We start from the raw sequence: 54,963 nt of genomic DNA on the forward strand, positions 1-54,963 counted from the left end.
GCCTCAAGGTCGAGCCTGATACTCCTGATAGTTTTGCAAATTCCGCCACTTTCCACATGAAACTTCCTCTCGGTAGTTAACTATGGATAAGTTTAACAAGCTATTTGCTACTTAAGTCTGACTCTCCTCAGGTAATGCGGTAAATTTTTGTTTCCATCTTTCACAGACTTGTGAAAAACCTCAAACAATCTGCGATTTGGGATTCTCGGATTCAGGCTTGTCCCCATGCAGTCGATTTGAGCAACCTTTCATGATAGCTTTCGATCTGTGTTCATGGCTAGAGATTAATGGTACAATAATCTCGGGGTAGCATAAAAAATTGCTCGAAACTGCGTCGGTTTCGGTTGCCAAGAGTGCCAACCTTTAGACTGGGAATTGGTGTGGATTTTCTTGGTAGTGCTGACATTTGACTGGTTCCAGAGAGTTGCAATCGGATGTGGTCGCTGTCTGTCCCGTTGGCGGACTTGTGCTTCCGCTAGCCGATCGACTGTCGGGCCTGCTGACAACAAATCTCTCAGCAGTGTTAAGCTTGTCATCGCGAAGTCATTGTCTTCGCTAACTCGATCGCTCAGTCCCTTGCTGCGCTGCTAAAATTTTGTTAATAAAATTTACTCGGCGGTATGTATCTAAACAATTATGGTATAGTCTTTAGTTTCTAGCTCCCAATCAGAGCTTGAGGCTATAAAAAATATGCTGAGAACCCCGTCCTTTCAAGACGGACATGAAAGCTAACAGGAGGCTAAGGCAATGCCAGTGACAAGAGTGAGATTTCGTTATTGTCATAGTATCTACAAAATGATATAATATTTTGTAGAGCTAGTCAAGAATCATGCTAAATCTCAGTTACGAGTACAAACTAAAGCCGACACAGAAGCAAATTTCTCAAATCGAAATAACTCTGGTAATTTGTCGTAAGGTTTGGAACTACGCATTGAGAGAACGTAAAGACTGGATTGACTCTCGTAAATGTCCGATTAATGCTTGCTCGATCGCTCGCGAGTACATTATTCCGGCTGATGCTCCCTACCCAAATTATTACAATCAGGCAGCGGAGCTAACCAAAGCTAAAGAGTTGTTTCCCGAACTTAAAACGGTTAACGCAAAAAGATGCTTCAACAGGTGTTAAGAAAGCTTGAAACAGCCTTCCTAGACATGAAACGTAAGGGAATGGGATTCCCAAGATTTAAGAATAAATACCGAATGCGGTCGTTTGTATTTCCCCAAATGCTCAAAAATTGCCTCCAAAGAAATACTATTAAACTCCCACAGTTAGGCATTGTTGAATTCATTAAATCAAGAGAGATTCCTAATGGGTTTGCGATGGAGCAAGCTCAAATTGTCCGGAAGGCTAGTGGATATTTCGTCATACTTTTCTTAGAATGTGATGTTAATGTTCCTCAACCCGTTGCACAGGGATTCCCCGTTGGCATAGATCTAGGTTTAGACCAATTTTTAGCAACTTCTGAAGGCAAATTAGTTAAACGTCCTAAGTTTCTCAAGGTCGAACACCGCAAGCTTAAATTGCTGCAACGTCGGCTCAAGAACAAGAAGAAAGGCTCTAACAACCGTCATAAGTTGAATAGAAAAATTGCTAGGCTGCATCAGCGTGTTACTGATACCAGAAAAGATTGGCAGTTTAAATTAGCTCATGACCTAGCTCTAGATGCGGGAATGATATTTGTTGAAGATATCGATTTTCGAGTCTGGGCAAAAGGTAGGTTTGGCAAACACACCTTAGATGCTGGTTTCGGTCAATTCATCGCGATTCTGTCGTGGGTGTGCTGGAAACGGGGAGTACATTTTGAGAAGGTAAACAAGGATTACACTTCTCAGGTTTGTCCGAATTGCGATCGTCACACTGGCAAGAAAGCACTTAACGAACGAGTGCATAATTGCCCTGAGTGTGGGTATACAACACATCGAGATGTAGCAGCCGCTCAAGTTATTCGGTTTTCAAGGATTGTCGGCGGAGGGACGCTTCGTAGACATTAAAGAAATTGCCTGTGGAGGCGGTCTGACGGGGACCGGAAACGGTCTAGTTAAGAGCCTAAGAGACAGGAAGAAGAAAGCGTGAAGGTGTGGATGCGATCGCACCGGAATGCAACCTTTGAGAATTCCCGCGCATTTATGCCGGGGATCGCGTCAATAATTCCCATATTCGACCTTTGACCGCAAAACTTTAGAGGAAAAATTGCCGATTTTTAGATCCTTGTTCCTCAAATGCTTGAATCTCAAATCGCTCGAATGACTCGGCTGCAAGCTATTTCTAACTGCCCAGCGCAGCTCAAGCGCATAAATTAAGATGATGGCCTCATGGAAGACCGCTTTAACGCCCGAGATCCGCAGTCAAATATAAATCAATTGATAGTTTCTACTCCTTTTTTTGCAGGTTTGCCTGACCCTGTAATCGAGAGAGCAACTGTCCACATCGTTACCCGCAGTCATCCGTCGAATCAAGTGATTTTACTAGAAAATGACTGGGGAACATCAGTGTATTTTATATTGGATGGTTGGGTGAAAATTCGCACCTACAATCTAGACGGAAAAGAAGTAACGCTGAATATTTTAGGGAAAGGAGAACTGTTCGGGGAAATGGCAGCGATCGAAGAAGCACCGCGATCGACAGATGTCATCACCCTAGCCCCGACACTGATCGGCAATATGCCAGCTCAAGATTTTGTGCAACTCATTCATACCGAGCCCCTCGCAGGCATTCGGCTAGCTCAACTGATGGCCCGCCGCCTGCGGCAAGTCAACCGCCGCCTGCGTTTGCGAGAGTCTGACAGTACCTCGCGAGTAGCAGATATTCTATTATTTTTGGCAGAGGGGCAAGGGAAAAAAATGTCCAGTGGAGGTACAGAAATTCCCAACCTGCCGCACAGAGAATTAAGTAGCCTCAGCGGGCTGGCTCGGGAAACGGTAACGCGAGTGCTGAGCAAGCTGGAAAAAAAAGGAACTATTCAGCGCGAACGTGACGTTTTGTGCATTCCCGACCTACACGCCTTGGAACGTCTGTTAGTCTAGAAGTATCAGAGATTGTTAATTTGAATCTCATTCAACAGCACTCTCTGTTAACTAACGGATATTGATGATTTCCCGCCAGAGGTAAAGCTGTGAGTTTTAAGAAAATTTTCGCCGCCGTCGATGATTCTGAACTTGGCCGCCGCGTCTTCAGTCAAGCCTTAGAATTAGCCTCGATCGATCGAGCTAAGATGATGCTATTTCACTGCGTTACTGTCAACTCGCTGGGCGAGACGGCAGTGCCAATTCCGGTAGATTTGGGCTTGAATGCCGAGTTAATGGATCAAGCTTATCAAGCTCAACGTTTGCGGCTGGAAAGGGAGGTAAAACAGTCTGAGGGTTTGCTGAAAAATTATAGCGAGGTCGCAGCCAAACAAGGATTGGAGGTGGAATTTGACTGCCAAATGGATGGCGATCCGGGGCATTGTGTCTGCGAACACGCCCAAACTTGGGGTGCAGATTTAATAGTAGTGGGGAGGCGCGGCCGCACGGGGCTTACAGAAGCTTTCCTCGGGAGTGTGAGCAATTATGTCGTTCACCACGCATCTTGTTCGGTATTTGTAATTCAGGAAGTCAAAGCTGAAAAATGATGCTGCTTTCAACAGTTGACAGTTGACAGTTGACAGTTGACAGTTGACCTCTGCCTAAAAGTCAGAGTAGGGGAGTAATGAATAGTCTGATTTTAATTTTTACGCCCAAGCCAGAGGCTTTCAACCAATTCTTTCTGGTAAATTTTCCTGAGAATATCAATCTAAAATAAGACTGGCGTTCCTACCTAAACCTGGTTGCTGCGAACAATATTAAATTGGGTGGCGAGGCATCCCAAGAGTGAAACCCGAAGTCAATAGGGCATAGGGCATAGGGCATAGGGCATAGGGCATAGGGCATAGGGCATAGGGCATAGGGCATAGGGCATAGGGCATAGGGCATAGGGCATAGGGCATAGGGCATACCTCACTTTTTTGAGAACCGCCATACCTCATCTTTCCAAGAACCGCCATAGCACGCAAGTCCTGTAAAATCTAAAATCTAAAATCTAAAATCTAAAATCGGATGAGTGATTTTTTGTCAGCAGATGCTGCGTCTAATTCAGGCAGTTCACCCAGTACCAATAATGAGCCACAAACCGCCACTTTTTCAGTAATGGCTGGCGATCGCAAAAATTCCGAGCCGGGAACGCCCCCCTCTGGAGAAGCGCCTTTGAGGCTCGTAGAAACGGCATTTTTGGCAAGTACCGCTAGCTTGATTTGGCTGATAAATTATTACTTTCCGCTGGGCCCGTTGCTGCGGGTTTTTTTCCCGGTGCCCATAGCCCTGGTTTACCTGCGCTGGGGGAGTAGAGCCGCTTGGATGTCAGCTTTGGTTTCCGGTTTGCTGCTGTCGGTACTCATGGGCCCAACGCGGAGCATTTTATACGTGATTCCTTTTGGAATTATGGGAGTTGCACTGGGAGGACTTTGGCGGCGCAAAGCGAGTTGGTCTGTCTCTATTAGTGTGGGGGCGGTAATTGGTGCTGTCGGCTTCTTTTTTAAGTTTTGGCTGCTGTCAGCTTTGGTGGGTCAAGATCTCTGGGTTTATGTAACCGCCCAGGTAACAGAGATTGTGGAATGGGTATTTGTGAAGCTGGGCTGGCTGAGCGTGCCGAGTTTGAGTACAATTGGGGCGATCGCCGCTGGGATGATTTTGATTAACAATATTGTCTATTTATTTGTAGTGCATTTAGTAGCTTTGTTGCTGTTAGATCGTTTGGGAAATCCGATTCCGCGGCCGCCGCGCTGGGTGCAAGTTTTAATCGATTATGAGGAGTAGTTTTTGACAGTTGACAGTTGACAGTTGACAGTTGACAGTTGTCAACAGTGATTAGTGATTGGTGATTAGTTATGGGGCATGGGACATGGGGCATGGGAACCAACAAATAACAACAAATATAAGAAAAATCCAAAATAAGCTGTTGTGCATTTAACTTGAATGTCAACAAACAATTCGCCGTCTTATGGGGGAATACGGTTTACTTAAGATAGTCCGAAGAGAGGAACGAAGCAATCTCCGTACCTATTTTTCATAGGGTTTTACCCCCTGAACATTCTTAAGTAAACGGTATTGTCTTATGAGGTGGGCGTCTCGCTCTGAATATGCAATTTAAATGCGTGACAGCTTAACAAGGAACCAATGACTAATAACAAATAACTAATAACTAATAACAAATAACTAATAACTAATAACTAATAACTAATAACTAATTTATGATTCATATTTATACAGAAATTGAACGGGGGCAACGGTGGCTCGATCGCCATCGGGGACAAAAACCGATATTTGCCTGCGTGTTAGGATTTACCGCAACTGGCTTAATTCCGGGGATTTCGGCAGCAGGAGCAACCCCGCGCGATCGACAATTTACTTGTTTGGCCGATGCAGAATTTTTGTATAACGGCCCCCAACCCTCGCCGCAGTATCCCTTGCCGCCCCTAGAAGCGGGTGCCTCACCGGTACTAATATCTCGCGCCGCAGTTGAAGCTTTGGAAATTCCCCTTTACCTGTTTAATGCAGGTTTATCCCTGCCACCTCCGGTACCTGCAATTGATTTGGGCGGTACTGCGGCAAAGTGTCTTATTTCTGGGAATGCTTTGGAAGTAGAAACAGTCAAACATTTGATGGAACAAGGATTAATTTGGGGCGCTAAATTGGCTGCCGAAACTAATGGTAGTTATTTGATTTTAGGGGAGTGCGTAGTTGGTGGCACGACTACAGCTTTGGGCGTGTTAATGGGTTTGGGTATTGCAGCAGCGGGTAAGGTTAATAGTTCTCACCCTACCTGCAATCACGCTCAAAAATTGGCCGCGGTGACAGCGGGACTCAAGAATGCTGGGTGGGAAATCGGCAGAAAAAATAACACTCCCCTGGATTTGGTAGCGGCGGTGGGCGATCCGATGCAGATAGCGACGGCTGCAATGGCGATCGCCGCGAGTCGGAATTGCGGGGTACTCTTGGCTGGTGGCACGCAAATGCTGGCAGTATATGCTTTGATGCAAGCCTTAGCCGCGGAATACGAGCTGTTATGGAGTCCCGAACAAGTCGCGGTGGGGACTACGCGCTGGGTGGCCGAAGACCCGACAGGAGACACTGTAGGACTCGCATCGGATATCGGCGGTGTCCCTTTGTTGGCTGCACAGCTAAGTTTTGCGAGTTCTCGCTACCCGCAACTGCAAGCTTACGATCGCGGGTATGTGAAGGAAGGTGTGGGTGCGGGCGCGTGTGCGATCGCCAGCGGGCTAGCTATGAATTGGACTCCAACCCAACTCCTGCAAGCAGTAGAAGCCCTAGCCTCGCGCTGTGAAATGACAGATTGAAACCGGGTTTTTGGTTTTCCGTGCGTGTCGGAATCTCAGACGTTAAATATGAAAAATTCAGATGTGCGATCGAGCTGCAAACCTCGTTGTGCTGCTCAACTATAGCAATCCTCGCATCATTTGGATAATTCTTGTAGGGAATCTTTAAGAGCCCGGTTGCCCCGATAGATAAGGGGTAGGCACGGGGGCACTACCCCTACAACTCTTCATGAATCATTTAGGATTGCTATACATTAGTTTGGGCTGAATAATTATATCATTTTCTGTAGCATTTTTGCTTTGAAATTTACAGAATATTCTACACAATATCTCGCTTTGATGCAGTATTCATACTGTGAATTGTGCGAGACAAAAACACTCTATTCCATGAATCTATAAGTAGACGAGGATAAATCAACCCAAGTTGTATTTTCTCTCTCGATCGATGCCGATCGCCAGCAGCAATATTTAATTAGACCCGCCTACGTGTGAGTGCATTCTTTTGGCGACCAACTGTTCTTCTAAGGCAGCAATTCGATTGTAAGCTGCTGTTAGCTGAGCTGTTAGGCGCTGGATTTGAATTTCGGAAGTCAGCTCTTTTTCCAGACTTTGAGAATTCTTGTCGAAGTAGCTGTCATCTAACAGTATGTCCTTGTGACCGAGGATGCCGTCGAGATTGCTGTAGCTTTGATAGGGAGAGGTTTTGTGATTTCCTGCTGTCAGGGAGCGATCGTCCATATGCTGCTGGGCCAGCTTCGTCTCCTTGGCGGACTCCAATAACTTTTCATTGAGGTTTTCTACGAGTTTGTAGAGAGCATCGACTTGTTGGGTCAATGCTGTAACTTGCTGGCGTAGCGCTTCCATACAGTCATCCTCGGGATAGTAACTTATATCTTTACATTTTAGGGAAATCTTTACATAACTGGGATTTATCACTAAATTATTTAATTTTTGACGTAATTGTTGTGTTCCCAATCCTGACGCTAGATTTAGAGACTCAGGTTGAGGATTTTAGATTTTAGATTTTAGATTTTCTTGGATTCTGAAACGAGGTTTGTTAACTCCTATACTTTGTTCAAACCTTCAATCATAGTTAAAAAAAACAAAAAAACTCGGCTTCTGAGAGTGGGAGTCCCTCCAGGAGTGTGAGATTGACTCGGCAGTCAATTTGCCATTTTTCGATTTGGGACTTGAGATTGTTATGGAGACAGCAACCGGGTTTTGTAGTTATTAAACTGTTGCGGATTTAAAAGAAATTTTTCACTTCGGTTGTGGAAAAAGCGTCATCCAAGGTCAGAGTGTGGGGCTTTCGCGGTTTCCTGATATTAAGGAATGTAACACAGATACAGGCGATCGCCCGGAAAGACCGGCGTTTAACAGTTGACAGTTGACAGTTGACAGTTGACAGTTGACAGTTGACTCTTGAGGGCAACCTCTACCCTTAAGTCAGAGTAGGGGAGTCATGAACAGTCTGATTTTAATTTCTCCCTCGAAGGCGGGGGGCTTTCAACCAATTCTTTCTGGTAAGTTGACGGCAAGAACAGCAGCGACTCCGATCGCAGCAGAAGCGAGTACAATGGCTGTGTGTTGGAAAAAGAAATAAGACAAATCGGTGCGGGCTACCGGACTCGACAAACAATTATTTCCCGGGTCGCAGAACACAAAACATCGGTCAATATTTAGAAAAGCGGATTCACAGGTGAAACGAAGGTCTTTGCTATTGGGCGCAGCCACCCTAACTTTAAGTCAATTGGCGGCAGGTTGCGACTCGAAACCCACTCTCAAAATTCGATCGCTCAAAAACGGTATTCCCGCCCAACTCGCAAGCAAATTTAGTCGCGATTTACAACCGTCTCCGCAGTTGCAGGTAACGCAGGAAGGGCAATTAAAAGAATTATTCGCCCTGTTGCAGGAGTGGAAACGGAAACCGGAAACCAAAAATCAAGCTGACTTGGTGATGTTGGGAGATTATTGGCTGACTTTGGCAATTCGGCAAAAATTGATTCAGCCGATCGATCCTGCTAAAGTTGCTAATTGGTCGCAATTGCCCGAAAGATGGCAAAAACTCGTCCGGCGTAACGCTGACGGCCAATTAGACGCCAAAGGTCAAGTTTGGGCTGCACCTTACCGCTGGGGAAGTACGGTAATTGCCTATCGAACCGACAAATTTAAGGATTTGGGGTGGACTCCGAAAGATTGGAGTGACTTGTGGCGAGTGGAATTGCGCGATCGAATTTCGCTACCGGATAGTGCGAGAGAAGTTATCGGTTTAACATTAAAAAAACTCGGAAAATCTTACAACACGGATCAATTAGATAAAGTTCCCAACCTCAAACAAGAACTCGCCAACCTGCACGCACAAGCAAAGCTTTACAGTTCCGATGCTTACTTGCAACCGTTAATTTTAGGTGATACTTGGTTGGCCGTAGGTTCTTCGGGTGACGTACTGCCACTGTTGCAAACTCAAAACAATATTGCTGTAGTAATTCCTGCTTCTGGGAGTGCAATTTGGACGGATTTGTGGGTACAACCCGTATCAAAAAAACCAGTTTCGTTAGCCGAAAAATGGATTAATTTTTGCTTGCAGCCTCAGATTGCGCCTCAATTATCTTTGCTAGCAAAGGCTAGCTCGCCGATAATTGTCGGCATGAAACCCGAAGCTTTGCCCGCAGGTGTGCGCACTAATCCCGTGTTGCTGCCGGATGCTAAAATTCTTGCGGCGAGCGACTTTCTGCTGCCTTTCGGGGATGCAGGGATTCAGCAATATCGATCGCTTTGGCAAGAAATTCGACAAGTAGTGAAAAGTTAAGTAGGTATTGAGGTACGTAGTTGCGCTTCAGCGCTCTTCATAGATCTAAAAAACAAGCAGTGAGAAGTTAAGTAGGTATTGAGGTACGTAGTTGCGCTTCAGCGCTCTTTCATAAATCTAAAAAGCAAGCAGTAAAAAGTTAAGTACATTTTGAGGTACGTTGTTGCGCTTCAGCGCTCTTTCATAAATCTAAAAAGCAAGCAGTAAAAAGTTAAGTACGTATTGAGGTACGTTGTTGCGCTTCAGCGCTCCTTACATAGATCTAAAGAGCGCTGAAGCGCAACTACATACCTTGAAAATCATCAAAACTGACGCATCTTTAACCATAGAGTGCGTCAGTCACCAGTTGTACTTGTAAGCTGCGTTAATTGTTAAATTCTCAACTACTACTAAGGGTGAATTTTCAGGTAGCCCAAAATTCTGACCTTTTTTATGAGGCGTATATCCTTGTGCTAAGCCATAGAGAATTACCTCACGCACCAGCAAAGGTGTAATAGCTTGATAACCAAAAGAAAAACCTGTCGTCAATTTCTGAGCAGGATTCTCATATAACTCTATAAACAAACCAATACCACCATAATCGTCAGGTGAAATAAGCCAACGATATTTTTCGCCGTTTATGGTGATACTACGTGATTGTTTTTTAGGAAGTGCCATTTTTCATGTTATTTTGCTGGTAATTTTTGTCATAATTTATTGTATATTTCCAAATAGATTTTTTTAATTCCGTTTTTGGAAGCCGCATTTTTCAGATCAAATCCACGGGGCGTCAGCTCTTGATTTATCGATCGCCCAAAACACAACTCGCTACTGGCGCACCCTACTAAAATACTTTGAATTTACCTCGAAGACCGGGATTTGAGAGAGATTCTAAATCTATTTTACAGCTCGATCGATCGCCCTTGCACGCATAAACCGCCAAAGCCGTCCCCTGACGGTTGCAAACTCGCAGGTTGTAACCGTACTCGCTGGAAGCTGTGCCGAAGCGGTTAACAAACTGATAGCGTTCCATATAATCCAGCAAACTCCACAGTTGGCGGTTGACGATCAGGATAACCCATGTGTTGCTGCGATCGACAAACCAGCGATCGAGCAATTTGCCGCCAAACTGTTTTTGAGCCAACCACAGACTCGGCGTGCTTTTTTCGGTTTGCGAAAGCGGCGGCGACGGGAAATTGGCAGCATCTCCACTCGGGCAAACTGGTTGCTGGGAAAACGCCGCAGATTGTCCCCACAGCAAGGTTGTGATGCACGTAGAACTGGCAATTAGGAACAAAAATAAACTTTTTGTCAAAATGCTAGGTCTGCGCCGGAAAACTTGATTTTTGTGGCTGAGTTTCTGGTGATTTATCATAATTTATTGCGACAAAATTATTAAAATTCCGATCGCCTAAACAACGAAGCAGGCAAAGAAGCCGTAAAAGTAGAACCACAATCTAACTCGCTGGTAACTTCAATATCACCGCCCATCATCTGACAAAAACGCTGGCTGATAGTCAATCCCAAACCTGTACCGCCGTACTTGCGAGTAGTTGAATTGTCCGCTTGGGTGAAAGGTTGGAACAGTCGCTCTTGCTGTTCTTGTGTCATGCCGATGCCCGTATCTGTCACTCGGAAAACTAAATATTCAGCATCCAAAATTAACATTTGAACAACTCGCGGTTGATATTTATTTTTAAATTCTTCACTGGTAATTCTTTCGACAGTAAGTACGATCGCCCCATTCTCAGAAAATTTAGCAGCATTGCTCAGCAAATTCAGGATTACCTGCCGCACTTTCATCAAATCGCCGTGCATGGCGCCGATATTCTCGGCACTCAATACTTGCAAGGTATTGCCGTTTTTCTCAATTAACGGTTTGATGGTTGTCGCCACCTCCTCGATGAGGCCACCAACATCGAAGCTTTCGAGATAAATCTCCATCTTGTCAGCTTCAATTTTGGAAATGTCGAGAATGTCGTCAATCAGTTGCAGCAAGTGTTTCCCAGCAGTCCGAATTTTGTCTAAATCCGAAACTACCTCTAAGTTGCCCACCTCCTCGGCATCTTCCACCAGCATATCGCTGTAGCCGATAATTGCGTTTAGGGGAGTCCGCAACTCGTGGCTCATGTTTGCCAGAAAAGCACTCTTGGCGCGGTTGGCAAGTTCGGCGGCTTCTTTTGCCAACTGCCACGCTTCCTCGGCGTCTTTGCGATCCGTGATATCCCGCAGCGTGGCTACCACCGCTTCCACGGTGCCGTCTGTCGCACACACCGGGCTGAGAAGGTACTCGTAGTCGCGGGTTCCCCAGGCTGCGGTGGGGACGATTACTTCGCCTTTGGCGGGTTCGGCTGTGACAAATATGCGATCGCACTGTTGGTGAACCCGCTCCATAATGTTTGGAGGCCAGCCCAATTCCTGCCAGGTTTTGCGAATCATTTCTCTGGGGTTCATGCCGGCAGCTTGGGCAGCGGTGCGACTGACGTAAGTGTACCTTCCCGACTGATCCACTAGAAAAATTAGGTCGAGGGAAGCGCCGAGAATGCCGTCAACTGTTCTGGCGTGTCGGGCTACTTGAGCCGTCATTTGTCTGACGGTAATGGCGCCGCGGGCTCGGGCGGCGAGTTCAAACTGCAAGAGTTGGTTGGCTTGTTTGAGGAATGCCGTGCGCTGTTCGACTTCTATTTCTAGTTCTACTTTGGCTTTTTCTAGGGTGAGTTCGGCTTTTTTGCGATCGCTCACATCTGTAGAAATTGTACCGACTGCATAAGCTGTACCTTCGGAGTTGCAGAGGGGAAATTTGAGAGACAGATAAGTGTGCGGCCCGTCGTCTTGAGGGATGACTTCTTCAATGCTTAGGGGCGAACAGGTTTCAATCACTTTTAGGTCATTTTCTCGCAAGACTGATGCTTTGTCTTGAGGAAAAATATCGCCGTCGGTTTTACCAGTTATTTGTTCTTTTGCCATATGGAACAAATTGTCAAAATGGCTGTTTGTAAGCAGGTATTTTCCGTCAGCATCTTTGATGTGAATCATTGCTGTGGAGTTGTCTAAAATCGCTTGCAGCAGTTCTTCGCTCTTCCGCAGGGCTGTTTGAACCTTTTGACGTTCGAGTATTTCTCGCTGCAATTCCAAGTTGAGGCGATTTAAGTCTTGCCAAGCTTCTTGGACTTGATTTAAGGCGATCGAGCTTTTTGCTGGTTCTGTATTTGTCGGCTGTGGGTGGTTTGAGCCTGAGTTGGCTGCCAATACTGGGGTTGGGACAGTTAGCGAGATTTCGGGATTTGTGATTTGCGCGCGATCGCCCGCACAATTTCCATACTCAAAATCCATCGCTAATTGACTGTCTAAATTCGGTTGTTTCGGGAATAAACCGGGGAGTTCGCCCAAATTTAAATTGTCAGATAAATTGTCAGAAGTGCGATCGTCTTGGAGGGCTTCGCCAACCAGAGCTCTTTCATTCTCTTGTAGGGGCGGTGGATGGTGCGGGCCCGCCCTCCGAGTTGGTAGAGGGGGTAGGCACGCACCATCCACTACCCCTACAAAATCGGAATCCTCCTGAGAATGAAATAGCCCTGCTTCGCTAACACACTTCCCCGATTGCGGCTGCGCTTCTGCGGTGGAGTTAGATCGTAAATTCCCGTCTGCTGTTAATAAATCTGAGTTAGCTGGTTTGGCCAGGAGGCGGGTGACTCCTACTGCCAAGGCCAGGGGTGCGGCGGCAGCCACAGACAGTGCTAGCAGCCAATTATTGCCCCACCAGGATGCGAGATCAGTTTGTGGCATTCCCCGCACTAAAATTGCTGCGGGTTTTCCGGCTAAATTGTCCAGGGATTGAGCAGCTACTGTATAAGTTTTACTGCCTGTTCGCATTTCCTGAGCGACAGGCTTGCCGGCGGCTGCAAGTGCCGATTTCAGCAGCGATTTGTCTGCCAGCAAATCTGGCAACTTTTGATTTTTGGTAAATGTTTGCGAACTTGCCAACACAAATTTGCCGTCAGTTGGGACGGAGTAGATAGCGCGATATCCACCACTTTGTAAATTGATGGTTTCGCTGCTAGCAACTGCCGTCGTTTGGCTCAAAATTTTTTCTAACACTAAGACACCAATCACCGTCTTAGTTTTGGGATCTTTTACAGGAGTTGCTGTGTAGCGGACGAGAACGCTACCGTCTCCCGCAGCGCGCGGCAAAGATACCAATTGTTTCTGAAGTTCCGATTTGGCAATAATTTTGCTGGCGGTTATTGGCTTTTTGGCAGCGAATACTCGATCGACTATTTTTTGCAGGTTAACACTTTTTTCCTTGATGTTAGGGGTGACGCTAACTACAATCTGCCCGTTTTTTCCCACTAAGACAGCACTGTCTATTTCCCCTGTTTTAACTTGGGTTTCCAAAATATCCTTGACAGATTGTCGCAAATTTGATATGTTTTTACCGCTGTTATAAGCTGAGGCTATTTGGGCGATCGTTTTGCTGTCAGAGGAGTTTTGAAAACTGAATGCAGCGCGATCGAGTTTAAGATTGTAGTTACTTTCACTAAGGCTCAGTTCAGATTTAGCTTGATTTTGCAGTTCGCTGCTTCCAACAGTTGATGTTAGCCAAAGTGCTGCTCCCGTTAATCCGACTGGCAAGATGGTTTGTAAAGCCAGCAATCCAATTAATTGTTTTCTGGTGACAGACAAGTTGTAGGTAGAAGGTCTGAAAACTGCTTTCAATCTTCTTTCGGAAGTCCCAAAATTAGTAAGCTCCGAACAGTTTTGCTGGCTGTCGTTTAACTGAGTTTGAGCCATAGTAGTAAATGCTGAATCGTTTGTAGATGACACGGGATATTAATCTGGAAGTATCAAGTTGAGATTGGGAAGTTGAGATTTTAGAGAGAGTTCCGTTAATCACCCATCAGAAAAATGTTGGCTCTCGCTGGCTCGAAGAAAGTAATAAAATAACTGGGGTATTGTCATAGAAATAAAGTTTCTGGCTCTTCAACCAGATTTTGTTATTTAGTTTTTTTACCAGAAAGAATTGGTTTAAAGCCCCAAGCCCGATCGGAAGAAATTAAAAGAAGATGATTCATTACTCCAATCCTCTTCCTTCCAGCTAAAGGTTGCTGTCAACTATGAACTTTGAACTATGAACTAAGAGGGCGGGCACTCTTGGCACCGCCCCTACCACAGGTCAACTGTCAACTGTCAACTGTCAACTGTCAACTGGTGTTCAATCCCACAACCGCCTGCCCGCTTTGCCATTCAGTCGCTGGTGAGTGTCTTTGAGCAAAGTTGGGATGTCCAACTCTTCGGGACACCTGGGCAAACATTCGCCGCAATCGGTGCAGCGGTTGCCTTTGCTTCCAGGAAACCAATGTCCGGCATTTTCAAACATAGCATAACGGTATTTGCCAAACTCAGTCATGTCGCACCCGACAGCGAGATTCCGCAGCCGCAATACTTCAGGAATGTTGATGTTTTCCGGGCAAGGCAAACAGGCGTAGCACTGGCTGCATTTGTCAGTTTTCAAACGATCGGCAATCAGCGATTCCAGCCTCACAAACGCAGCAATTTCGGCCTGGGTGAGGGGAAAGTCGCGATCGGCATATTTTAGAGGTTGCTCTAATTCTGTCGGATTTGCAGGCCCCACACTCAGAGTTCCAATTCTAGTATCGCTCAGTAAAAACCGATAGTTCAACTCCAAAGGCGAGAAAGGCGAACACAATTTTGCGAGAGTTTCTGGGGGCGTGTAGAGTTGCCCTCCTTTGTCTGCCGGAGAAATAATGAAAACGCCCATATCTTTGTGCTTGGCGAGTTCAACTGCCGGGGCGTTGCGCTGAAAAAAATAGTAATAATGCAGATTGACAAATTCAAATAAATCTGTATTTATAGCAGCCAAAATCAGATCCAGAGGCCCGTGAGTCGAGAAACCGACGTGCCGAATTCGGCCATCAGCCAAGGCTTTGCGTACAGCTTCCATGCAGCCTGTGGGCGATCGCACCCAAGCCAAATGTTCCCAAGCATTCAAACCATGAATTGCCAGACAATCGATATAGTCTAAATTCAGGCGTTTGAGAGATGAGTCGATGCAGCGTTCCGTGGCAGCAGCATCGTCCGTAGGAGGGATTTTCGTGGTGACGTGGAAGCGCGATCGACCGACAGACAAACCAGATGCGAGGGCCGCGCCCAGATATTCCTCGCTACAACCGTAACCCGCCGCCGTTTCCAGGTGATTGATTCCCTGAGATACCGCCTGCCGTACAGTCTGGCAGGCAATTTCCTCAGAAGCCAGATAGCGCATGGTTCCCAACGAAAAAACAGACAGGTGCAACTCCGTTTTGCCAAACCGTCGATAGCGCATAGATTTTAGGACGAAGTTTCGCCCTGGCCCAAGCCGCTTCTTTTGATCAAATCCTCTGGACGGAGGTTTGAAATAAATTCTCGGAAAGCTCGGCGTTCGGCCTCATCAGCATCTCGATCGACCGGTATAGAAGCATCGGCGACGACTTCTTCCATCACCCAGATGGGGCTATTCGTCCGCAGAGCTATGGCGATCGCGTCGCTGGGACGGGCATCGATCTCTTTTTTCACTTCACCCTGACGGACAATCAGCACGGCATAGAACGTGTTATCTTGCAGCGAGTGAATCACTATGCGCTCCAAGGTAAGACTCCAGGCCTCTAGGAAATTGACTATCAAATCGTGAGTTAAAGGTCGAGGAGGCTTGTGACCTTCTAGAGCGCTAATAATAGCCTTTGCCTGCTCCTGACCGATATAAATAGGCAAAGCGCGACGCTCTGTAGCGTCTCTCAATAGGACAATAGGGCTGCGCGTGGCTGCATCTAAGGCAATTCCAGCGACTTTCATTTCAATCATTCGATCGGCCTCATAGAATTAAGACACTGCAAGGCGGCAGAGAACTTGGACATAAATAGATGATCTAAATCAAGTATGACTCGATCTTCGCCTGAATCTACAACTGATTGAGGACTGTTGATTTTCGATTTTCGGATTGAAGATTCAAGGAGGGGGCTTCAACAGTTGACAGTTGACAGTTGACAGTTGACAGTTGACCGTGGGAGAGCGACCTCTACCTATAAGTCAGAGGATTGAAACAGTGAATAATTTTGTTTTATTTTCCCCTCGAAGGAGGAGGCTTTAAACCCATTATTCTTGGTAAGGGACAGCAAAAGCTGATGTGTCTGGTTTGTTTGTGCCTTTGGTTTGATTTAAATAAGCGATCGACTAGAAAAAAATAACTATGTTTACAGGACTAATTCAATCTCTCGGAAAGCTGAAATCGTTAGGCAACGATTACTTCCAAATTTCCTGCACCTCAAGCAACTCCTACCAGATTTTACAAGATTTAGCCGTTGGCGACAGCGTAGCAGTAGATGGAGTTTGTTTGACAGTAGTAGAAGTTCTGCCCCAAGGTTTTGTCGCCATCGCTTCCCCAGAAACTTTGCGCCGCACTACTTTGGGAGCATTACCCGATGCTTGGGTAAACCTAGAAAGTTCCCTGCGCGCCGGTAGCAAATTGGGCGGACATTTTGTGACCGGGCACGTAGATGCGATCGGCACCTTAGCAACATCCACCCAAACCGCCAACGCTTGGGAGATGAAGTTTACAGCCCCACCAACAGCCAATTCGGGATGGCAGCGTCAAATTGCACCATACATCGTTTCCAAGGGCAGCATCGCCGTCAACGGCATCAGCCTCACCGTAGCAGATTGCGATGCTGACGGAAATTGGTTTGAAGTTGCCGTAATTCCGCACAGTTTTTCCGAGACAAACCTCAGCTATTTGCAGGCGGGAAGTTTAGTTAATTTAGAAGCAGATATTCTCGGCAAATATGTAGCCAAATTTCTCCGCAGCGGCCGGCAAGCCCATCCCGAACCCTGGGAAGAAACTCCCGCCATCAACAGTTTAGGAACAATTACACCGGAATTCTTAGCAGAACACGGATTTATCTAATCATAGATTGGTTCGTAGTAAGGACTTCAGTCCTCTCTTTTTCAAAAAATTGTTTGTAGTAACGACTTCAGTCCTCTCTTTTTTTTGCGGACTAAAGTCCTCATTACGAACCTGTATTGAGGAGTTGATTCCTCTTTTTTTGCGGACTAAAGTCCTCATTACGAACCTGTATTGAGGAGTTGATTCCTCTTTTTTTGCGGACTAAAGTCCTCACTACGAACCGATAATGGTTATTTTAATGAATTTCATGAAATTTCTCAACAAAAACATTTTTCCAAACAAGAACTGTCGCACTTCCCACCTGAGAAACCAAAAACAAAGCAGGCAATAGTTCGTACTTCTCTGGTACGTCAGCCACAAATTATATCAAATCTGGTAGCATCGTCTTGAATTAATCTCTCTATTCTCTCTCTGTGTCCTCTGCGCCCTCTGTGGTTAAATCATTCTGATACTATTAAAACTGACGCGCCCTATCAACAAACTCTTTCTCAACAAAAACATTTTTCTCCCAAAACAACCCCGCCGCAATTCCCGCCTGAGAAACCAAAAACAAAGCAGCAATTAATAGCTTTTGAATACCCGATCCCTGGGAAAATGGATAAATTAGCAAATTCAGATAAAATGACGGATGTTGCCGTTTCCCCTTAGCCCCACTTTTCGAGATAATTTCCCCAAACAAAAAAGCACCTCTACCGTAATTGAATTGCTGCCGCCAAAATTTCCGCAGAGTTAGTGCGTGGGAATGATAGACTGTCACTTCGGGAGCATACACCGCGCGGCCTCCCAAATTGAGCCAGCGAAAGCAAAATTCCCTATCTTCTCCAGCCGCCAGCGAAAAACTCGTGTCAAACCCGCCGATTTTCTCGAAAGCCTCAGCGGGAAGGGCAAAATTGTTAGAAGTGAAAAATTGTGCGCGATCGCCAATAGCATTGTAATAACTGTAAAGGTAATCGATCAGTTGCTGGCTGGCAGTAGAATAGATATTATCCGGCAGCGCGTTGACAGTTAGACCTCCGATTAAACAGTCTGGTGTTTCCCGAAATCGCTTTTCTAGATTTTGCAGCCAATCTGCTGCCACAGTACAGTCATCGTCTGTAAAGACTAAAAATTTGCCCTCGGCTGCAAAAGCCCCAGTATTTCGCGCCGTTGCGGGGCCTGAGTTGGGTTGTGTCAGAAGTGTGATATTTAACTCATTTTGAAAAGGGGAAATTGTAGTTTCTACAGATATTTCGGTGCTGTCGTTGACGACTATCACCTGAAACTTATCGCGCGGATATTCTAGTTCAACAAAAGACTGAAGACACTGGGCTAATTTCTCGGGTCGATTGTAAGTCGGAACTATAATTGAAAATAGATTTTGAGTTGCGTTCATGATATAGCGGTTATCAGAAAAATGAGGTACGTTGTTGGGCTTCAGCCCTAGAGGTTGATGTGGTTGTAGAAGCTTTCAGTAATACCTCATCTTTTTGATAAAGGCTATATCTCATATATTTTAATATTTTAATATTTTAAGCGATACAGAACCGACTCAGTATTAAAATCTTTGCCGAAAACTGGTTGCAACGGGCCCTCGGGACTTGTTAGCCAAGATAAAGCTAGTTTGGTGTATTCGTCTGTATCAGTTAAGGGCCCGAATCCTACCATCTTAATGTTATTTTGGTGGAGGTTGTCCATCCATTGCGGAAGTCGATCGGCTCTAAACGGCACATACAAAACTTGTCTGTCCAAATTTCTCCCGTAAAACAGGTAGCTGCGGTAACTTAAAAAGAAACCAATTTTATCGTTGGGTACTGTATTTTTGTCAATATATTCGTAAATTCCGCGATACAGTTCGGCGCGAGCAACATCTCGCTTTTCCTTCGCCACCCAACTAGCACTTACCATCAATGCTATGCAGACACAAATTATCATTATGTAACTCGACTTTTTTAAGCTGGCGAGTAGATTTTTCAATCCAATCAAGCTAGCATTGCGCTTAAATATAAGCCCAGCTAGCAGCAGTAATCCAACATAAATCAATGGGTATATTCCTAAATCCGGCCAACTGGGCGCTAATATTTTCATTACCACATTGATGGCTTCCGCGAAGTTAGATTTAAACCTGTCAATTAACCAGCTTCCCCAAACAATACTCTTGCCGGTAAAAGAAGCATTTTTAATTAGGTCAAAAATTGTGTTGCTAATAATTCCGGAAATACTGCTAATTAAAACAACTGCTACAATTACTTGCTTGCGAGTTTTGAACTCAGTTGCGGCTGCTGCTGCTGCGATCGCCAGTAAGCTTAAAAAGGGAAAGCCGTATCTGAGATTAAAACCGAGTAAAGGGCTGAGTTGACCGATCGCCTCTCCGGCAGTCCCGGAGGTGTAAGGTGTAATGACGTACAGAATGCCGGTGCTGGCCAGAAGTACGGTTAAAATGATATTGTTTTGATCGATCCTGGTTTTACCTTGAATCAAAGCCAGAGGTGCTGCTAATGCCTGAAGTGCGATCGCCAGAAATGGCAGTTGCAATCTAATCAGGATTTGCAAGCCGAATATTTGCCAGTGGGAAATATTGCTGGGATTAAATTGAGCGGCTAAAGTGCTTTGCCAAATCTTCAAAAGTGGCGAAGCTGAAGGCGCAGGTATGGTAGGTGTTGGCTGCTGTACGGGAGGTTTTGGAGACGGCGTTACGGTCGGTTTTGGGGACGCTACAGGAGGTTTTGGAGACGCTACGGGAGGTTTTGGAGACGCTACGGGAGGTTTTGGAGACGGCGTTACGGTCGGTTTTGGAGACGCTACGGGAGGTTTTGGCACAGGTACCGGAGACGGTGGGGCAACAGGCTGTAAGGGAATGTTAATCTCGCGGGAATCACCAACAGGATAATTGATGTGCAGCAAGTTTCTCGCATACCAAAAACCTCCTAAAAACAAGCAGCAAAGTATGCCGCAAACCAATACAGGTTTGATGTGGCTAATTCTAAAATTAGTTGGTGTTAAATTTCTATTAACGATGAATCTTGTAATTTCTAATATTGCTAATCCTCCTAAAAGTGAGGCTGCATAGACTAGGGCAGTAATTTTAATTCCGGCGATCGTTCCTACAGATGCCAAAAATAGAGATAGCTCGGATTGCGATCGGCTACTGTGATAGGATAAACCTAAATATAAAGCGACTGTAAATATCGCAGCTAGCGGTAAGTCTGGGTGAATGGTGTTAACTTGGTTGAGCATCATCGGTACTGTTAATACTAATGATGCTGCTGCCATGCCATAAAATCTCGTTGCTCCAAATTTTATACTTAATAGATAGACGGCAATTCCCTCAAGTACCCAGGCAATTAGCATGGGAAAAGCTGTGAGAAAGTCTTCTTTGAAGGGGAGTACGCACAAAGCAGACAAGATGTGCCAATTGTAGGGATATACTCGGGCTTGCTCTTGTTCAAAAATCCAATTTCCGGCGGCATCTAAGAATGTCAATGAGTGGGTTTGATACCATCTGGCAATTACAGGTAGGTGAAACCACAATGAGTCATAATTTGTTGTGGGTTTAGTTGCTAGGGTTTCCCAAAGCACAAATCCTGCAAATGCGGTGGCACCAAGGATTAAAAGTTCCGATGGGTTGAGAGGTTGTTCTAGTTGGGGAATCTGCCTCTGCGTGAAGCTAAAAGCTTTCTGGTTTTTGGCATAAATCAGAATTAAGCCGATCGCACAAATCAGGATTTCTGCTAAAATGACCGCAGCAAGATTTAGGCGATCGACACTTCCTAAAATCAAACCTATACAAATTTGTGCAATACTCCATCCCGTCAAAAGTACGAGAATAAAATGAGGAAATGAGTAGTTACTGTTTTCCTTTTGATTCTCGAAGGCAAGAGACAAGCTTAGGGGAATCGAGCCGACTACAATAATCAAAAATAAAATTAATTCCCACAAATACTGAGCTATTAGCATAAGCTACAATTTACCAATTATTATGGGAGGCTTTTGTTGATTGTTTGTAGTGAGGACTTTAGTCCTTCTATGGATGCGGACTAAAGTCCTCACTACGAACCTATTTGATTGTTTGTAATAAGGACTTTAGTCCTTCTATGGATGCGGACTAAAGTCCTCACTACGAACCTATTTGATTGTTTGTAGTGAGGACTTTAGTCCTTCTATGGATGCGGACTAAAGTCCTCACTACGAACCTATTTGATTGTTTGTACTAAGGACTTTAGTCCTTCTATGGATGCGGACTAAAGTCCTCACTACGAACCTATTTGATTGTTTGTACTAAGGACTTTAGTCCTTCTATGGATGCGGACTAAAGTCCTCACTACGAACCTATTTGATTGTTTGTAGTGAGGACTTTAGTCCTTCTATGGATGCGGACTAAAGTCCTCACTACGAACCTATTTGATTGTTTGTACTAAGGACTTTAGTCCTTCTATGGATGCGGACTAAAGTCCTCACTACGAACCTGTTTGATTGTTTGTAGTGAGGACTTTAGTCCTTAAAAAAAACCTATCTGGTAGCTTGCTTCTGAATTTTGGGTTTGGAGGTTTCCTTATCCTTCGGCGCAGAAGTGTCAGCTTTTAACAGTTCTGGGAATGGTGGCTGGAGGTTGTGAACTTCGATGTCCATTCCCACCGGCAGAGGTGGAAGCTGGGGCAGATCGTTTTCCAAATCCTTGAGTGCACTAGCGCTTTGTGTTTCCACAAATTTTGGCATTTGGGGTATTTTGGCGGTTTCCAAAGTGCCGATCATTTTTGCTACAGCGAATTCTAGCTGAGCACCGGGGTCGATCGCCACCCAACCCTGAGCAGTCATTTGCCGAATCTCGAAGTGGAGGTGAGGCCCTGTAGACATTCCCGTACTGCCGACTCGCCCGATCGTATCACCCTGTTTCACAAACTCTCCTGGTTTGACAAACAGTTCTGAAAGGTGTCCGTAGAGAGTTTCTTGAGACTGTTTGTTGTGGCTGAGAACCACCGTCAAACCGTATCCGCCCAACCAATCGGCGATCGCGACTTGACCCGCATAAGCTGCCAGTACGGGCGTTCCCATCGGGGCTCCCAAGTCCGTTCCGGTGTGAAACTTACCGTAGCCCATAACCGGATGAGTCCGCCACCCAAATGGTGAAGTAATTTCCGCAGCAATCGATAGCGGAAACAGCAGGCTGGTGTTGCCATTTCCAGGCCGGCCTAAGGGACGCGGGGTGAGATTGTAGTAAGCAAAACCTGTATTGCTGCCACTGCTGACACTAATCGCGCCGACTTGCACTGGCCCTAGTCCCATGCTGGGTTCGGGTGGGCCAGCGGCGTAGGCTGCGGTGTTAATGGAGTATCCAGCGTCTGCTGAGTATCCGGGGTTAGCTGGGTATCCGCTGTCTGCTGAGTAGCCCGAGGGTGTGTAAGCAGATTCCGACTGGTTGCCCTGTCCCCAAAGCTGGTTGCCTATTTGTTGAGCGGCCTGACCTACTTTACTGATAGGATTTCCGCTATTATTTCCGGCGACAGTTCCCCGAACATTGCCCGGAAGGTTCGGAAGAGTCCCGGGGCTTTGTGGCAGATTTCGAGGAGGAGGGGTGGCAATATAAGGGCCGCCTGCGCTGGGAGTTTGCGGATTGTAGCTGGGCCCTTCGGCGATCGACCTTTCTGGGCTGTAGCTGGGAGGGGCTGCTTCTGCTGTCACGGGTTCGGGAACAGCGGCAGGCCCGCACAAACCGCCAACTCCTTGTCCTCCTGACACGGAACCTTCGCAGCCGGTCGATCTTTCTGCAAACTCAATCCTTGTGGGCGCTTCGTATTCGCTGGTAGCACCAACGCTGTAGTCTGTTTGGTCGGTGGCAGCGCGGGCTTCTGGGTTAACTGGTGCTTCAAAAGGAGGTTCCTGGGCCGTCGCTTCTGGCAGGGGAATCAGCGCGGGTTCCGGTAGATAATATTGGGCCGGAGGTTGTTCGGTGATGTAATCTGGCGATGGGGCCCGAACTTCTGCCTGGGGTTCGGGATCTGGTTCTCGCTGCACTTGGGCTTCGGGTTCCGGGGGCGCCAGAGGTGCTTCAAATAGTGGCTGAAGTTCTGCTGCGCCGGGGACGGCTTGTTCTGCTGGCGGAGTTTCAGTTTGGGCCCAAACTATGCCTTTGCTGAGCAGTCCCAGACTGGCAAGGCAACCTAGTCCCACCAGCATTGAGCGTTCGGACAAAAGGCGCGATCGAGTCCGGGCGCCTGTAGGGTGATTTTTTTGCTGTTTGGTGTTCAAATGGGCTGTTATTTGCTTGTCTGGAACTGGTTTCACGATTTTTTTTCCCAACTCAACAGGGGGGCGCAAGAAGATTAGTCAATTTTAGATTTTAGATTTTAGATTTTAGATTTACTCGCAGCTTGGAATCTGGGAGCCGGAATCTTAGTCTAAAGTTTTGGGCTGCTGGCGACAGAAGTCGGAAAGCAAGTATCTGTTTTTTGGGGGGGGCTGGATCGAATGTATGGCAATCCGATACTTTTTTGCTAACGTTTACTAACAAACACATAAGTTAAATCGCTAAAAAGCTTTTCAACCAAGGCGTATCAACCAATGCCCGAAGGAAGATCCCACGAGCACCATTTAGATCCCGGTTCATCTGATTTCCATCAGAATCTTTAATCGTTCTACTACCACCAATCTTTTTGACTTCTCCAGTCCATGAAACAGTCTTTGAAGTGTAAGCTTCGTTGATAGAACTTAAAGCAACTTTGCCCTGCTCCCAAGCTTTCCACTCTAGATGTTTTTTAAACTGGTAATGACTCAGAGTCAGCATTTGACGAACAGTTTTAGAGCGAATCTTGCGACGTGATTTGCTCACCATTTGAGAAGACTCAAACGATGGAAGTAAGATCGCGTCAAAACGATCAACTAAAAACTTAGCAGTCTTGTGATGCAACTCTTTGACAAGATGTTGAATCTTAGACTTTAATCTATCTGCTGCTTTCCTGAGTCTTTTGCGTTGCGGGCTAGAAGTTTTACTCATCCTTGAACTCAACTTGTCTAACCTGAAACACAACTTTTGAATCAAAAGATTTGAGTCGTTCCCAAGCCATCCATAGGATGACTCAGAGAAGAAAGTCATGAACGTTCTAACACCGGGGTCTAAGGCAACCACGCGACCTTGGTTGTCGGTCTGACGTGGCTGCACTTCTTCAGATACAACAATGTAATACTCGCCATAGGCTAGCGTTAACCGTCCATCACTGAAGTCTATGGGTAATGCCTCTTTCAGCTTTGACCAACCCAATTTTGTGTGGTAAATTCCTTTGATCCCAATTGCAGACTTGGGAATATAAAGAGATTGCTTTGTATCTTTTTGACTCCGAAATTTGCAACTACAAATTTTACCAGTTTTCTTGAAGTCTGCTTTAGCTTTTTTGACAGCCGCGCAAGCATCCTTAATGGCAATTGATTTGATTTGAAACGGTACAGGTTTTGCCCAATCAGGCAATCCGTTAAGTATGTCCGTTTTGATAGACATCCAATTGGTTTTAGTGCCTGATTGCTGCAAGTATTTAATTGTCACGTTGTAGACGTAACGGCTAACGCCAAACCATTGCTTGAGCAGTGCTTTTTGCTCAGGGCTTAGGAATAGTCGGATCTTCTTTGATTTTCTTAGCAATACTTCGCCGGGAGTGCATTCGGCAACGGTTGTCGTGAAGGATGGCAAGAAGATCCGCTGTGAGTTCGGATCCTGGACAGTAAACAGTATTTGAGAGAACCAGGATCGATCCACCGTTTTGTTTTGCCATGAACTCGAAAAATTCAAATCCGAATCTGCTTTAGATGTATCGAGTGGCAATAACAACCGTGAGCTGATCTGGGCGCATAAATCTGACCAGTAAGGCTTACAGTCTTTTTCTTTTGAAGTTGAGTCCCAAGCCAATATCTTGGATGATTTCTGAGTCGGGGTATCGCTGCCACATAAATTCGACTTGTCTTCCGAGGTCGTCTTTTTGCTTGGCGCTGCTAACTCGGCAATAGCAGGTGACTGAGCTGATCGTTCCATCTGTTCGGCAGGACTCAACGTCCTAAATGCGTTGTCCTGCTCCATTTTTGATTGACTAGATCTGCCATTCATCTGCGTACTTCCTTAAAGTGTTTCGATGCAATCCTAGAAATTCGACTACTTTTCTAAGCGGTACATATTCCATAAATCAAAGATATTGCATTTGTTGGCAAATATCAATGATTGTTAGGAAACTAACTACTGTGGATCAACCTTATCTTTATACAGACCTAACTGATTTTACCGGGATTAAGGCAATTTTTTTTCGCGTCGAACAACTCGAATGCTGGGTCGATTCGCGATCGATACCCTGGTTTTTCCGCTCCCAATCAACGCACTGCCAACTCGCCTGTGACGGCCACACTGATAATAGCGCTTTGGCGTTCGTGTCTGTTGAGAAAGCTCCTCTTCCCACCATCTCCCCCTCTCCCCATCTCCCCATCTCCCCATCTCCCCCTCTCCCCATCTCCCCCTCTCGATCGATCGCCCATTTAAACTTGGCTGGCAAAATTGTTGATTGTTTACAATACAAGCTAACTAATTGATGCGCTTGGGGAAGGATAAGTTTCATGACAGTAGCTGGCGATCGCTTGACAAATTTTCCTGACTCTGAACGTACCGGACAACCTGACGGTATTAGCTGGCAGTGGCAGCAGAGTGCCGAAGGCTTGCCCTATCTGACGTGCAGCTTGCTCGACCGATGGTCTCACGGCTTTTTTACTCGCGATTTTTCGCCGCGCGGGCCGATCGATCTCACAGAAGTTTTAGCACCGGGAGCTCCCGTTTACCGTCTCCAACAGGTACACGGCAATGTCGTACTCAAAACCGATCGATTGCCAAGAGTTGTGGCTCTAGACCCAGAAACAGCTATCCCCACCTATGCCCAGGCCGATGGCTTGGTAGCATCGCGAGATTTTGAGGCGCTGTGGGTTTGCTCGGCTGACTGCGTACCGGCGCTAATTGCTGATAGCGGCACGGGACTCGCGGCCGCCGTTCACGCTGGTTGGCGCGGGACTGCTGCTAAGATATTACCAGAGGCGATCGCTCAACTTGTGGCACAAGGCAGTCAATTAGAAAATCTGAGGATTGCTCTCGGGCCGGCGATCGGTGGAGAGGTTTACCAGGTATCTGTGGAAGTGGCAGCGGAATTGGGAGCCACGATTGCTCCTGAGAATGCAGTGGGTGCAACAGCCGACAGCATTCTGGAATTTTTACACCAACTACCAGAACCACCTGTGTTGACCGATCCAGAACCGGGAAAAGTACGGTTGGATGTTCGCCTCTGCAATGCTCTGCAATTGCAGCAGTTGGGAATTAATTCTTCTCAGGTGGCGATCGCTCCTTTCTGTACTTATTCTGACTCGGCTCGTTTTTTTTCCTACCGCCGCGATCGACTAAAAAAAATCCAGTGGTCGGGAATTGTCAGCACATCTAACACAAGTTCCTGCTAAAAGCATTCGGCACAAGGTAAAATTTAAGATTGCCGGCTTTAAAAATCACAATCTAAATAACAATCTTTGGATTGACAAATTTTTATTTCCGAATGCCGAATGCCTTCTACCTTCTAGCCTCGTTTCGTTGCAGCCCTCTCAGGTCTCAAGACGCTGAGTTTTCCGCATACCAAAAATTTTTATGAGTGAGCAAACTCCCTATCAACTGCTTGAAGTCGATGAAGATGCTTCCTTTGATGAAGTGCAAGAGGCCCGCACCCGTCTAGCCGAGCAGCACAGCGGCGACAAGAAACGTTTGGAATCGATCGAAGTTGCTTACGACGCGATCCTCATGGATCGCCTCCGCCAGCGACAGGAAGGGAAAATAAAAGTACCAGAACGCATCCGCTTTCCCGAACGAGTGGCTCCCCCACCCGCCAGCTTTACTCCGTCTGCTCCGTCGGGCAGCCCAGCTTGGTTGCAGCGCCTGATCGATACTCCTAGTCGAGCCGACATTTTGTGGCCCGCTGGAGTTTATGTGGGGTTGGGCGGACTGAGTATTTATCCGGCGGCTAACGATTCTTTACTACAGTTGACTCTGGCTCTTGGGGTCGGCTCTTGTCTTTATTTTCTTAATCGCAAGGAACAAAAATTTGGTCGGGCTGTGCTGCTGACTGTGGCTGGCTTGGTTATAGGCTTGGTGCTGGGAGGTCTTTTGGGCCCTTTGCTCACTACGGCATTTATCACAACAGAGAAATTTATCGCTTTGTTTACGTTTTTAATTCTGTGGCTGGTCAGCAGTTTTCTGCGATAGTCAGTTGTCAGTTGGCAGTTGGCAGTTGGCAGTTGGCAGTTGGCAGTTGGCAGTTGTTAATTATTGTTATTCGTTAATTGTTATTGGTTGGTTCGCAGCTCTTAGGTGTTAATAGTTAGTTGATTGTTACCAATTACTAATTACTGATTACTGATTACTAATTACCAATTAACAATAACTAATGACTGTTGACGATTGACTAATGATTGATAACTGTTGACAACTGACTAATGACAACTGACAACTGACAACTGACAACTGACAACTGACCAATAACTAATGACTACCTAAAATAATCTCAACAGCTTCGCTCAAATTATTAGCAATTAAATCCGGTTGGTGCATTTCTAGTTGGGTGCGATCGCGAATACCGCACAAAACACCAATTACCTTGACACCGTGAGTTTTTGCTGCTATAATATCCGCCTCCGTATCCCCCACCATCCAAAGCTCAGAAGCAGGCGGCAGTTCAGCAAGAGCTTTTGCCATCAGCAGGGGCTTATCTTTAACATCCCCGGTTTTGACGTAATCGTTGGGGAGGCAATAGCGACGGTTTTCTGGGAAAAAATGCCCTAAATTGCAGCGGTTGAAAGCCTCGTCTAGTTCCCTGACGCGACGCATAGTCATCACCGCCAAGTCTATTCCAGCGCGCTGCACCTTTTCCAGGGTTTCCACGGCTCCAGGGGCTGGTTTATCGTAAATCAGGAACGGCAGCGTGTGGACAGTTTGACGCCGTTTCTGGGCAAATTCGAGGGCTTGGGCTGCGTCTAATCCTGAGAGAATGCCGATTTCGGTTTCGGGAACCCGCGCCCGCTTCATGTCCCAAAACTCGGCTTTTGGGAGTTCTTGCACTGTTTGGCCCTCACGCTGAGTCTCGGCCAGACACTGCTGGTAAACTCCGTAATAGCGATCGGACACGTCCATAATCGGGCCGTCAAAGTCGGTGATAAGTCTCAGCATTGAGCAGAGTATTTTGAAAATTTTATACAAATTGTTAGAGATTATATCACTTTAATGTCACAGTTTATTTACAAAACTTGACACAAATACCCAGGGGAGGTAAGGTCTATAGGAATGGTGCTAATTAAAGGCAACAGTTTAATTCAACTGTGCCAATCATTAACTGTAGCGGTTGCAACAAATATTATCAGGGAATCTAGAATTTAAAATTTGGTGCACAAATACGGCCAACCGCTACGTATTGTTAATAAATCCAAACCTCAATCGAGGCTAATTTTTGCTGCGGTTGCTCACAAAAAAAAGTGGGTCTAAGTAATGATTTTACCTTTCTAAAATATAAAAAACTGCTTAGAGAATCCAAAATTTATTGTGTCGATGAATTAGCCATCGGTAATAGCTCCTGGCATCCAGCAGTATCAAAATTTCCATGAGAAATAGCAGCAAAACAACAACTAATTTTATCTGCTAACCCTTGAGTCTGATGCTCTACAATAACGAGATGCTTCCCAAATTAAGTTTACAGATTAGCTCCCAAAACATTAACAATCTGCTTGACAAATTGTTATCCTTGCGTCGCATTGAATACCTTGCAGTCGATCGGGATCTGAAGATTCAAGAAACATCCTTGAACGTACAAGATTTTGCCCAAATTCCTGATGAATTGAAACAAGGCAAAGATGTGCGCGATAGTTTTCCCGAACTGATCGGAATTGAAGAACTGCTAGACGACATTCTAGAACAACGACAGCCAAGTTTCCAATTAAAATCTGTTACCAGAGTTTTAAATGATGGCTCTTATTTTTATCTAGATTTGTATATTTTTGGTCAGAAAGAGCAGCTTAATCCTGAGAGATTAATTATTTTCTGCGAAGATGTAACAGACACTGCTGCTCTTCAGCAAAGTATGGTTCAAGCAGCCAACGAAAACAGTATTAAAGTCGATTACTTGGCTAACGCTCGCGACTATATTGATAAAATTCTTAACTCCATAAATGATATTTTATTGGTGACAACGCAAGCGGGAGAAATCAAAAAGGTCAATCAATCCACCCAACTATTGTTTGGATATACCGAAGCACAATTAATCGGTCAACCAATCTCGATGATTACGGCGGATGAGGAATTATTGCGTCAAGTTAGTCAGCTACCTCTTGAACTAAAAAATGAATCTTGGCATCAAGTAAAAGTAGCTTGTACAACTAAAAAAGGTTCAAAGCTGACAGTTGCATTTTCCTGTTCTACTATTGAGACAAGTATAGAAAGCAAGCACTCAGACAACAAAACTATACAAGATTTTGTCTATGTGGGCAGAGATATCACCGAGCAACAACGGACAAAAAAGCTTCAAGCAGCACAGTATGCAGTAGCTCGCATCATGTCAGAATCTGGTTCTTTAGAGAGCGCCACTCCGAAAATTATGCAAGCTATTTGTGAAAGTTTGGGGTGGGATATCGGTGAACTTTGGACGCCTGTTGATGAAAAACATACTAAGTTTGATGCCAAAGATACGCACGATCGAATACCATTTTTGTTTGCTGCACCAGATAGTAACGTTGAAGATATTCTCCCTTTTTTGCTCCGAGTGGGAGTTTGGCGGCGGGGAAGTGAAGTTGGGGAGTTTGTGGAAAATTGCCAGCAGATTACCCTAGAGCCTGGTACGGGTTTACCTGGAATAGTGTGGAACACCGGTTATCCGCAATGGATTACGGATCTTCTTAAGGATGGCAATTTTGTACGATCGCACTTAGCATCTAAAGCAGGATTGCGATCGGCCTTCGGTTTCCCAATTCGTGCTAGCGGTCAAGTTGTAGGGGTAATGACTTTTTTCTGCCGGGAAAAACAGCCGTCGGATGAAGACTTACTGCAAATGATGGCGGCAATAGGTTCCCAATTAGGGCAGTTTGTCAAGCGCAAATATGCTGAGAAAGAATTGCAAGAAGCCGAAGCTTCCATCCGATTTTTGTACGAGCAAGAAAAACAGCAAAGTGAAAAATTGGCTCAGCAAAATGTAGCATTAGAACAGGCTAAATTAGAATTAGAATCTGCTAATCAGGCATTGCACAGACTCGCATCTGTGGACGGCTTGACTCAGATTGCTAACCGTCGCCGTTTTGACCAAGCATTGCAATCAGAATGGCAGCGCATGGGTAGAGAGAAAAAGCCCCTGTCTTTAATTTTGGTAGATTTAGATTTTTTTAAGCTTTACAACGATTGTTACGGGCATCAAGGAGGCGATGAATGTCTCAAAAAAGTTGCTGAAATTTTAGACAGAAACGCTCACCGGGGAGGTGATTTAGCGGCTCGCTACGGTGGGGAAGAATTTGCGGTAATTTTGTCCGGGACTGATGCCAGGGGAGCAATGCGGGTAGCTGAATCAATTCGCAGCGATTTGAAAGCTATGGCAATTCCTCATGAAGCTTCCAAGATAAGTGAGTCTGTGACAGCGAGTATGGGCGCAGCTAGTGCTGTGCCCGCTGCTGAATTATCTGTGGAGTGGTTGATTGGGGAGGCCGATCGCGCGCTGTATCGAGCTAAACTAGAAGGGCGCGATCGTATTGTTTGCGTAGATTCTCAAATACGATGCCAGGGCGAGAAAGGAGTTTTTTGTGATGATTGTGAGAGAAGCTAAAATCGCTGATGCACCTGCAATTGCACAGGTTAATGTAGATACTTGGCGGACAGCTTACCGAAACATCGTACCGGCAGATTACCTCGCCAAGCTGTCCTATGAAAAACGAGAAAACAATTGGCAAGAAATCCTGTCAAACGTCAAAAATACTGGCGATTATGTCTGCGTTGCTGAAAATGACTCGGGACAAATTGTAGGTTTTGCTGCGGGCGGCTGCGAGCGAACCGGCAAATATGTTTATCGAGGAGAATTATTTGCCATCTATATTTTGGAGGAATATCAGCGTCAAGGAATTGGGCGGCAACTCGTGCGCTCGGTTGCCAAAAAATTGGCAGAATTAAGTTTGAACTCGATGCTGGCTTGGGTACTGGGAGACAATTCTGCTTGCAGGTTTTATGAATTTTTAGGAGGCAAAAAAGTGGAAGAACAACAGACAAGCAGAGCTGGTGTTTTAGTCAAAGAAATTGCTTACGGGTGGACGGATATCGCAGTGCTGATCGACAAGACTGCATGAACTAAAAAGTGGAAGTTTTATCAATCATCGATCAAGCTTCCCCGCTTCATTTGTTCCCGTTCAATTGCCTCAAACAAAGCTCTGAAATTACCCGCCCCAAAACCTCCAGCTTGCACCAGTTTGTCATTAACTAAAGTAACTCGACGCTCAATAATCTCGAAAAAGAAAGTCGGTTCGGCAAAAATTGGCTGGGTAAAGATTTGCAGCAGCATCGCAGCGGGAGTATCTTCTTGCCAATCTGCCAAAACTTCGGAAGCTGCAATTGCTTGCCAATCTGCGGGCAAATAGTTTTGCCGCCGCCGCAATTGCGAGTAATATGTTGGAGGAACTGGCAAAAAAGGCAAACCGCGCGATCGCAAATCGGCAACAACCTGCACAATGCGATCCGTTTGCAAAGCCATGTGCTGAATTCCCGGCCCTCGATTTGCACTCAAAAACTCTTGAATTTGAGAATTAGATGATGCCGGTTCATTAATCGGGAATTGCACCCCACCTTCAGCGTGCACCATAACTTGGCTTCGCAAAGCAGACTTCTCAGTCTGAATCTCAAAATTTTGCTGCGGCTCAAAACCTAATATTTTTTGATACCAACTAACCGCACCTAACAAATCGCCAGATTCAACATTTAACACTACATGATCGATCAGAGTCAACAGTGGCGGGCCAGAAGAATCACGCAGCAGTGAATTCTCGCCAATTCGCTCAACAAGCGTGTGGCTTAAATCTCCCCAGCCAGCGATTTGTGCGAGTTTAAAACCGCCTCCTACCTTTAGATCTTCTTGAATCGGTTTCAGGATTTTAGCACCTGCCACCTGCGCTCTAGCGATCGCTAATTCGATATTTTTAACCCGAAAGCCCACATCGGCAATCCCCGGAGGATGAAACTCCAACCAAGTAGCAGCGGGACTAGCGGGTGTCAGAGGCGAAGATAAAACAAAACATATATTGCCACTGCTGACAACCTCAGTGCAAGTGTGGCTGTTGACATAACCTGTTATTGATTGAAAGCCTAAGTGGCTGACAAACCAGTCGCGGGATACTCGAGCATTTTTAACGTAAAACTGAATGCGGTCGAACTCCATAATCAATAATTGAAAATGGAACGTGAAAAGTTGAAAATCGGCTGATTTTCACGGTTAAATGGCAAGGGAGAGACTGAGAAATGGAGATTTTTCATTGTTTTTTTGTCTAATCGCTTAATAATAACCCAAAAATTGAATATCTTAGCTCCCTCTGAAGGCAGAAATACATCGGCACTTAAAAGAAAGGCGGTGTTTGGGATGACTTTGACAGTTGACAGTTGACAGTTGACAGTACGAGCGATCGCTTGCGATATTGTAGGGTGCGTCAGCGATTAGTCTAATTTTCAGGTGGGGAACCAGAAGTGACTGACGCACCCTACTACTTCATTCAGTTGACAGTTGACAGTTGACAGTTGACAGTTGACAGCCAGAGGGCAACCTCTACCTGAAAGTCTGAAGATTGGAGTAATGAATCCTCTGATTTTAATTTCTACGCCAAACAAGCGAGGCTTTCAACCAATTATTTCTGGTAAATCGTCTGTGGGATACTAGAAGGAATCAGCCATGAGATTTACTCCACAGATAAATCTGGAAGATTGAACTTTTTTCTAAAATCTGGGAAGTATCGAGTTGGGTAAATCAGTGCTATGAAAGCACCATACAAACTCATTTTTTGCGTGTGGAACACCAAACAAATTACTAAAAGAACAAATGACTTTCTGGCTGAATATTAATTTCTAGTGGCACAGCTTGCGGGTCAGAAGCAAGAGCAAACATAATTGCATTGGCAGCGGTTTCGGTACTCAGCATTTTTGACCTATCTACCTTCAAACTCACATTATCCCAAAACGGAGAATCCACCCCACCAAAATAGAATAGCGTAAACTTAATGCCGTAGCGTCGCAGTTCATCTGCCATGCACTTGCTAAAACCAACTACCCCAAACTTTGAAGCACAATAGGCCGTTCCCATCGCCATCGAATGCTTGCCCAAAATCCCGATGACATTGCAGATGTGACCGGATTTGCGGTCTTTCATCACATTTGCGGCTGCTTGAGATGTGTAAAAACTGCCTTTCAAGTTCAAGTCAAGCATTGCATCTAAATCAGCGGGTTCTAACTTGTTCCACTGCTTGAGAATTCCCGCACCGGCAGCGTTTACGAGGGCATCAATTTGCCCGAAATGCCCCGCAGCTTTCTGCATCAGCGTCTCAACTTGCGACAAATCGGTGATATCTGTCGGTACGCACAGTACCTCTGTTGTCGAAAGTTCGCTGGCTAAAGCGTCTAATTTAGTGCTGTCTCTGGCGGCGAGCACTAGCGTCGCACCCTCAGAGGCGAGTTTCCGGGCTACTGCTGAACCGATGCCGCCAGTCGCACCCACCACAACTACAACTTTGTCCTGCATATCCCTTTACATTTCTTTACGTCCAGATTGTATGATAACTCAAGTTATGGGGAATTGGTCATTGGTCATTGGTCATTGGTCATTGGTCATTGGTCATTGGTCATTGGTCATTGGTCATATCAAATCCGGTTAAATCGGAATCATACAATAGTGCGAGCGTCTCGCTCGCGATCCATGTCGCGAGCGAGACGCTCGCACTATATAATTCGGATGCAACCGGAAACGATATCATTGGTCATTGGGAATTGCGAGGGACAACGTTAGCGAAGTATAGCCTTTCTCAACTTTTGTGAAGTACTCACCCATTACCAATTTATAATTGCTGTTTGATAATTAATTTAGGGAAACCTGCCAACCTTTTTCGGTTTTTTTAAGTTCGAGAGAAGTGCAGGATTGTAAAAATTTAGGAAATTTTCGACCGAGATTAAACTCTTTAATTATTTGGGTGATTTGTTTGCCGTATTGTTTGTGAAATTCACTGCCAACATTGGAGAGAAATACAGAATTGTGAGGAGAGTTGTCGGTTAAGTCGCCAACTATTTTGACCAGAGCTTTTTCCAAATCTTCCAAGGAATTGATATCTGTCAAACTCGCTGATGCTGCTTGGTTGTGATTGAGATTTTCTTTGTTGAGTATTGGGGGTGGCGGCGACAATTTAACTTCAAAAAGAGTGACATAAGTTTGAGATGTTTCTGAGGGTTTGTGGACAACAAAATCTGTGGGATATTTGAGAAATATCTCCCTTGTTTTAGTACCTAAGGAATAATTTGCCAGAACTTGATTGAGGGCTAAACCGTAATTTTCCCTAAATAAAGCTGAAAGTGTAGAAATTTTTATCCACTGAGACGAGGTACGTTGTTGTTCTTTTTTAATTAATTCTTTTAGCTGAATAACTAATTGTTCTACAGGTGTAATTTCCGGTACTGTTACGAGGGAATAGGTTTCCACTTGTCCGGTTTTGCTGTTTAAAACTATGATTTTATCTATTTGCTTGCGGACTTGAAAGACGGTTAAGCCGTGGGCTTGCAGTGTGTTGCTGAGGTGGGTGAGGGCGCGATCGGACGAACAGACAAAAATCTCCTTGGCTGTGGGATAATGTACGAAAATTGAGGCGCCTACTGTTGCCATTTTCAAGTCGGCGCTGTCTTTGCCGGGGGGAACGTGAATCAGTTGATAGCCGCGCTGGTGAAATTCGGCATCTTTTTTGCCCATGCTGCGCCAGTTGGCAAAGGCTACTCTGATTTGGATGGGATAGTGAGAAATTCCTTCTAGGAATTTTTCGGTTTCGATGTTGAGTTGCAAGTTTTCGACATCTAGCAGCAAGATAGCAATGCCGACAGGAAGCGAATTTGTTTGGTGGGCGGTGGGAGTTGGAGGTTTTGCCGAAACTGAGTTTTGCGATCGGGCTGGTGGTGTTTGGGGTATGGCTAGCTGCTGAATTTTGGCAAATAATTTGCTGAATTGAGGTGAATTGATGAATTCGGGAACCAGCAGAATTTGGAGATATTTTTTTGCCGTCAGCAGCAGCAAATCTGTATCGCTGGCTACTTTGAAATTTTTGGTTAATTTTCCAATCAAAACTGACTGAAAAGCAGGTTTGGCCCAGGGGGTTTTCCTGTATTTTTCAGCTATCCATTCGGGATGCTTTTCCTGAATGGAGATTAGTGTTTGAGCGATATAACGACTGATGGCGCTGACTGCGACTGATTCTTGAGTCGCCAGCAAGGGAGTTCGATCGGGCATGGCCCTCTACAATGCGGAATGCTGTTTCAATTTATCACAATTCTAGTCTCTAGCTGGGAGTCGGACGATCGCCCGCCACATCAAACCGACGATAATTAACGCCAACCCTGTCAGCCAAATTTGCCTCTCCACCCAGAAGGCCAGAAACAAACACGCAGCCAAGCCCACCCAAGCCAACCATTGCGGGTAAAGCCTTTCGGCGGGGGAAAGTTGTAGGGCGGCTGCGTTGGTGATAGCGTAGTAGATCAAAACGCTAAAGGCACTGAACGACCAAGTGGTTTTGACATCACCGATGAGGATTAAAAGTGCGATCGAGATTTCGACAACCACGACAGCTACATAGGGAGTTGTCCCCGCAGGATTGAGACGCGCCAAAACTCTCGGCATATCCAACCGTCGCCCCATCGCCAGCCACACGCGCGACAAGCCTAAAATTAAGTTCAGCAAGACTCCCAACATGGCAGTAATGGCACCGACGGCTAGCAGTTGGGAAACTCCGGGAATTGGAAAACTGCGGGCGATGACTTCCAAGGGGGCAGCAGTGGTTGCTGATTGCAGGGACAATTTATCGGCTCCCCCCGCACCTGCAATAACTACCGCTACCGCCACGTAAAGCACCATTGTCAGCACCAAAGTGAAAATTATGGCTTTGGGAATGGTTTTGCTCGGTTCCCGCACTTCCTCGCTCATGGTGGCGATGCGGCCGTAACCAGTGTAGGCGACAAACATCAGGGCCGTGGCGTGGAGGATGGAGCCGATCGCGCGATCGTTCTGTAAGGTCGGCATTTCCCACCTGACCTCTGGCAAACCCGCAGCAATAAAGACAGTCAGAGATAAAAGTGTAACCGAGACTATGGCAGTATTCGCGATATTCGATCGCCTGATGCCGGTCAAGACAATTAAAGTTAGGGTGGCCAGGGCGATTAATGCCGTTAGGATGAGATAAGTGCGATCGGCTACACCAAGTGCACTTAAAAAATACCCCGCAAAACCCAAAGCAGCAGTAGCAGCCGAAGCCGTTTTAGCTACAAGAAACATCCAGCCCGCTGTAAAACCCAGCCAAGGATTGAGATATTTGTAACCATATTCATAAGTACCGCCGCTAACAGGATGATTTGCCGCTAATTGAGCGCTGTTAAGACCATTGCAAACAGCAACTAAAGCAGCAACAGTCACAGCCCAAATCACTCCGGGCCCAGCAATTTCCGCAGCAATTCCAATACTCACAAATACTCCCGTACCCACGATCGAGCCGAGGCCCATGAGAGTTGCACCGAAAACACCTAATTCTCGCTTTAACAAAGAAGGAGACATAATTACACCAGGGTTAGTTTAATACAAATATGTGGCTGGAGACACCATCCTGCTTATTGTTCAGGACTTTCCTGCGGGGTTCGGAAACCGGGTTTCTTTCTGGATAGCTCGTTACCAAACTTAATAGTTATCTGTAAGACTTACGAACAATTTGGGTGGCTGCAAAACTTTTTATCATCCTAACTGCTGGTATAAAATAGCTCAATGGCTGCCACGTTGTTATCGGGATTTCACTTGGATATTATGCAGGTAACCACAGTCGATCGTTCGTGGTGAACAAGATTATTTTGTAGTTACCGTTTAGAATATATAAGATGTCCGAGATATAACGGTTACAAGTATCATAATTTGTCAGGAACTCAGGGAGTCAACGCCACGCTCGCTTGTAAGAAATTGCAAGCTGTTCTGACGGGCCAAGCGTCTTAACTGACTACGTTATTTGAGTCACGACACCAAGCGAATGCTCTCGCTAGTTCCTTGCTCTGTCATCTGCAATTAAACAGTTTGAAAGTCGCGCTCAACAGTGTTGCAGGTCTCTCCAGCTCTCATAACATTGGGCGTTGCCTAACATTACCCGTAAGGGCTTGGAGACAACCATATCTCCGCAGAGGGGCAACCATACCCCTCTACCCCGTAAGGGGGATTCAAGGCGATTGAAATCGCTCTTGGAGTTTCCCACGAGCGGGCTGAAGCCACTGAGTTTCCCACTTACCGAGTGTTTTTATGAAACTGACGGATTTTTTTGAACGGACTTACGTGGTGAATTTGCCAGAGCGCCAGGATCGCCGCCGTGACATTAGCAAGGAACTTGCCAATGTGGGGATTTCCTTGGCACCGAACAGTGTTGAGATTTTCCCGGCGGTTCGTCCAGAGACGGCGGGTGAATTCCCTAGTATCGGAGCGTGGGGCTGCTTCCTGAGTCACTTGAGCATTTTGAAAAACGCCAGACAGCAAAACTTGTCCAACGTTTTGGTGATGGAAGATGATTTAGCAATTTCTCCAACCCTAATCGCTCAGCAATCGGCGTTAATCGAACAACTGCAAGGGCAGGATTGGGGGATGGTTTACTTGGGGCATTATTTGACGGATCGTAATTTACCCAAGGTAGATCCGAATGGGCGATCGCCCGAAGCAGCAGTGCTGTTAAAACCCTACTCTCTGGCGATTCAAACCACCCATTTCTATGCTGTAAATGGACAAATTCTCGATCGGCTGATAGCTTTTCTAGAACAAGTGCAACAGCGTCCCAAGGGACATCCCGATGGCGGGCCCATGCACGTAGACGGCGCCTATTCCACCTTCCGCGCCCAAAACCCAGATATCATGACGCTGATTGCAGAACCAAATTTAGGCTGGCAACGCAGTTCTCGCAGCGACATCAATGCGAGTGCTTGGTATGACTACGTACCCTTAGTCCGCGAGGTGGCAAATGTCGCGCGTGGCGCTAAGGTTTGGTTGTCCAACAAGTAAATCGAGGTTTGAAAATCTAATTAAATTGCTCGACCAAGCTGGCCATTGGTTACTGTTGTGTTGGAGTAGCGAGGAGAAGTGAGAGCTTCAATAACATCAATTGTAGCTATTTACAGCTAGTTGAATATCCGCACAAGTACCAAGAAACCTGTTGTTTTTCGGGAGTGCTTCCAGGATAGGGGTATACTGCATCTCAACTTTTGCAAAAAGTATTTTTTCTTTTAGTGTGAGTTCGCAAGTGCTTGCTAGATGATAAAAGTAAGCGAAAAATTGCGAACTCCCACTATTAAATGCAAAACTGAGATGCTCCAATTTAAGTATCAACCGAAGCGACCTTGAATGTAATCCCTCGTACTAGAATTACTGGCGGAAGTAAAAATCCGGCTTGTCGGCCCAAATTCCACCATGCGACCGATGCGACTTTCATCAGTATTAAAGAAAGCCGTATAATCAGAAACCCGAGCCGCCTGCTGCATATTGTGCGTTACAATCACCACAGTCAACTGTTCCCGCAGAGTTTGAAATAACTCCTCAATCTTCATAGTAGAAATCGGGTCGAGAGCAGAACAAGGCTCATCCATCAGCAAAATTTTCGGTTTAACAGCCAAAGCGCGAGCAATACAAAGTCGCTGTTGCTGTCCGCCCGAAATTCCCTGAGCCGACTTCTTCAAATTATCTTTCACCTCATCCCAAAGCGCCGCACTTTTCAGCGCAGATTCCACAATTTCGTCTAACTCTGCTTTGCTTTTGCGACCAAAAATACGCACGCCGTAAGCAATATTATCATAAATGCTCAGCGGAAAAGGATTTGGCCTTTGAAACACCATGCCAATTTGGCGGCGCAAACTATTAATATTTACCTTAGGACTGTAAATATCCTGTCCAAAAAACTCAACCCTGCCTTTGATTTGAACTTTTCCCTCCAATTCGCCGATGCGGTTGAGAGCTTTCAGAAAAGTTGATTTGCCACAACCTGAAGGGCCGATAATCGCCGTCACTTGCGGGTGAGGGATATTCATCGATAGATTTTCGAGAACTTTGTGAGTGCCGTAGTAAAAGCTCAAGTCCTGAACCCGCAATGCTGGCATAGCATTGGGATCGATTTCAGGAGTCGTATCTTCGAGGAATTGGTCGGTATATTTTTCAGCTTTTAAGTTACTTTTGGATTTCATTATTTGCAGTTTTTCTAGTGTGAACAGTAGATTTTTAGTAGATGCAGAATATGGCCTGATGGCTTTATTTAGTTAGACTTGGTACTTGCTAGCTATGCACTCATTATCCGAAGTCACGGATAGACAAAAAAATAGCTGTTTTTTGTCCTCTTTTTACCCTAAACAAAGCCCAAGAGCTTCCCTCTTTCCTCCTCCTTTGTCCTTCTTCCATCGGACTTCCATCCGTTACATCCGTTACATCCATTACATCCGTTACATTCCGTACATTGCTCGTTGCCGAACTTCCTTCCCCAATCTACCGATTTTGCAAGCGTTTGCGAGTGACGGCGCGGGAGGCTAAGCTGGTGAGCAAAACCATACCCAAAAGGACAGAAGCCGCAGTCCACGCCAATTCGTTCTGCTCCTTGTAAGGAGAGCTGGCGTAACTGTATATTAATACAGACATAGAAGGAGTTGGAGTTAGCAGTGTCTGGGGAATTTCTTGGATTTTTGAGATAGTTTCTGCGCCCATGGGGGACTGAACTATCTCGCCCAATTTCTCAACTAAAGGAGGCCAAAATTGGCTGGACAAGGCAGTTACAATTAGCGGTGCAGTTTCGCCGGCAGCGCGGGAAGATGCTAGTAAAATGCCTGTGGTAATAGTTGGGAGTGCTGAGGGAATAACAATCCGAAACATTGTTTGAAAGCGTCCGCCTCCCAAACCAGCAGAAGCGAGGCGGTAAGAAGCAGGGACTAATTTTAATGCTTGTTCTGTTGTCAGCGCTACAACCGGCAGCATGATAATCCCCAGCGCGAAACCGCCGGCAAATCCTGAGAATGACTTAGTTGTCACAACAATTAAAGCGTAAGCAAACACGCCGACAACAATTGACGGAACGCTACTCAGAATGACGGTTATAAAGCGGATAGTATTTGCTATACCTTTATTGTCTCTGCCAAACTCTGACAAAAATATTCCCGTCATGACGCCGATTGGCACGCTCAATAATGTGGCAATTCCCACCATTAAAGCTGTACCGAGAATCGCATTGGCAAAGCCGTTGGGCTGGTCTTCGACTCCGACGGGTGCGGGCAGAGACACTAGCACTTCCCAGCTTAAATGTGCCAGTCCTTCACCCAGAATTTTGTACAAAATAGCGAACAAAGGCAGCAGAGCCAGAGCTGTAAGAGAGAATGCAATAACTGTCATTCCCCGGCTGAAAAAATTTCGGCTCAGCGACAGGGGATTGTTAATTTCTGCATCTAGAATACTGTGGGATTTTTGTGCTTGAGTCATTGTTAATTCTTAGCTCCCTTAACGCCGATTAGCTGCACTAGCAATACTGCGACTGCGTTCACCAATAAGGTAATCACAAATAGAATTAGGGCTAAATACATTAAAGATCCGACGTGCAGTTCTTCTTGAGCTTCCCGAAATTGACTTGCTAAAACAGCGGGAATCGAGTAGGCAGGAGCTAATATAGATGGGTTGATTTGAATCGAGTTGCCGATTACCATTGTGACTGCCATTGTTTCGCCCAAGGCGCGTCCCAATGCCAAGATGGTCGCTCCGATAATTCCGGAACTTGCTGCTGGTAATAACAGCTTAAATATGGTTTCCCAGCGGGTAGCACCCAGTGACATTGAAGCACTTCGCAAATCTACGGGAACCGACAGCAAAACATCACGGCTGATGGCGGCGACTGTCGGCAAAATCATAATCGATAAAAGTATGCCGGCGGGCAGCATTCCCGGCCCAAAAGGTTCGCTGCTGAATAGGGGAAACCAACTAAAATTGTTGAACAGCGACTGCTGTAAAGGCAGCAGAAAGGGAATTAATACGAAGATGCCCCACAGGCCAACGATGACGCTGGGAATGGCTGAGATTAATTCAACCATGAATCCTAAGGGCGATCGCACCCAAGCAGGCAAAAAGTTCTCGCTGGTCACGATCGCGACTGACAGTCCTAGAGGAATTGCTATGATAATGGCGATCGCAGAACTAACTACTGTACCGTAAATAAACGGCAGAGCCCCAAACTGCAACTCACCGATATCCCATTTGGGAGTCCACAAAAAATCTAGTCCAAATTTGCTAATAGCCGGCCAAGCATCCTTAAAAATTATCTCGCTCATCCAGAAGAGCGTACCCGCCGTGGCTATAGCAAAAGCCCATACAAATCCTGTAAATCCCGACTCCAGCCACAAACCTTCACCCTTCGTATCAGTCAAGTCTACGTGGGTGGTGATTCCAGCAGACTTCCCAGTCGATTTTTTCAGTTTCTTTGAAGAATTGGTCATACCCAAGTTATGCCGTAAACAGAGAAATTTTTGATTGATGAAAGAGATAGCATAGTGCCTGCACATTAAATAAATGCAACGTATGAGTTTTGAGCCATACAATTAACTCAAAACTCATAACTCCCTGAAAATATTTTAATTAACCTTTAGCAACTACACTCTGATTCACTGTTTGAATCACCTTTTGAGCTGTAGCTTGCGGAATAGATGTAAACTCTAATCCTTTGTTGAGACCTTGACCTGTAGTCAGCACCCAATTAACCATCTTTTTAATAGCATCTGCTTTCGCAGCAGGATACTGTTTGTAGATTAACAACCAAGTCAAGCCAACAATCGGATATCCATCATTAGGATTTCCTTCAACCAATCGGAAGTCTGCTGGGAATGTTTCCCCTGCAAAAGCTTTTTCGGCTTCTGCCAAGTTAGCATCTACAAATCTGCCAGCTTTATTTTGAATAAATGCTGTTTGCAGATTGTTTTGTCGAGCAAAAGTATCTTGAACGTAGCCAATTGCACCGGGTGTTTGTTTCACCAAACCAGCTACACCGGGGTTTCCTTGGCCGCTGAGGGGGCTACCAGGCCAACTCGGTTGAGCTGCACCTTTGATGCTGCTGCCAATAGCCTGCAAGTGATTAGCAAAAATAAAGGTTGTACCGCTGCTGTCTGCCCGTACAACTACTCGAATTGCAGTATTTGGCAAATTTTTAGCTTGTCCGGCAATCCCTGCGATTTTCGCATCATTCCAGCGGGTAATTTTGCCTTCAAAGATGCCTTTCATGGCATCGGCACTCAGCTTGACATTGCTAACTCCGGGCAAGTTGTAGACAACTGCAACCGCGCCGCCGGCAGTCGGAACTGCGATGACGCCACGGCTTACCTGAGAGATTTGTGCAGAAGTCATCAGCGCGTCGCTGCCTGCGAAATCCACAGTACCTGCAATTAATGCTTTGATACCAGCGCCGGAACCTGTGCCTTCGTAGTTTACAGTAATTTGATTTGCACTTCTCATTTGAGAGAAGTAGCGATCGTACAAAGGTTTAGGAAAAGTGGCTCCCGAACCGTTTAATGTTACCGCAGCTACAGCGGAAGTAATCAAACTTAGCGAAAATGTTGCTACTGCTAGGGTAACGATAAAGCCACGTCGCCAGCCTTTAGTGAAGAAAACCATAACTCCTCGTCCTTAAATAATTCGATAGCAGACTTTGCAAATCTCCTCCATAGGATAGACTGAAATCCCCAAGTAAAAACAGCTAAAATAATAAGCTTTTTTTAAATTATGGTTAAAGTTGGGTTAAGCTTTTTGTCATTAAACAATGGCTTAATAGCAATAACAATCTTTTCTTAATCTTTGGTTAACATTAGTTTAAAAAAGTTAGGAAGTAGCGCTAGCGAAGCCATGGAAGAGGATCGCTCTTCGATCATCCTTATTGTTTTCTTAACCTTAGGTGTCGATCGCACTTCAATGTCACAAAATTTGAAATTTCGACCATCCCGGACGCAACTGGCATTCTGATACGGGTTAATTTTTAGGTACCTTGTTGCGATGAAAGTGATCTTTGATATAGAAGAGAGCGCTTAAGCGCAACTACATACCTTTGGAGAATTCCTGACGGGACAACTACACCGCCCGTACTTTCGGCGTATTTGCGACTCTATCCCAAACAGCCCGACGGCCATCATAATAAATAGATAACGTTAACAAATCTTAAAAAAATGGCTAGAGACTTGCGAGGCTTCCTCAAACTGCTAGAAGACAGAGGACAACTGCGCCGGATCAGCGCTTTAGTCGATTCCGACTTAGAAATTGCCGAAATTTCCAATCAAATGCTAGTCAAAGGCGGCCCCGGATTGCTGTTTGAGAACGTCAAAGGGGCAGAATTCCCCGTCGCCATTAACCTGTTGGGCACGGAAGAACGGGTTTGCTGGGCGATGAACATGGAAAAGCCGATCGAACTTGAAGAACTCGGCAAAAAATTAGGTATGCTACAACAGCCCAAACCGCCGAAAAAGATTTCCCAAGCTATAGAATTCGGGAAAGTTTTGTTCGACGTAGTGAAAGCCAAACCGGGCCGCGACTTCTTCCCAGCTTGCCAGCAAGTGGTATTTGAGGGAGAAGGCGTCGATTTGAACAAAATCCCGATGATTCGCCCCTATCCGGGAGATGCGGGCAAAATTATCACCCTCGGTTTGGTAATTACCAAGGATTGCGAAACCGGTACGCCGAATGTGGGCGTTTACCGATTGCAGTTGCAGTCAAAAAACACGATGACTGTACACTGGCTATCTGTGCGGGGAGGCGCGCGGCACTTGCGGAAAGCTGCACAAGCTGGTAAAAAGTTGGAAGTTGCGATCGCCCTGGGAGTTGACCCGCTAATCATTCTCGCCGCCGCCACACCGATTCCCGTAGATTTGTCGGAATGGTTGTTTGCCGGACTTTACGGCGGTTCCGGGGTAAGTTTAGCGAAGTGCAAAACCATAGATTTAGAAGTACCGGCGGACTCGGAAATCGTGTTAGAAGGAACGATTACCCCCGGTGAAGTATTACCCGACGGGCCTTTTGGCGATCACATGGGTTATTACGGCGGTGTCGAAGATTCGCCGCTGGTTCGCTTCAACTGCATGACGCACCGCAAAGATCCGATTTATTTAACCACATTTAGCGGGCGGCCGCCGAAAGAAGAGGCTATGATGGCGATCGCCCTAAATCGCATTTATACTCCTATATTGCGGCAGCAAGTATCGGAAATAGTCGATTTCTTCCTACCGATGGAAGCGCTGAGTTATAAAGCCGCAATTATCTCCATTGATAAAGCATATCCGGGTCAAGCCAGAAGGGCTGCTTTAGCATTTTGGAGTGCATTGCCACAATTTACTTACACCAAGTTTGTGATTGTTGTCGATAAAAGTATCAACATTCGCGACCCGCGTCAAGTAGTCTGGGCAATTAGTTCTAAAGTCGATCCGGTTAGAGATGTATTTATCTTGCCGAATACGCCGTTTGACACGTTAGATTTTGCCAGTGAAAAGCTTGGTTTGGGAGGCAGAATGGGGATTGATGCGACTACGAAAATGCCGCCGGAAACCGAGCACGAATGGGGAGAACCTTTGGAATCGGATCCGGATGTAGCGGCGATGGTTCAGCGGCGTTGGGCGGAGTACGGATTGGCCGATTTGAATTTGGGAGAAGTCGATCCGAATTTGTTTGGCTATGAGATGAAGTAGGGACTTAGGCAATGCCCATTAGTGTCAATTTAAGGTTGAACCTTGAGTATCTCTTGTTTGTATCAAAGTCTAGATCCCCCCTAGCCCCCCTTAATAAGGGGGGAACAAGAAAAATTCTCAAAGTCCCCCTTCTTAAGGGGGATTTAGGGGGATCTAGACTTAGTGTAAAAACGAGATTTGTCAAGGCTTTTAGGCTTAAATTGACACTAATAGGCATTTCCTTGTTGTCAATACCAAAGAAGAAGAGAGGAGGAAAGAATGACCCAAAATTTGGAACTTGAGCGCACAATTGCTGCTTGGTCATCTCTTGCTAAAACGGTTTTTGTCTCTTGCACGGAAGAAGAATACGAGCAGTTAGTCGAACTACTAGATCGTCTGATCGAGCGAGTGGGCGAGGATGAAAACCATCCCTTTACTTCGATGATAGACGTTATTAGTGTCTTAATCCAAAATTATGAAGCTGAACATATTCCTGAGTTAGATGAGGTTCCGTAACCTACTATTTCACATTGCGGGTTAGTAATCGAGAAACGGATTGAAGATTACCAGATTAGGTTAATATTAGGGAAGCGATCTTTTTACGTGATGCTATGTACGCCGTCAAAATTCAAAAAGTTGGAGAGTCTTTCGTAATAACTCTGCCAGAAGAAGTCTTGCAACAACTCAATGTCGGTGAAGGAGATAGTCTTTTCCTGACAGAAACTCCTGATGGAATTCAACTCACTACCTGCAATCCTGAATTTGATAAAGCAATGAAAGCTTATAGGAAAATCAGCGAAAAGTATAAAAATGCGCTGCGGGAACTTGCTAAATGAGCGAACCATTTTGGATGGTAGAAGAAATAGCAACAATTAGCGGGTTTTCATCAAGACTGGCAGGGTCGATCGCACTTTTGGCAATTCGTGCCGGGATTGAGGATTTTGGGGATTTTGAGAATTTGCGGAATTAAGTGCGATCGAGACTTATGCGCTGCGGCAGAGAAACCGGGTTTTTACCGAGTCTTCTCGCTGTCACGAAGTCTTATCGAAAAAACCCGGTTTCTGACTCCGGGTAGCGTCCCATTGACTTGTACAGCCCTGCCAGACTGTTCAAACTACTTGCCGTATCGGGATGGTCAGCTCCGAGCTGCTGGTAGATCGAGATCGCTCGCACTAACAAAGGTTCCGCCTCCGAGTAGCGTCTCATTGCACGGTATAGCTCTGCCAGATTGTGTAAACTCTGAGCAGCATGGGGATGGTCGGTTCCTAGCTGCTGCTCCCAGATGGCGAGCGATCGCACTAACAAGGGTTCCGCCTCCGCGTAGCGACCCATTGCATAATACAGACTTGCTAGATTGTTCAAACTCATAGCCGTGTGGGGATGCTCGGCTCCGAGCTGCTGCTCTATGATGGCGAGCGATCGCACCAATAAGGATTCCGCCTCTGAGTAGCGTCTCATTGCACGGTATAGCTCTGCCAGGTTGTTCAAACTCGTTGCCGTATCGGGATGGTCTGCTCCTCGCTGCTGCTCCCTGATGGCGAGCGATCGCACAAATAAGGGTTCTGCCTCCGCGTAGCGACCCATTGCATAATACAGCGCTGCCAGATTGTTCAAACTCATAGCCGTCTGGGGATGGTCAGCTCCGAGTTGTTGCTCCCAGATCGAGAGCGATCGCACTAACAAGGGTTCAGCCTCCGGGCAGCGTCCCATTACACGGTATAGGTCTGCCAGGTTGTTCAAACTCGTTGCCGTACCGGGATGGTCGGCTCCGCAACGTTGCTCTGTCATCTGGAGGCAAGCTTTGAACCACTTCTCTGCCTCTACCCAAAAACTCTGTCCCTGAGCAACCCACCCTAAGCTCGTGAAAGACCACACAGCATCACTATCTTTCAGTAAATGCGACCATTGCTCCGCCAACACTTCCAAATGTGGCAACACCTCCTTCACCCGTTCCTGCACCTCCAGCCTCACCGGATACGAAATCGTCTTTGCCACCGCTGTCAGCACTACCGCAAAACTTCTCCGCAAAATCTCAGCATCGCCGCGTCCCTGCAATTTCGCCGCAAAAAACTCCCGAATCAAAGCATGAAGTTGATAGCGTGGCTGCACCAGCCCAGATTGAGCCGGATCTGAAGTTTCATCCTCCACCAGCGACAGCAAACTCTGTTCCAGCAGTTCGTAATCTCGACAATCCTCCAATTCCTCGTCATCCCAATCCGGCAAACAGTCGGCTACCAACTCCCAAGGAATCGGAGCCAGAGCAAACACGCTCAGCAGACACCCCAGCGTCCGTGCGGGAGGTTTCAACTCCGCCCAACTCAACTCAAAGGCTGCCGCCACTCCGCGCCTAGCTGTCATCCCAGCTTCCGCCTCCTGCAATGCCCGCGCCTCCAATCGCTGACCCTGCAACCGTTGCAGCATTTCTGCTAAGGACAGCGCCCGCTTGCGCCGCAGATAGCGCCCCACCAGTTCGATGCCCAAAGGCAAATAATCCAACCACTGACAAAGCGCTTCAGCATCTTCAAGCTGGGCATCAATCCGTCCGAGTCCGTTTCCCGGCAAATCCCCAGCCGTCAGCCACAGCAAGTTTAGCGCCGCTTCTGGTTTCAACACCTTTAACGGCAAACACCCCACAGGCGGCGGCACAAATTGTCGCGCTGTCAGCAACACCTTAAAGCGGGGATTTCGAGGCAGCAACGGCTGCACCGCGCGGTAATCAATGACATCATCCAATACCAGCAGAGCATTCCCAGAGGTTTTTTTTGCCCACTCTTCGTAGCAAAACTGCAACCGTTCCTCCAGATTGTCGAGAGTATCCGGTGGCTGAATTCCCATTCGCAGTGCTTTTTGCAACACCTGCGGCGCTAAATCGATTTCCCGCACAAACAGCCACCAAATCCCCGCTGGATAAGTGTTAGATTCGCGGTGAAATGTTGCATATTGCCATGCCAATTCTGTCTTGCCGATGCCGCCCATTCCCGACGCAGCGGCAATGGCAACGCGGCTCCCATCCTGCAACAATCCGTGCAATTGCTGCATCTCTTCATCCCGCCCGACAAAGTTTTTTGAACCGAGTTCGGAGGGAATATCGTATAGTTGGTAAAAACTTGTGAAACCTGGATTCGGTGTTTTTCGCTCCAGGTCTAGGACTTTTTTGCTAATACTTTAGCCCATTCCCGAAACGTTGGAAAATGCTGCTGTAAAAAATTCTCTGTATCCAATTCTGCCTCGTAGGAAATTCCTACAAACGGCGGAATGCTTGAGATTACGCCTTTAAGTTTCGCGGCTGCTGTCGGTCCCGGTTCGTTCAGCTTGTCCCGAATCTGCTGCAAAATCTGAAGCACTTCATCGGAATACTGTCGCTGCACTTCAATTTGCCCAACTTCTTCGACAATCTCGGCAACAATAATCTCAGCTTCCGGTTCGGGAATTTCCACTGTTTTCGTTTGCCTAGCCAGAACCTGCCAATACTCCTCTTCCTGTTCCTGAATTTCCTTGCGTAGCTCTCGAATTTGCTGTTTAATTCGGATCTTTTCTTCTTGCGGTGCTAAATTTAGAGCCTTCTGCTTGCCGCCTAATTGCTCTTGCAGCAATTCCAAACTTTCTTGTATATCAGACAGACGATTAATTGGCATCGATCTAACTCCGGCAGACTGAACAACTCCTGACTCTAGTCTACAACCGGAAAATTCAAATATCCGCATTAATGCGATCGAGATTTACGCACTCCGACAAAGAAACCGGGTTTTTACCGAGTCTTGGCGCTGTCACGAAGTCTTATCGAAAAAACCCGGTTTCTGGGCCAGGGTCGAATCTTAACCCGCGAAGGCGGGTTTTGTTTGTGTAGACGCGGTTTCAACCGCCGTGTCTTTCTGACAAATCAGTCTATTGTTCCACAATCTCAACCAAATTGTCGCAAATTCAAACGCACGAGCCATCTTGTGCAAAGCTGTATAATCTACAATTACCATACCCAGAGAATTCCCAGGTAAAAAGTCAGTATTTGAGATTACTGAACTTAGATGCACACAGCCATTCACTTATCAATAAGTTCCCAAAGCCGCGTATCGTAAGTCACATCTGAATTAAGAAAAACAGGCTTTAACTTGTATTTGTATTCTTTTTTAAGCCTGTCTTGGAGTTTCTCACTCGGAAGAAAAGCAAACAAATTGCTGTAATTTTTAGGACGCTGAGCAAGCTTAAATTGATCTCCCCACAGAATTTTCACTTTCGGATCGAGCCGACGGCTCAAAGGAAGGAGTTCACCGAGCACAGTATCAGTAATCAACAATGGAGAATTAGCTTGATTTACGATGCGTGCTATAGGAATAGTGAATTTGCCTTGATCCAGACCTTTATTCCACCAAATTTCTGCTTGAGAACTCAGGGTGCAAGAGAGGACTCCAGCCGAAAACACTCCTATTGCAGCCAACTGCCAAAACTTATGCCGCCAGGTATTAACAGTAGAAGAAGTAATTTTCGCGGTCAGCAAATAAGCCACAGCCAACTGCAAACCCAGATAAGTAGGCATTAGATATCGAGCGTAGCCTGAGAGCCGCCGCCCACCTAAAATTAAATCTCCCATCATCAGAGGTACGGATGTAAAAATAATCAAAGTCAAGATGAAAGCGTAAATCGGTTGGGAACTGTGGCGGCAGAGAAAATAAATCGAATATGCTACTAAAAGTAATAAAAATACAATCACAGGAATCACAGGCAGCATCTTTTTGAATGAGCTCATCGCATCAATATTTATATCAAAAAAAATCCTGCTACTATTCCCAACCCACCTTGCTATTAAAGATGTCAACGGTATTTTAGGTTCTGGTTGCAGTAGGCTTGAATTAGCGTGCAGAGGTCGGCAATAAATGATGGTTAAATACCAGATTAAACCTGCGATTAGCGTGACTGCAAAGGCGATAGCATAAGAAAAAATGGTTTTACTCAAGCGCACTTTTTCAATTATAAGTAGATAGATTCCATGTGCTATCAAAACCAGGAAACCATAAAGATGAGTGTAAACACTTACTACTGTAATTGCTGTATAAATTCCCCATTGCAGGTTAGTTTTAAGTCGCATAGCCCGCAGCAAAACTGCACTAGATAGCAAAGTTAATACAGTCAACAAAGAATAGGGTCGTGCTTCCTGAGCGTACAGCACGTGGATGGGCGAAACCGATATCAATGCCATTGCTACCCATCCCACCATCGGAGACTCAAACAATTCCAGGCATAGCCAATAAGCGCAAGGAAATAGTAGTAAACTGATCGCAGCAGGCAAGCTTCTCATAGCTGTAACGCTAGTTCCAAACAATTTAGCCCAAAATCGCGCAATCAGAAAATAGAGTGGTGGCAATTGACCTTCTTCTGCTGCTAAACCCTTAATAGTATCGATTTCGTTATTTTTATTATTAATGCTCTGATATTTCAGTAAATCTTGGCTAGTGACTGGTGGCCCATTGAATACTTGCTCCTGAACAGATTTCGCTGAGTAGCCAGACACTCGCAAGGAAGTGTAAGTTTCATCAAACCAGTAGAATTTGCGATCGATATTGACAGATCTAAAAAATATGCCCATCACCAACAGCACAAAAAGTAAAAACCGCAGCCCAGTTACAGGTAGTCGCCAATTATTACGATTCATTAAGTCTCTCCTCGAACAGGACTTAGGCACACCCCCTAGATATAGGGTGAAATAAGGGGCAATCCGCTGTCGTTGACTTACACCTGGCTATGGTGCGTAAGTGCTACTGGAAGCTATTCGCGCATTATTGCATTATCCTAGTCTGCAATAAAAAATCATGCAACCTCTATTGACTGGAGATGCTATGCCAATTGCAAAAAATATTTACATAAGTCAGGAAGCTAGTCGCCCAAAAGCTGAATGAGATAGAGAAAAATTAAAAATTAAAGAGTTAACCGAAAAAGTTTTGGTTAAAAAGAGGGAAAATGTGTTTATTCTGAATAAAACAATATCAATATAGTTGAAGGATCGGAGATTGAACAGTTATAGTCTTTCTCAGATAAGTGAGGTACGTTGTTGGGCTTGGGCTCTCTTATATTTATAAGATAGTAAGCCAGGTCGCATCAAAAACTCCATTTACAGTCATACCTCATCTCTTTGATAAATGCTATATCTTCAGCAAATTATATAACTTGCAACGGAATTAATTCCACGTTGCCAGCTAAAAATCAGTTTACTGTTCTAATATCTCAACCAAATCCTCGATCGCAATATCAAACGCACGAGCCAATTTGTTCAGAGCCGTATAATCTACAGTTGCCAACTTGGGAGAATGGGCATAACTTCTAACCGTACTGTAAGGAATGCCCGATCGCTCAGAAACTTCTTTCAACGTCCAACCCTTCTCTTGGGCTAGTTCTCGAACCCGCAATCGAATTAGACCCATCTTGCACTTGACAAATCAGTTTACCGTTCCAAAACCTCAACCAAGTCTTCCACCATCACATCGAAGACTTCAGCAAGTTTCTGCAAAGCTGTGTAGTTCACCGTTGCCATTTTGGGAGCTTGGGCGTATTTTTTAACCGTGCTTTAGGGAATTCCCGTTCTGTCAGAAACTTCTTTCAGCGTCCAACCCTTCTCCTGGGCGAATTCTCGAACTCGCAACCGAATTAACCCCATTTTTTCCGCTGACAAATCAGTTTAATATTCCAAAATCTCAACTAAATCCTCGATCGGAATCTCAAACGCACGGATCAATCTGTCCAATGCTGTGTAGTCTACAGTTGCCATGCCTGGAGAACTCGCATAGGTGGCGATTGTAGTGTAAGGAATACCCGTTCTGTTGGAGACTTCCCTGAGAGTCCAACCCCTTTCTTGAGCAAGTTCTCGAACTCGCAGTCTAATTCGTCCCATTCGGCCCTTGACAATTACGAGTTGTCGTAATTCAATAGAGATACAGTTAATAGCGATCGCCCCGTGACCTGAGAAATCTAGAGCGATCGCCTTTCATTCACCACCCACCAAAGTGGGCAGAACACATCTATGATACCAAAACAATCGACATATCGCGATCGACTTCAACCTTGGTGCATAATTCGCCACCTCCCCAAGTGTCAGCGGTTAACAGTCGCCCGTTTCGCCCGCCGCCCCGATGCGGAATCTTACCTAAACGCACTGCGCCGCTTAATGCCCGCCGTCCCACATACAATTGTGTTCGTGAATGCGCTGTCGGCAAATGAAACCAGCGTGCCAATTCCGATGCAATTGTCGTCGATCCAACGTTAGGGCGATCGAACTGATATTTTGCATTTGTTGCGAGATTATGGCAGGGGTTTAAACCCCTGCCTCATAGCGAAAGTCCACGCTTTGTGGACTGAAGAAAGGATTGAAACAAAGATTAATTGATCGCCTTTTTCAGTCGTCTTTAGACGACTTTAGCTATGAGACGGGGGTTTAAACCATCGACGGACTGTTGGAATAAGTGCAAAATGTGCGATCGATTAATCTTTTACAGCATTCGCGCCCCAAAAAAGCTTGCTAAACTATAAATAGACTTAAGTCAAGGAGTCAAATCAATGCCATCTCCCTTTCCCGGTATGGATCCGTATTTAGAGCATCCAGAACTCTGGCCTGCCCTACACCACTTATTAATTAGTGAAATTTTTAGATTTTTGTCTCCCCAACTACGTCCTAAGTATTTAGTTTCCTTGGAAGTGAGAATCTATGAAACCGCTGACGATAATTTATCAATTGGTATTCCTGACGTAAACGTAATTCAACCACAAACTGCCACTGAATTAATAACGTCAAACGTAGCCGTTGCAGAGCCACCAACACAACCCTTAACAGTAAATATTCCCATGCCCTACGAGGTTCGGGAAGGCTATTTAGAAATTAGAGAAAGGGGAAACGAAGAATTAATTACAGTGATTGAAATCCTCTCTCCTAGCAATAAGCGCACAGGCAAAGGACGACAAATGTATGAGGAAAAGCGAGAAGAAATTTTGGGCAGCCGCACTCATTTGATTGAAATAGATTTATTGCGGCGCGGTCGAAAAATGCCAGTTATTGGCAATAATTTTGAAAGTCACTATAGCGTTTTGGTGTGTCGGGGAAATCGCCGCCCCAGAGCAGATTTGTACGCTTTTAACGTCCACAACCCGATGCCAGCTTTTCCTTTGCCACTGCGATCGGGTGATATCGAACCTATAATCAATTTGCAGGAATTATTCACTCAAATTTACGACATCGCAAGTTACGACCTCAAGATTGATTATCGTAACTGGGAAGTCATACCAGCGCTGTCAGAGGCGGATACAATTTGGGCAGATGCTTGGTTGCGCGATCGAGGATTGCGGTAAACACCTGTTCGATCGTTCGGACTTCAGTCCTCTTTTTAGGTATGAATTAAGATAGGACTAAAGTCCTTACTACAAACTCGATCGAATAGCTAAACATCTTGGCTTTGCATCAACCGCTGCTTCAAACGCGCCGGATCTCCCCGATCGACAACCTGGCCCTTTTCCAACAAAAAAGCCCCATCACAATAATTCAACTCATCCAAACGGTGAGTCACCCACAAAGCCGTAATCCCACGATTTTTCACCAACCGCTGCACCGCCGCCACCAAATCCAACTGAGAATCAGGATCTAACAAAGCCGTAGGTTCATCCAACAGCAAAATTTCGCAATGACGGGCGATCGCCCCAGCCAAAGCAATCCGCTGCTTCTGGCCCCCACTCAAAGCATAAATCGGCCGCCGTTGTAAATCCAGCAAATTCACCGCCTCCAAAGCCTCAGCCACTCTCTGGCGCACCTGAAGATTAGAAAGCCTTTCCTCAACCAAACCAAAAGCCACATCCGCACCCACCGTCGGCATTACCAACTGGTGATCTGGGTTTTGGAATACAAAACCCACGCGCCCGCCCAGATCGATTTCACCCGATTGGGGGTGCAGCAGCCCAGCCATCAGCCTCAGCAGCGTAGATTTGCCGCTACCGTTAGTACCCAAAAGCATCCAAAACTCACCCTTGGGTACATCCAGAGAGCAACCTTGCAAAACTCGATCGCCCGACGGCCAGCAAAAACCCAAATCCCGCACCGCAACCGCTGACTGGCCCATATCGGCGCCCACACCCCCAGCCCTCATTCTGCCAAAGTCATCGAAACGAAACCCGGTGCCCTACCTGTAGAAGCACTTCCCGATTTCTGAGAAATCACCACCCCAGAAATCTCGCTGCTGAGAACAGCTACCTTTTTCTCAGTATTTTTCTCACAAGTAAGTTCCAAAATTTGCGGTTGGGAGTTACGCATTGCCTCTAAAACCTGCTGGTAAACAGCCTCAGCGTCCTCCACCGATTTCCGCTGCACCGACAAGGAGACGGGCGTGTTCTTCACAATCATGTCAATGCTGAACATATAGTCTTAAAAACCTAAGTTTGGAACTCTACCATCAGTATATATATAGGACAGGACTTAGGACAGGACTTACGCATCAAGACTCAAAAAACCCGGTTTTTTACTTTTCCGACGGGCTGTAACAAAGTATTGTGGTAAAAAACATCGCTTTCTGTAAGGGCGCCGCCCCCCTGCCGGCAAGGATTTCGGGTTTATTCGAGAACTTAGAGGACTTCCGGAACCAGTCAATCTCCCGAACTTCTTGAAGAAATGCTTGCCATTGTAAAGAATTACCCCTATAATCTTAAATACGGTAAAGAAAAGTAAACTCTGTTCATAATTCAACCCATTTTCTGTTAAGCAGATCAACATTTGGGCAATAATGACTAGAGACAAATCCGTCGTAATTATATCTATTTGGAGATTAGCGTAATGACAATCGCAGTCGGACGCGCCGAGAACGAAAGAGGCATCTTTGATGTACTCGACGACTGGCTCAAGCGCGATCGCTTCGTCTTCGTAGGCTGGTCTGGCATCCTGCTATTCCCCTGCGCTTAC

Annotated in this window: 52 protein-coding genes and 1 pseudogene; 21 read left to right on the top strand and 32 right to left on the bottom strand. The window is 45.9% G+C overall.

Going from position 1 to position 54,963, the window contains the following annotated elements; all coding sequences use genetic code 11:
- Positions 1-284: 284 nt before the first annotated feature.
- Positions 285-536, bottom strand: a complete 252-nt coding sequence (locus QZ918_RS19950) for a hypothetical protein (RefSeq protein WP_293152291.1) — start codon at positions 534-536, stop codon at positions 285-287.
- 293 nt (positions 537-829) lie between these two features.
- On the opposite strand from QZ918_RS19950, the gene QZ918_RS33140 reads away from it, so the two are divergent.
- The 6 genes from QZ918_RS33140 (at position 830) to cobT (ending at position 6,371) form a co-directional block, all read left to right on the top strand.
- The gene (locus QZ918_RS33140; protein ID WP_367275383.1) at positions 830-1,126 is read left to right on the top strand and encodes a helix-turn-helix domain-containing protein; all 297 of its coding nucleotides are present in this window, start codon (positions 830-832) and stop codon (positions 1,124-1,126) included.
- A gap of 26 nt (positions 1,127-1,152) precedes the next feature.
- Positions 1,153-1,992 (top strand): RNA-guided endonuclease InsQ/TnpB family protein, encoded by an 840-nt coding sequence (locus QZ918_RS19955; protein WP_367275386.1) that lies wholly within the window; start codon positions 1,153-1,155, stop codon positions 1,990-1,992.
- Positions 1,993-2,313: 321 nt separating this feature from the next.
- Entirely contained in the window at positions 2,314-3,024 is a 711-nt protein-coding gene (locus QZ918_RS19960) for a Crp/Fnr family transcriptional regulator (RefSeq protein WP_293152297.1), read from the top strand.
- Between the two features lie 89 nt (positions 3,025-3,113).
- On the top strand, positions 3,114-3,611 hold the full coding sequence (locus QZ918_RS19965) for a universal stress protein (RefSeq protein ID WP_293152300.1): 498 nt from the start codon (positions 3,114-3,116) through the stop codon (positions 3,609-3,611).
- Positions 3,612-4,074: 463 nt separating this feature from the next.
- Positions 4,075-4,830 carry a DUF2232 domain-containing protein gene (locus QZ918_RS19970; protein ID WP_293337892.1) on the top strand — a complete coding sequence of 252 codons (756 nt, stop codon included), beginning with the start codon at positions 4,075-4,077 and terminating at the stop codon, positions 4,828-4,830.
- Positions 4,831-5,264: 434 nt separating this feature from the next.
- A complete protein-coding gene (cobT, locus tag QZ918_RS19975; RefSeq protein WP_293337893.1) occupies positions 5,265-6,371 on the top strand; it encodes a nicotinate mononucleotide-dependent phosphoribosyltransferase CobT in 1,107 nt (368 codons plus the stop codon).
- Between the two features lie 447 nt (positions 6,372-6,818).
- Here cobT and QZ918_RS19980 read toward each other — a convergent pair whose 3' ends face one another.
- Together QZ918_RS19980 and QZ918_RS19985 are read right to left on the bottom strand one after the other, a co-directional pair.
- Entirely contained in the window at positions 6,819-7,214 is a 396-nt protein-coding gene (locus tag QZ918_RS19980) for a hypothetical protein (protein ID WP_293152309.1), read from the bottom strand.
- Between the two features lie 382 nt (positions 7,215-7,596).
- A complete protein-coding gene (locus QZ918_RS19985; RefSeq protein WP_293337894.1) occupies positions 7,597-7,782 on the bottom strand; it encodes a hypothetical protein in 186 nt (61 codons plus the stop codon).
- Positions 7,783-7,812: 30 nt separating this feature from the next.
- Here QZ918_RS19985 and QZ918_RS19990 point away from each other — a divergent pair, with 30 nt between their 5' ends.
- Together QZ918_RS19990 and QZ918_RS19995 are read left to right on the top strand one after the other, a co-directional pair.
- Positions 7,813-7,953, top strand: a complete 141-nt coding sequence (locus QZ918_RS19990) for a hypothetical protein (RefSeq protein WP_293337895.1) — start codon at positions 7,813-7,815, stop codon at positions 7,951-7,953.
- A gap of 96 nt (positions 7,954-8,049) precedes the next feature.
- Complete coding sequence (locus tag QZ918_RS19995; protein ID WP_293337896.1) at positions 8,050-9,159, top strand: extracellular solute-binding protein; 1,110 nt, start codon at positions 8,050-8,052, stop codon at positions 9,157-9,159.
- Positions 9,160-9,498: 339 nt separating this feature from the next.
- Here the strand turns inward: QZ918_RS19995 and QZ918_RS20000 are convergent, their stop codons facing one another.
- The 5 genes from QZ918_RS20000 to QZ918_RS20020 form a co-directional block, all read right to left on the bottom strand.
- On the bottom strand, positions 9,499-9,816 hold the full coding sequence (locus tag QZ918_RS20000) for a hypothetical protein (RefSeq protein ID WP_293337897.1): 318 nt from the start codon (positions 9,814-9,816) through the stop codon (positions 9,499-9,501).
- 166 nt (positions 9,817-9,982) lie between these two features.
- Complete coding sequence (locus tag QZ918_RS20005) at positions 9,983-10,513, bottom strand: hypothetical protein (protein WP_293337898.1); 531 nt, start codon at positions 10,511-10,513, stop codon at positions 9,983-9,985.
- Between the two features lie 20 nt (positions 10,514-10,533).
- Positions 10,534-13,962 (bottom strand): PAS domain-containing sensor histidine kinase, encoded by a 3,429-nt coding sequence (locus tag QZ918_RS20010; RefSeq protein WP_293337899.1) that lies wholly within the window; start codon positions 13,960-13,962, stop codon positions 10,534-10,536.
- A 388-nt stretch (positions 13,963-14,350) separates the two neighbouring features.
- Positions 14,351-15,481 carry an aldo/keto reductase gene (locus QZ918_RS20015; RefSeq protein ID WP_293337900.1) on the bottom strand — a complete coding sequence of 377 codons (1,131 nt, stop codon included), beginning with the start codon at positions 15,479-15,481 and terminating at the stop codon, positions 14,351-14,353.
- Positions 15,482-15,486: 5 nt separating this feature from the next.
- Positions 15,487-15,996, bottom strand: coding sequence for a bifunctional nuclease family protein (locus QZ918_RS20020; RefSeq protein WP_293152327.1), 510 nt, complete (start codon positions 15,994-15,996; stop codon positions 15,487-15,489).
- 385 nt (positions 15,997-16,381) lie between these two features.
- Between QZ918_RS20020 and ribE the strand changes: the two genes are divergently transcribed.
- Positions 16,382-17,095 carry a riboflavin synthase gene (ribE, locus tag QZ918_RS20025; protein WP_293337901.1) on the top strand — a complete coding sequence of 238 codons (714 nt, stop codon included), beginning with the start codon at positions 16,382-16,384 and terminating at the stop codon, positions 17,093-17,095.
- A gap of 235 nt (positions 17,096-17,330) precedes the next feature.
- Here the strand turns inward: ribE and QZ918_RS20030 are convergent, their stop codons facing one another.
- The 6 genes from QZ918_RS20030 to QZ918_RS20055 all read right to left on the bottom strand — a co-directional run bounded on the left by QZ918_RS20030 (position 17,331) and on the right by QZ918_RS20055 (position 25,659).
- On the bottom strand, positions 17,331-17,453 hold the full coding sequence (locus QZ918_RS20030; RefSeq protein ID WP_293337902.1) for a hypothetical protein: 123 nt from the start codon (positions 17,451-17,453) through the stop codon (positions 17,331-17,333).
- Between the two features lie 96 nt (positions 17,454-17,549).
- Positions 17,550-18,467, bottom strand: a complete 918-nt coding sequence (locus QZ918_RS20035) for a glycosyltransferase family 2 protein (protein ID WP_293337903.1) — start codon at positions 18,465-18,467, stop codon at positions 17,550-17,552.
- Positions 18,468-18,595: 128 nt separating this feature from the next.
- Complete coding sequence (locus tag QZ918_RS20040) at positions 18,596-21,028, bottom strand: hypothetical protein (RefSeq protein ID WP_293337904.1); 2,433 nt, start codon at positions 21,026-21,028, stop codon at positions 18,596-18,598.
- A 552-nt stretch (positions 21,029-21,580) separates the two neighbouring features.
- A complete protein-coding gene (locus tag QZ918_RS20045) occupies positions 21,581-23,353 on the bottom strand; it encodes a M23 family metallopeptidase (RefSeq protein WP_293337905.1) in 1,773 nt (590 codons plus the stop codon).
- Between the two features lie 235 nt (positions 23,354-23,588).
- Positions 23,589-25,160, bottom strand: coding sequence for an RNA-guided endonuclease InsQ/TnpB family protein (locus tag QZ918_RS20050; RefSeq protein WP_293337906.1), 1,572 nt, complete (start codon positions 25,158-25,160; stop codon positions 23,589-23,591).
- Between the two features lie 148 nt (positions 25,161-25,308).
- Positions 25,309-25,659, bottom strand: coding sequence for a hypothetical protein (locus QZ918_RS20055; protein WP_293337907.1), 351 nt, complete (start codon positions 25,657-25,659; stop codon positions 25,309-25,311).
- On the opposite strand from QZ918_RS20055, the gene pgeF reads away from it, so the two are divergent.
- Positions 25,658-26,539: a peptidoglycan editing factor PgeF gene (gene pgeF / locus QZ918_RS20060; protein WP_293337908.1), complete on the top strand. Its 882-nt coding sequence runs from the start codon at positions 25,658-25,660 to the stop codon at positions 26,537-26,539. The two genes, QZ918_RS20055 and pgeF, sit on opposite strands and share 2 nt — an antisense overlap.
- A gap of 181 nt (positions 26,540-26,720) precedes the next feature.
- Positions 26,721-27,332, top strand: coding sequence for a CPP1-like family protein (locus tag QZ918_RS20065; RefSeq protein WP_293152350.1), 612 nt, complete (start codon positions 26,721-26,723; stop codon positions 27,330-27,332).
- A gap of 276 nt (positions 27,333-27,608) precedes the next feature.
- Here the strand turns inward: QZ918_RS20065 and QZ918_RS20070 are convergent, their stop codons facing one another.
- On the bottom strand, positions 27,609-28,292 hold the full coding sequence (locus QZ918_RS20070; RefSeq protein ID WP_293337909.1) for an HAD family hydrolase: 684 nt from the start codon (positions 28,290-28,292) through the stop codon (positions 27,609-27,611).
- Positions 28,293-28,791: 499 nt separating this feature from the next.
- Here QZ918_RS20070 and QZ918_RS20075 point away from each other — a divergent pair, with 499 nt between their 5' ends.
- Together QZ918_RS20075 and QZ918_RS20080 are read left to right on the top strand one after the other, a co-directional pair.
- Positions 28,792-30,921, top strand: a complete 2,130-nt coding sequence (locus tag QZ918_RS20075; RefSeq protein ID WP_293337910.1) for a diguanylate cyclase — start codon at positions 28,792-28,794, stop codon at positions 30,919-30,921.
- Entirely contained in the window at positions 30,902-31,435 is a 534-nt protein-coding gene (locus QZ918_RS20080; RefSeq protein WP_293337911.1) for a GNAT family N-acetyltransferase, read from the top strand. Before QZ918_RS20075 ends, QZ918_RS20080 begins: the two co-directional genes overlap by 20 nt.
- 20 nt (positions 31,436-31,455) lie before the next feature.
- On the opposite strand, the gene hppD is transcribed toward QZ918_RS20080, so the two are convergent.
- The 6 genes from hppD to QZ918_RS20110 form a co-directional block, all read right to left on the bottom strand.
- Positions 31,456-32,517 carry a 4-hydroxyphenylpyruvate dioxygenase gene (gene hppD / locus QZ918_RS20085; protein WP_293337912.1) on the bottom strand — a complete coding sequence of 354 codons (1,062 nt, stop codon included), beginning with the start codon at positions 32,515-32,517 and terminating at the stop codon, positions 31,456-31,458.
- A gap of 141 nt (positions 32,518-32,658) precedes the next feature.
- Positions 32,659-32,832 carry a hypothetical protein gene (locus QZ918_RS20090; RefSeq protein ID WP_293337913.1) on the bottom strand — a complete coding sequence of 58 codons (174 nt, stop codon included), beginning with the start codon at positions 32,830-32,832 and terminating at the stop codon, positions 32,659-32,661.
- Positions 32,802-32,960: a hypothetical protein gene (locus tag QZ918_RS20095; protein WP_293337914.1), complete on the bottom strand. Its 159-nt coding sequence runs from the start codon at positions 32,958-32,960 to the stop codon at positions 32,802-32,804. Before QZ918_RS20095 ends, QZ918_RS20090 begins: the two co-directional genes overlap by 31 nt.
- Positions 32,961-33,156: 196 nt before the next feature.
- Positions 33,157-33,864 (bottom strand): SDR family oxidoreductase, encoded by a 708-nt coding sequence (locus QZ918_RS20100; RefSeq protein WP_293337915.1) that lies wholly within the window; start codon positions 33,862-33,864, stop codon positions 33,157-33,159.
- A gap of 333 nt (positions 33,865-34,197) precedes the next feature.
- Positions 34,198-35,607: an NYN domain-containing protein gene (locus QZ918_RS20105; RefSeq protein ID WP_293337916.1), complete on the bottom strand. Its 1,410-nt coding sequence runs from the start codon at positions 35,605-35,607 to the stop codon at positions 34,198-34,200.
- 42 nt (positions 35,608-35,649) lie between these two features.
- Positions 35,650-36,921, bottom strand: a complete 1,272-nt coding sequence (locus QZ918_RS20110; protein WP_293337917.1) for an APC family permease — start codon at positions 36,919-36,921, stop codon at positions 35,650-35,652.
- A gap of 723 nt (positions 36,922-37,644) precedes the next feature.
- Here QZ918_RS20110 and QZ918_RS20115 point away from each other — a divergent pair.
- Complete coding sequence (locus QZ918_RS20115) at positions 37,645-38,391, top strand: glycosyltransferase family 25 protein (RefSeq protein ID WP_293337918.1); 747 nt, start codon at positions 37,645-37,647, stop codon at positions 38,389-38,391.
- A gap of 320 nt (positions 38,392-38,711) precedes the next feature.
- Here the strand turns inward: QZ918_RS20115 and pstB are convergent, their stop codons facing one another.
- The 4 genes from pstB to pstS form a co-directional block, all read right to left on the bottom strand.
- A complete protein-coding gene (gene pstB, locus QZ918_RS20120; RefSeq protein WP_293152378.1) occupies positions 38,712-39,563 on the bottom strand; it encodes a phosphate ABC transporter ATP-binding protein PstB in 852 nt (283 codons plus the stop codon).
- Positions 39,564-39,858: 295 nt separating this feature from the next.
- Complete coding sequence (gene pstA, locus QZ918_RS20125; protein ID WP_293337919.1) at positions 39,859-40,839, bottom strand: phosphate ABC transporter permease PstA; 981 nt, start codon at positions 40,837-40,839, stop codon at positions 39,859-39,861.
- 2 nt (positions 40,840-40,841) lie between these two features.
- Complete coding sequence (gene pstC, locus QZ918_RS20130; protein ID WP_293337920.1) at positions 40,842-41,843, bottom strand: phosphate ABC transporter permease subunit PstC; 1,002 nt, start codon at positions 41,841-41,843, stop codon at positions 40,842-40,844.
- Between the two features lie 139 nt (positions 41,844-41,982).
- Complete coding sequence (pstS, locus tag QZ918_RS20135) at positions 41,983-43,011, bottom strand: phosphate ABC transporter substrate-binding protein PstS (RefSeq protein WP_293152386.1); 1,029 nt, start codon at positions 43,009-43,011, stop codon at positions 41,983-41,985.
- A 545-nt stretch (positions 43,012-43,556) separates the two neighbouring features.
- Here pstS and QZ918_RS20140 point away from each other — a divergent pair.
- The 4 genes from QZ918_RS20140 (at position 43,557) to QZ918_RS20155 (ending at position 46,014) form a co-directional block, all read left to right on the top strand.
- The gene (locus QZ918_RS20140; protein ID WP_293337921.1) at positions 43,557-45,065 is read left to right on the top strand and encodes a UbiD family decarboxylase; all 1,509 of its coding nucleotides are present in this window, start codon (positions 43,557-43,559) and stop codon (positions 45,063-45,065) included.
- Between the two features lie 258 nt (positions 45,066-45,323).
- On the top strand, positions 45,324-45,560 hold the full coding sequence (locus QZ918_RS20145) for a hypothetical protein (protein ID WP_293337922.1): 237 nt from the start codon (positions 45,324-45,326) through the stop codon (positions 45,558-45,560).
- 95 nt (positions 45,561-45,655) lie between these two features.
- Complete coding sequence (locus tag QZ918_RS20150) at positions 45,656-45,880, top strand: AbrB/MazE/SpoVT family DNA-binding domain-containing protein (RefSeq protein WP_293337923.1); 225 nt, start codon at positions 45,656-45,658, stop codon at positions 45,878-45,880.
- Complete coding sequence (locus tag QZ918_RS20155; RefSeq protein WP_293337924.1) at positions 45,877-46,014, top strand: hypothetical protein; 138 nt, start codon at positions 45,877-45,879, stop codon at positions 46,012-46,014. The genes QZ918_RS20150 and QZ918_RS20155 overlap by 4 nt, the downstream gene beginning before the upstream one ends.
- A 71-nt stretch (positions 46,015-46,085) precedes the next feature.
- Here QZ918_RS20155 and QZ918_RS20160 read toward each other — a convergent pair whose 3' ends face one another.
- The 5 genes from QZ918_RS20160 to QZ918_RS20185 form a co-directional block, all read right to left on the bottom strand.
- Positions 46,086-48,083 (bottom strand): tetratricopeptide repeat protein, encoded by a 1,998-nt coding sequence (locus QZ918_RS20160; RefSeq protein ID WP_293337925.1) that lies wholly within the window; start codon positions 48,081-48,083, stop codon positions 46,086-46,088.
- Positions 48,084-48,187: 104 nt separating this feature from the next.
- Positions 48,188-48,679 carry a hypothetical protein gene (locus QZ918_RS20165; RefSeq protein ID WP_293337926.1) on the bottom strand — a complete coding sequence of 164 codons (492 nt, stop codon included), beginning with the start codon at positions 48,677-48,679 and terminating at the stop codon, positions 48,188-48,190.
- 401 nt (positions 48,680-49,080) lie between these two features.
- On the bottom strand, positions 49,081-50,688 hold the full coding sequence (locus tag QZ918_RS20170; RefSeq protein ID WP_293337927.1) for a glycosyltransferase family 39 protein: 1,608 nt from the start codon (positions 50,686-50,688) through the stop codon (positions 49,081-49,083).
- A 553-nt stretch (positions 50,689-51,241) separates the two neighbouring features.
- On the bottom strand, positions 51,242-51,454 hold the full coding sequence (locus QZ918_RS20175) for a helix-turn-helix domain-containing protein (protein ID WP_293152410.1): 213 nt from the start codon (positions 51,452-51,454) through the stop codon (positions 51,242-51,244).
- 254 nt (positions 51,455-51,708) lie between these two features.
- Positions 51,709-51,921: a helix-turn-helix domain-containing protein gene (locus QZ918_RS20185; protein ID WP_293152415.1), complete on the bottom strand. Its 213-nt coding sequence runs from the start codon at positions 51,919-51,921 to the stop codon at positions 51,709-51,711.
- 129 nt (positions 51,922-52,050) lie between these two features.
- On the opposite strand from QZ918_RS20185, the gene QZ918_RS20190 reads away from it, so the two are divergent.
- Positions 52,051-52,293: a hypothetical protein gene (locus tag QZ918_RS20190; RefSeq protein ID WP_293337928.1), complete on the top strand. Its 243-nt coding sequence runs from the start codon at positions 52,051-52,053 to the stop codon at positions 52,291-52,293.
- 290 nt (positions 52,294-52,583) lie between these two features.
- On the top strand, positions 52,584-53,369 hold the full coding sequence (locus QZ918_RS20195; RefSeq protein WP_293337929.1) for a DUF4058 family protein: 786 nt from the start codon (positions 52,584-52,586) through the stop codon (positions 53,367-53,369).
- Between the two features lie 89 nt (positions 53,370-53,458).
- On the opposite strand, the gene QZ918_RS20200 is transcribed toward QZ918_RS20195, so the two are convergent.
- Together QZ918_RS20200 and QZ918_RS20205 are read right to left on the bottom strand one after the other, a co-directional pair.
- A complete protein-coding gene (locus tag QZ918_RS20200; protein WP_293157252.1) occupies positions 53,459-54,157 on the bottom strand; it encodes an energy-coupling factor ABC transporter ATP-binding protein in 699 nt (232 codons plus the stop codon).
- Entirely contained in the window at positions 54,154-54,426 is a 273-nt protein-coding gene (locus QZ918_RS20205) for a UPF0367 protein family (protein ID WP_293157255.1), read from the bottom strand. Before QZ918_RS20205 ends, QZ918_RS20200 begins: the two co-directional genes overlap by 4 nt.
- A gap of 411 nt (positions 54,427-54,837) precedes the next feature.
- On the opposite strand from QZ918_RS20205, the pseudogene QZ918_RS20210 reads away from it, so the two are divergent.
- Positions 54,838-54,963 (top strand): annotated as a pseudogene (locus QZ918_RS20210) (photosystem II D2 protein (photosystem q(a) protein)); the annotation flags it as partial.

The sequence above is a fragment of the Microcoleus sp. CAWBG58 genome (genome assembly GCF_020883045.1).
Classification (GTDB): Bacteria; Cyanobacteriota; Cyanobacteriia; order Cyanobacteriales; family Microcoleaceae; genus Microcoleus.

What these genes read in the sequence shown, in the direction of transcription:
- pstA (WP_293337919.1), bottom strand. Translation starts at nt 40,839, where the DNA reads ATGACTCAAGCACAAAAATCCCACAGTATTCTAGATGCAGAAATTAAC.
- QZ918_RS19980 (WP_293152309.1), bottom strand. Translation starts at nt 7,214, where the DNA reads ATGGAAGCGCTACGCCAGCAAGTTACAGCATTGACCCAACAAGTCGAT.
- QZ918_RS20065 (WP_293152350.1), top strand. Translation starts at nt 26,721, where the DNA reads ATGAGTGAGCAAACTCCCTATCAACTGCTTGAAGTCGATGAAGATGCT.
- QZ918_RS19960 (WP_293152297.1), top strand. Translation starts at nt 2,314, where the DNA reads ATGGAAGACCGCTTTAACGCCCGAGATCCGCAGTCAAATATAAATCAA.
- QZ918_RS20205 (WP_293157255.1), bottom strand. Translation starts at nt 54,426, where the DNA reads ATGTTCAGCATTGACATGATTGTGAAGAACACGCCCGTCTCCTTGTCG.
- hppD (WP_293337912.1), bottom strand. Translation starts at nt 32,517, where the DNA reads ATGGAGTTCGACCGCATTCAGTTTTACGTTAAAAATGCTCGAGTATCC.
- QZ918_RS20100 (WP_293337915.1), bottom strand. Translation starts at nt 33,864, where the DNA reads ATGCAGGACAAAGTTGTAGTTGTGGTGGGTGCGACTGGCGGCATCGGT.
- pgeF (WP_293337908.1), top strand. Translation starts at nt 25,658, where the DNA reads ATGACAGTAGCTGGCGATCGCTTGACAAATTTTCCTGACTCTGAACGT.
- QZ918_RS20160 (WP_293337925.1), bottom strand. Translation starts at nt 48,083, where the DNA reads ATGCAGCAATTGCACGGATTGTTGCAGGATGGGAGCCGCGTTGCCATT.
- QZ918_RS20110 (WP_293337917.1), bottom strand. Translation starts at nt 36,921, where the DNA reads ATGTCTCCTTCTTTGTTAAAGCGAGAATTAGGTGTTTTCGGTGCAACT.
- QZ918_RS20050 (WP_293337906.1), bottom strand. Translation starts at nt 25,160, where the DNA reads ATGAATGGCAGATCTAGTCAATCAAAAATGGAGCAGGACAACGCATTT.
- QZ918_RS20175 (WP_293152410.1), bottom strand. Translation starts at nt 51,454, where the DNA reads ATGGGTCTAATTCGATTGCGGGTTCGAGAACTAGCCCAAGAGAAGGGT.
- QZ918_RS20080 (WP_293337911.1), top strand. Translation starts at nt 30,902, where the DNA reads ATGATTGTGAGAGAAGCTAAAATCGCTGATGCACCTGCAATTGCACAG.
- QZ918_RS20140 (WP_293337921.1), top strand. Translation starts at nt 43,557, where the DNA reads ATGGCTAGAGACTTGCGAGGCTTCCTCAAACTGCTAGAAGACAGAGGA.
- QZ918_RS20015 (WP_293337900.1), bottom strand. Translation starts at nt 15,481, where the DNA reads ATGCGCTATCGACGGTTTGGCAAAACGGAGTTGCACCTGTCTGTTTTT.
- ribE (WP_293337901.1), top strand. Translation starts at nt 16,382, where the DNA reads ATGTTTACAGGACTAATTCAATCTCTCGGAAAGCTGAAATCGTTAGGC.
- cobT (WP_293337893.1), top strand. Translation starts at nt 5,265, where the DNA reads ATGATTCATATTTATACAGAAATTGAACGGGGGCAACGGTGGCTCGAT.
- QZ918_RS20020 (WP_293152327.1), bottom strand. Translation starts at nt 15,996, where the DNA reads ATGATTGAAATGAAAGTCGCTGGAATTGCCTTAGATGCAGCCACGCGC.
- QZ918_RS20075 (WP_293337910.1), top strand. Translation starts at nt 28,792, where the DNA reads ATGCTTCCCAAATTAAGTTTACAGATTAGCTCCCAAAACATTAACAAT.
- QZ918_RS19990 (WP_293337895.1), top strand. Translation starts at nt 7,813, where the DNA reads ATGAACAGTCTGATTTTAATTTCTCCCTCGAAGGCGGGGGGCTTTCAA.
- QZ918_RS19950 (WP_293152291.1), bottom strand. Translation starts at nt 536, where the DNA reads ATGACAAGCTTAACACTGCTGAGAGATTTGTTGTCAGCAGGCCCGACA.
- pstS (WP_293152386.1), bottom strand. Translation starts at nt 43,011, where the DNA reads ATGGTTTTCTTCACTAAAGGCTGGCGACGTGGCTTTATCGTTACCCTA.
- QZ918_RS20155 (WP_293337924.1), top strand. Translation starts at nt 45,877, where the DNA reads ATGAGCGAACCATTTTGGATGGTAGAAGAAATAGCAACAATTAGCGGG.
- QZ918_RS20195 (WP_293337929.1), top strand. Translation starts at nt 52,584, where the DNA reads ATGCCATCTCCCTTTCCCGGTATGGATCCGTATTTAGAGCATCCAGAA.
- pstB (WP_293152378.1), bottom strand. Translation starts at nt 39,563, where the DNA reads ATGAAATCCAAAAGTAACTTAAAAGCTGAAAAATATACCGACCAATTC.
- QZ918_RS20170 (WP_293337927.1), bottom strand. Translation starts at nt 50,688, where the DNA reads ATGAATCGTAATAATTGGCGACTACCTGTAACTGGGCTGCGGTTTTTA.
- QZ918_RS20145 (WP_293337922.1), top strand. Translation starts at nt 45,324, where the DNA reads ATGACCCAAAATTTGGAACTTGAGCGCACAATTGCTGCTTGGTCATCT.
- QZ918_RS20200 (WP_293157252.1), bottom strand. Translation starts at nt 54,157, where the DNA reads ATGAGGGCTGGGGGTGTGGGCGCCGATATGGGCCAGTCAGCGGTTGCG.
- QZ918_RS20150 (WP_293337923.1), top strand. Translation starts at nt 45,656, where the DNA reads ATGTACGCCGTCAAAATTCAAAAAGTTGGAGAGTCTTTCGTAATAACT.
- QZ918_RS20070 (WP_293337909.1), bottom strand. Translation starts at nt 28,292, where the DNA reads ATGCTGAGACTTATCACCGACTTTGACGGCCCGATTATGGACGTGTCC.
- QZ918_RS19955 (WP_367275386.1), top strand. Translation starts at nt 1,153, where the DNA reads ATGAAACGTAAGGGAATGGGATTCCCAAGATTTAAGAATAAATACCGA.
- QZ918_RS20000 (WP_293337897.1), bottom strand. Translation starts at nt 9,816, where the DNA reads ATGGCACTTCCTAAAAAACAATCACGTAGTATCACCATAAACGGCGAA.
- QZ918_RS20185 (WP_293152415.1), bottom strand. Translation starts at nt 51,921, where the DNA reads ATGGGACGAATTAGACTGCGAGTTCGAGAACTTGCTCAAGAAAGGGGT.
- QZ918_RS19970 (WP_293337892.1), top strand. Translation starts at nt 4,075, where the DNA reads ATGAGTGATTTTTTGTCAGCAGATGCTGCGTCTAATTCAGGCAGTTCA.
- QZ918_RS20035 (WP_293337903.1), bottom strand. Translation starts at nt 18,467, where the DNA reads ATGAACGCAACTCAAAATCTATTTTCAATTATAGTTCCGACTTACAAT.
- pstC (WP_293337920.1), bottom strand. Translation starts at nt 41,843, where the DNA reads ATGACCAATTCTTCAAAGAAACTGAAAAAATCGACTGGGAAGTCTGCT.
- QZ918_RS20040 (WP_293337904.1), bottom strand. Translation starts at nt 21,028, where the DNA reads ATGCTAATAGCTCAGTATTTGTGGGAATTAATTTTATTTTTGATTATT.
- QZ918_RS33140 (WP_367275383.1), top strand. Translation starts at nt 830, where the DNA reads ATGCTAAATCTCAGTTACGAGTACAAACTAAAGCCGACACAGAAGCAA.
- QZ918_RS20165 (WP_293337926.1), bottom strand. Translation starts at nt 48,679, where the DNA reads ATGCCAATTAATCGTCTGTCTGATATACAAGAAAGTTTGGAATTGCTG.
- QZ918_RS20115 (WP_293337918.1), top strand. Translation starts at nt 37,645, where the DNA reads ATGAAACTGACGGATTTTTTTGAACGGACTTACGTGGTGAATTTGCCA.
- QZ918_RS20055 (WP_293337907.1), bottom strand. Translation starts at nt 25,659, where the DNA reads ATGAAACTTATCCTTCCCCAAGCGCATCAATTAGTTAGCTTGTATTGT.
- QZ918_RS20005 (WP_293337898.1), bottom strand. Translation starts at nt 10,513, where the DNA reads ATGATAAATCACCAGAAACTCAGCCACAAAAATCAAGTTTTCCGGCGC.
- QZ918_RS20190 (WP_293337928.1), top strand. Translation starts at nt 52,051, where the DNA reads ATGATACCAAAACAATCGACATATCGCGATCGACTTCAACCTTGGTGC.
- QZ918_RS20105 (WP_293337916.1), bottom strand. Translation starts at nt 35,607, where the DNA reads ATGCCCGATCGAACTCCCTTGCTGGCGACTCAAGAATCAGTCGCAGTC.